Here is a 48,633-nt window from a genome sequence, read left to right as displayed (position 1 = left end):
ATCAGGTCCGGGTCCTCCTCGCCCTCATAGGGAAACGGGCCCATGCCGAGCATGCCGTTCTCCGACTGAAGCGTCACCGAAACGCCCTCCGGGATAAAGTTCGGCACCAGCGTCGGGATGCCGATCCCGAGGTTCACATAGGTGCCGTCTTCCAGCTCCTGTGCCGCGCGTGCGGCCATTTGATTGCGGTCCCACATTCGTCCACCTCCTCTTTGTATTACGTACGATCGGGCTATCTCCTACGCGTCGTCCGCTGTTCGATGCGTTTTTCGTGTTCGCCCTGGATCAGGCGGTGCACATAGATGCCCGGCAGGTGGATCGCGTCGGGGTCGAGCGCGCCAACCGGCACGATTTCCTCAACCTCCATGATGCAGACCTTGCCGCACATCGCCGCGGGCGGATTGAAATTGCGCGCGGTCTTGCGGAAGATCGCATTGCCGCTCTCGTCGGCTTTCCACGCCTTCACGATGGAAAGATCGGCGAAAATGCCCTCCTCCAAGATGTAGGTCTCGCCGCCAAAGTCGCGGTGATCCTTGCCCTCGGCGATGACTGTTCCGACGCCCGTCTTGGTGTAAAACCCCGGAATGCCAGCCCCGCCTGCGCGCATCCGCTCGGCCAGCGTGCCCTGCGGGTTGAATTCCAGCTCCAGTTCGCCCGAGAGATACTGGCGCATGAATTCCGCGTTTTCGCCCACGTAGGAGGCCATCATTTTCTTGATCTGGCGGGTGTCGAGCAGTTTGCCGAGACCAAATCCGTCAACGCCACAATTGTTGGACGCGATGGTGATGTCTTTCACGCCGCTCTCCACGAGCGCGTCGATCAACAGCTCGGGGATGCCGCACAGGCCAAATCCGCCAGCGGCAATCAGCATGCCGTCTTCGAGCATTCCGTCGAGCGCCTCGGTCGCGCTTGCACATACCTTGTTCACTCTTCTCTCCCTTTTGAAATCTGTCTTTCTGCCGCGTTGGGGAACCCGGCCATGCGACGCCGGTTCGACACCGTCCGACGCGACACGCGCAGCCCGACCTCCGCCAGGCGGGTGGCCAGTTGCTGATCGGTCAACGGCTTGTCCGGGCGTTCTGCTGCAATCAAATCCGCGATCCGCGCCGAAATCGCTTCGGCCGGGACATGCGATCCATCTCTGTGCCCTGTCCCGCCGCGGGCGAAGAAGGCTCGCATCGACATCATGCCGCGCGGGGTCTGGATCAAAAGCCCGTTGCGCACCCGGTTGATCGTCGTTTCATGTACACCGAGTTTTTCGGCCACATCCGCACAGCTCAGCGGTTTGAGATGCACCGGCCCCTGTTCGAGAAACTCACGCTGGACAGACAGAACATGGGCCGCGACATCCAGCACGAGAGCATTGCGACGCGACACCGTCCGCTCCAGCCAGCGTGCCTCTTTCAGCGCCGTGCGATGTTCGGCTCCGCCGTGCGGCGTGATCGCGATGCGCGGGGCGGTGGCCGAGTTCAACGCGACATGCCACTGTCCCAGTTCATCGCGCTCGGCAATCAGATCCGGTGCCCGGCGCAGCTCCGGTGCGTCGTCGAAATGCGACCCCGGTTTGGGATCGAGCCGACGCAGCCGGGTCACCAGCGCGGCCAATTCTTCGGCATCGACCTCGCAGCGGGACAGCAGCGCGGCGGTGTCGCCCTTCGCCAAAAGCGGCAGAGCGTCGAGCAGGCGGGCCATCGGCAGGGTCAGTTCGCCCGCCTCTTCGAGTTGCAAGCGCAGGCATTCCGCGAGGGAGCGCGCAAAAAGGCCCGCGGGTTCGACCTCATGCAGGCGGGTGAGCACCGCCTCGGCCTCGGCCATCGAACAGCCGGCTTGTCGCGCTATGTCTTCGAGCGGAGCACCGAGCCAGCCGCTGGGTTCCAGATGCTCGAGAAAGATCATCGCAATGTCCCGCGCCCGCGCGTCGCGAAAGATCAGGCCGATTTGTCGGGCCACATGCGCATGAAGGCCGTCGGCCTGTGCCCGAAGCGTGTCGATCTCATCGCCGCTGCCGAGGAACGCCGGACGCCAGGGGCCGGGCAAGGTTCTGCGCTCGGCGTCGGTGCGGTCGGGGGCGTCGGTGTCCGGGTCTGCCTGTGGCAAAGTGAGCGTCAGGCAGGGGTTCTCCGCCGCCTCCGCGATCAGAAATCCGGCCAGATCGGCATGATCCATCTGCAATAGCCCGATGGCGCGCTGCATCACCTGGGTGAGGCGCTGCGACGTGCCCTGTTGCAGATGAAGACCGCTCATCTTACGTCTTCTTTCCGGTCGGTTGGCTTGGTCTTATCCATTGTGTCCGGCCTCTCGGAGGAAACGGGGCTGGATGAGAAAGGCCTCCGAGGTCAGGCGTTCATGCGGCGTGAAAGGCGCTCGTTCCAAAAGCCAGTTGCGGGTCGGCAAGCCGGGTGTCGCGGCGGAGCGCCGCAAAGCTTCGCGGTCCCCCGGCAGATGCGCCAGCCGGTCGCGAATGATGCGCTCGTCCTCTTGCGTGAGACCCTCTCCGATGAACACCAGACGCCCGACGCCATCGGCCAGCGGGCCGGTGCGGGGCCAGGCATTGAGCTTGACCGGCGCGTAGGCGACATCTTCGACGCATTGCAATGCCATCGGCGCATCCAATCCCGGCAGGGCCACCAATCCTTTCACCCGGAGCAATTTTCCCGCGTAATCCGACAGGATCTCTCCCAGCCCGACCGCAAGGCCGCGCCATCCCGGCGCCGTGTCGAAACTGACGACAAAGCTGCGCACCTGGCCGGAATGCAGGCCGACGTGTCCCTGATTCCCTCCAAGCGGCGCTGAATGTGATGCGCCGATCTGGCCATTTCCGGTGATCGACAGGGCTGGTCCCAACCAATCGTCAAGGCTCAGGGGCGCGTCCTCCTCGGCATAGAGACCGCCGGAAAACAAATCCTTCGGGTCGCAGGCCCCGTGATCGAGCATCACATGCGCAGCCGTCGGGTTGAGCTCGTTCAGCGTCCGGATCACGGCGTCCTGTTCGACCCGTCCGGCCCGATCGCATTTCGACAGCAACAGGCGGTCTGCCATCGAAATCTGCGCCATGGCTTCGCGGTGACGGGCAAGCTGATCGCGCATGCGGGTGGCATCGACCACGGTCAGCACCCCGTCACAGCGGAACCGGGCCGAAACCTGCCGGTCTTCCATCAACGCGCGGACCACCGGACTGGGATCGGCAAGTCCCGTGGACTCAATCACCACGCGCTGTACAGGGGCGATCTCGCGGCGGGCCATTTGCTGGTGCAGGCGCATCAAGGCCGCAATCAGATCGCCCTGAACGGTACAGCACAGGCAGCCACTGTCGAGAATCACCAGGGCATCATCGATTCGCTCCACCAGATGGTGATCGATGCCGATATCGCCCAATTCGTTGATGAAAACCGCCACGCCAGCCATGTCGGGCCGTGTCACCAGCCGGTTCAGCATGGTGGTTTTGCCAGCGCCCAAAAACCCGGTCAGGATCGTGACCGGAATACGCCCGCCTGTCCCTTGTCTCAGGACATGCGCGACTTTTGCGGTACCATTTTCCATCATTTCCTCCCACTACCTGCCCTAGGAGAAGCAGGTTTCTTACCGTGCGCGCCTATGCCCTGCCACTCAAGGGCTTAGAGCCGGGCGCCCTGTCGCATCCTCCGCGAGCCAGACGCAGGCGTTCGAAATTCGATCACCTCACAGACCAACACCCGACCGACTTGCGGCGGCACGCGGCGCGGAATTTCCGGTGTCGTGCAGGTGTCTCTTTGGAAGGTGTTCCACCCCAAAACCGCCCCATTTCGGGTCTTTGCAAGCCGTTTGGACGGGGCCGAAAAGGATATGCGTTTTGGCAAAACGTTTTGCCGTGGGGAAAATAATGCTAGGCTTCGGGCCTCATCATGTCGTGCCCTCTCGAAGGGCAACGAACGCGGCGCTGGGTCCGGGGAGGGACCCGCTGCGAGGGTGCGGGTGAAAGACCGCCGACAGACCAAGGGAGGAGACACCGAATGCCTGCAACGGCTTTGCGGCAAAGATTTTCGCATCCGGAAAACGACCGTCAGGTGCAATCCACCTGGGAAAAGTTCCTGTCCGGACAGGATAGCGGCTCGGATGCCGTGCGACGGCTGATCGACGATTCCTGGCGGCGGTGCCATGGCGCCGTCGATCCCGGGCGCGACGGCGCCCCGCCCCCGGCGCAGGGCGATGCGCTTTACGATCTTCTGACCGACAGCGAAGAGCTGGTGCGGGCCAGCAGTTCGATCATCGCTTCGGCCCGCGACTTCCTGTTCGAAACCGGGACGGTGATGGTGTTGACGGATGCCTCCGGGGTGGTGCTGAGCGTCGAAGGCGACAACGCCCTGCGCGACGGCACAGAGGCGATCCATCTGATGCCCGGCGCCAACTGGAGCGAGGAGACCTGCGGCACGAACGCGATCGGGACGGCGATCGAGATCGGCCAGCCGATTCAGATTCACTCCTCCGAACATTATTGTTCCGGCATTCAGCGCTGGTCCTGTTCGGCCAGTGTGATCCGTGATCCGGCGAGCGGCGGCATTGTCGGCGCGCTCGATATTTCCGGTCTGAGCGAAAGTTACAGCCGCCACAGCCTGTCTCTGGCGATCACCGCGGCGGGGCGGATCGAGAACCGTCTGGCGCAGCGGGAAATGAACCTGCGCTACCGGTTGCTCGATCATTGTCTCGACCGGCTGCAAAAGGCCGACCGGGACGGGATCATCGTGTTCGACCGCTCGGGCACGCCGATCAAGACCAATGAACGCGCGGCGGCGGTGATGACGGAATGGGCCAAGAGCCATGGTCTGCGCGATCTTGTGCTGCGCGACGTCACCCTGCCCTGGCGCAACGGACGGATTTCTCCCGAAAACCTGCCGCAATGGGTGGACCGCGACTGGATCGAACCCATCGAGATCGATGGAGAGCGGCTTGGGTCGGTTTTGGTGCTGCCGGATCGCTCGGCAGTGGTGCGACGCACGCCGAAACGGGAAACCGCCCCGGTCGGGGTGGCGGGCACGACCGATGCCTTTGCCCGGTTGAGCGGATCGGCCCCGGCCTATCTCGAAGCCCTGCGCCGGGCCTCTCTTCTGGCCAAAAGCCCCGCCCCGGTGTTGCTGCTCGGGGAAACGGGGGTCGGCAAGGATGCCTTTGCCCAGGCGCTGCACGAAAGCGGACCGCAGGCCCAGGGGCCCTTTGTGGCGGTCAATTGCGGCGGCTTCTCGCGCGAGCTTCTGACCAGCGAATTGTTCGGCTATGCCGAAGGCGCCTTCACCGGCGCGCGGCGTGGCGGCATGAAAGGCAAGATCGAAGCGGCCGATGGCGGCACGCTGTTTCTCGACGAGATCGGTGAAATGCCGCTCGATCTGCAACCGCATCTGTTGCGGGTTCTGGAAAGCGGCGAGGTCTACCGGCTTGGCGAAAACACCCCGCGCAAGGTCAAGCTGCGCCTGATCTCGGCCACCAACCGCGACCTGAAATCGGATTCGGCAGAGGGTCGCTTCCGTATGGATCTGTTTTACCGGATTGCGGTCACATCCCTTCGCCTGCCCGCGCTCCGCGAACGCCTGACGGATTTGCCGGGTCTGTCGGAACATCTGCTGACCCAGATCGCGAAACGCTACGAAATGGCGGTCCCGGTTATTGAGCCGGGACTCTATGATCGGTTTGCCGATCACGACTGGCCGGGCAATATCCGCGAGCTCCGCAATGTGCTTGAGGGGATGGTCCTCGAAAGCGGCGGTGCGGCGTTGGGGGTGGAACACCTGCCGATGGACTGGTCGGTCATGACCCGCGACGGTGCCTCCGATCCCGAGGGGCTGACTCCGCTGCAACAGGCCGAACGCGCCGCCATCGTCGCCGCGATCGAACGGCACCGTGGCAATCTGACCTCGGTGGCGCGCGATCTCGGGATTGCCAAGAGCACGCTCTATCTTCGTCTGGACAAACTTGGCCTGAAGGAGGCGCTGGAGCGGATGCGGCAATAACGGCGCTCCGCCCTATTCCGGAATGAAAAACGGCCCGCCGGAAATCCGGAGGGCCGTTGCCGTCAGGGTGTGTCGTCATGCGACCCGGCAATCAGGCGGGCAGACCTTGCAGCCGTGCAACCGCGTCAAGCACGGCCTCCGGGGGATGATCCACGGGCACCTGCGCATAGAGGAATTGCGCGGGGGCCGTCTTGGGGAGGTCCATCCCACCGAAGAGCGCCGCACTCACATCGCAGCCTTGCACCTTGTCGCCCAAACCGATCACCGCATCGAACGACCCCTCCTGACCGGCAGAAACGCCACGTCCGACTACGGCCCAACGGTAATGTTTGGCGGCGTTGAACAATGGCGTGTAGGCGGACACCGCGCCGGGTGTCTCGCTTTCTTCAAGCAACAGCCCACCCACCGGGCGTTGCGCGACACAGCGGATGAAATCCGCGATGTACATGGCGGCGTCTTCGGTGGTGTCGACATCCACTTCGACGGGGCGTCCAGCGCACATCTGCGCTTCTGCCAGCCACGCTCCGGGTGCGGGCATGGCAAGCACCAGCGGGATTTGCCCCTGAAGATGGGCGGCGACGGCCTCGACCACCTCATCGAGAAGCGCGCGCGGCCTGGCCTCTTCGAGCATCCGGCGCAGCGGATAGGTCGCACGTTTCTTCGATCCCATCTCGGCGGCGAGATCCGGGTGCCGCGCGATCCATGAGCGGAACAGATCGCCCAGGTTGACCACCGCGACATCCGAACGGAGCAATCCCCGGGCCTGTGTGAAGAAGGACAGGTATTTCGCCGCACCGTCGGCCCAGGGATCTCCGTCCTGGCCCAGCAGCAGCCGCCGGGCGTAGCCCGACGACTCCAACCAGACCCGCAGCGCCTTCGTACCCGTCGCATCGGGCAGATCATCTGCGAGAGATTTGCTCATTTCTTTTCACCTCCCCCGATACCGGCGGCGGCGAGACGGGCTTCGAGCTCGGCAATGCGCACGTCTTTCGGGTGCGGCATGTAGTTCGGCTTTGGCTCGTCGCCGGACCGCGTCAGGTCCGGGGCCCCCATATAAAGCGTGCCGATGTCATCTCCCCAACAGCCGAAATATTTCAGATGCTTGGGCGGTTGGGGCTGGTTCCAGCCCTTGATGAACTCGGCATAGGGGGTCGAGCGGGCGATCCGCGCCTGACGTTCTTCTTCGCGGGCCGCCTCGGTGGCCTCGAAGTCAATCGCCAGCGTGGTGTGATCGAAGACCACTTTGTAGAGACGTGCCGCCACTTCCGGCGAAATCAGCCCCTCTTCGATGTCCTTGACCACATTCACCGGGTCGCGTTCGAGCAGGTCGCCATACCCGGCGCCGGCCCCTTGGCTGATCATGAACAATTCGCCGCGCTTCGAGATCTCAAAGCCCATGCCCATGTGGTGGGTGGTGTAGCTCGCCTCCTCGAACGGCTGTTCGTTCATGATCTCCTCAATCGAATGGCGGAATTTCTCCGGCGTATTCTGCAGGATCTCGTAGACATCCACATCCTTGACCTTGGACAGCGGGTAAGTGCCACAGGCATAGCCGCCGAACAGGCCCTGGATCGGCGGGATTTTCGCGCCCTCAGCCGTGGTCATAAAGCCCCACTGATCCGAGTCCTTGGTGGCGACCATCATCGTGTACCCCTGCCCGCCCCGGTATTTGCCCGGGGCGATGGCGTCGCGGGTCATCTTCTTCGAGACCAGTTGCAGGAACGGAACTTCTTCTTCGTTCAACTCCTGTTCGCCGATGTCGGCCATGGTGGCAAAGATCGGTGCCAGGGCGTGCTCGCCGTCCCGGTTCGCCGTGGCGCCCGCCCCCATACCGTTGAGATCGGCGCAGAGGTTGCCAAGCGTCTCGCCGTGCTGGCTGACCCCACCCCAGATGAAGGTGTTGATCATGTTGAAGGTCGGCGCGTGCACCTTGGTGAACTTTTCCGGGCAGGAATAAAGGAATTTCGCCACCGCATGCTGACCCGCGGTGAAGCCGGTGAAGATCGACATCAGCGATTGCGAGTTCGGCGCGTCATAGGAACAGTTCACGATCGAATGCGGGTCGGTGATCACCTCGATGGGCGCAAAGGCCGCCTGCCCGCGCGGCAGATCGGGCCAGACGTAGCACAGGAAGACCTGCGCCAGCATCCCCTTGAGACCGGCGACGATGGTGTTCGTCGCCCGGTTGGTGAACTCCGGCGACGAGCCGCGGAAATCGAAAATAAGCCGATCGCCGGTCTTGGTCAGCTTACAGTTGATCTTGACCACGCAGTTTTCACGCAGGGTCGAGTCCTGGATGATATAGCTGCGCACGGTCATGTCCGGCCATTCCGAAATGCGCCGTTTCACTTCGGCGCGCACGTTCTCCATGGTCAGACGCAGGGTCGAGGTCAGCGCCTCGGGGCCGTCCGAATTCAGAGTCTCTTCCAGACGCTGCTTGATCCGCAAACAGGCAAACAGCTTTACCTTCATGTCTTCGTATTGCAGCTTCGGCTCGCGCACCGAGTTTTGCAGGAAGGTCAGCACATCGCGCTTGATCTGGTAGTTTTCCACCACTTTGAACGGCGACATCTTGAGCCCTTCATCCGAGGGGCTTTCCGCCATCGACGGCATGCCGCCCGGCTCGATCGCGCCGTTTTCGCCCTCGTGCACGGTCGAGGCAACCCAGCAGATCAGCTTGCCGTCGTGGAAGATCGGCAGAATCATCGACTGGTCGGTGTTGTGCACATTGCCGTAGCGCGAGTCATTGTGGATGAACCCGTCGCCTTCGCGCACACCGACCGTCGGATCGTTCAGCCAGTTCTTGATGATGAACTTGATCGGGTGGTGCACCAGCGCCGAAAAGATCAAAACGCCGCCCGCCGAGGCAATCGCCAGATCGCCGGAGGCGGAATAGACGCCGGTGATCACGTCGCCCCATTTCGCGCCGGGCGCTGCGCCCATCTGTTCGACCATCTCATAGCCTTCGTCACAGCCGGATTGAATCCGGTCGCGGATTTTCGCGATCATGTGGCTGTCTGAGAACTTTTGAATGGCGTCGTCCTCATCCGCGGTGCGCGGCATGAGATCGTGGTTCTGCATGATCTCGGGATCGGGGCCGAGAAACAGCGTGGTGTCGTCGAGGAACTTTTTGATCAGTTCCATTTCATTCGGCGTCGGGGCCGAGGTTTCCAGATCTTTCATAGTCTTCTCTCCTCCTGTCGGATTGAGGTGTCCCCCGGCACGCCTCCATGTGCCGGGGGAACCCGTGCGTTAGTGCGTGATGGCGGGGGTCTCGTTGCGCAGGAACCAGGTGGCACCCTGTTTCGCGGCAACAAGCGTCCAGCCGGGATTGACGAGGAAGGTCGTGACCTCGGAGGCGACAATAGCCGGCCCCTCGATCTCGACACCGGGGTCGAGGTCCTTGCGGGCCCAGACAGGGGTCTCGACCGGCCCGTCCTGACCGACGAAGTGACAGGTGCGGGTCTCTTCCGGTGCTGGCGGTGCCAGGCGCGCGGCTTTTTCGACCGGCTTGATGTCCTGGAACTTCACCGTCTCGTGCTTGGCATAGGTGGCGACGCGGATGGTGTTGATCCGAATGCCCGCCTCGGGCGCCTGCGAGCCTTCGCCAAAGCGCTTGCCGTAGTCGGTCGAGAATTGCGAGATCATCGCCAGAACATCGGCCGGACCGCGCAGCTCATGCTGCGGAATGACCGCCGTGGTCTGCACCAACTGGTTGCCATAGCGCATGTCCAGTTCGAGATCGTGATAGATGTCCTCGGCGGCGACACCCTGACGCAAAAGGTCCTGACGGCCCTTTTCCTTGAGCTCCGCGACGATGCCGTTGAACCGGGTATAGTCGTCGAAGATATGTCGGGTGTTGCTGTCGTAGAGCACCAGATAGAGCGATTGCTCGTGGATGTGGAGTTGGTGCATGTTGCCCGCGCCGACGGCCGAGAACACCGAGCTGAGCGGCGGCGCCAGGATCTTGTCGATCGACAGGTTCTGGGCGATGCCGCAGCAATGCAGCGGACCGTTGCCGCCATAGGCCAGCATGGTGAAATCCTTGGGATCATACCCGCGCGCCCGCAGTTCGGTGAACAACCCGTTGGCCATGTTGTCATCGACCTTTTCACGGATCAGCTTGGCCGCTTCGATCACCTCGCAATCGAGCTCGTCGCAAATCGTGTCCTCAATGACGGCCTTGGCCCGGCGCGGGTTGAGCGGAATGGACCCGCCAGCGTAGTTTTCTGCATCGAGATACCCGAGCAGAAGATCGGCATCGGTGACGGTGGCTTTCATGCCGCCACGGTCGTAACAGGCCGGTCCCGGATCGGAGCCCGCACTTTCCGGCCCGCATTGCACGGTTTTGTACATCCGGTCATAGGAGGCGACAGAGCCGCCCCCCGCGCCCAGCGTCACCAGGTGCACCATCGGCACGGAGACCAGCCAACGGTCGATCACCGGGTTGAAATCATAGTGTTTGATCCCCCCCTCGACGACGATACCGATGTCGTAAGAGGTGCCGCCCATGTCGGTCGCCACGACATTGCCAAGCTCGGTCTGAAGCGACAGATGCTCGGAGGCGCCGATCCCGGAGACCGGGCCGGAGTGGATCGTCTGCAAGGCGTCGGTCGAGTTGAGCTGTGCCATGCCGCCGGAGTTGTGGATCACCAGCATCGGCTTTTCATAGCTGTGCGTCCGCAGGTTCTGTTCAAGCTGCGAGAGCGCGTGATACATGGTCGAGTGCAGGTAGCCGTCGACGATGGCCGAGGTCGAGCGGACATATTCGCCTTTCCGGCCCGCCACCTGATGCGACAGGATCACCGGGATCGCGCCCAAAAGATGCGAGGGGTATTCCTCAAGCAGGATCTCTTCGATGCGCTGTTCGTGGACCGGGTTCACCACCGCGTTGACCAGCGCGACGACGATGATCTGGGCCCCGCGGTCAACCAACTCACGCAGTTGGTGACGCACATCGGCCTCGTCCAGCCCCATCACTTCCCGGCCTTGGAAATCGAGGCGCTCGCGCACCCCGCGGATCATATGGGCCTCGACCAGCGGTGCCGGACGTTCGGCGTTGGGCATGTCTTGCTGACCCAGATTGTCGAGCCCCTCGCCATAGCCGCGCGCGCGGCTGAGCGGCACGGTGGCCTCGTAGCCGGCGGTGACCAACATGCCGATTTTCGGCCCCTTGTGTTCGATCAGCGCATTGGTGCCGAGCGTGGTGGCGTAGCGGACACTGTCCACCTCGGTCAGGACCTGTTCAAGATCGACGTCCAGCTCGCTACAGGCCTTGCCGAGCGCTTCGTTGAAGCCCATGGCGAGGTTGTGGTGCGTGGTGAGCGCCTTGGTCTCGATATACTGATTGCCCCAAACGACGAAACAGTCGGTAAAGGTCCCACCGATATCAACGGATACACGTTTCATTCTCTCTCCCTATCGTGCCCGGGATGCCGTCCTCCTTGACGGCCGTCCCGGCACTTCCTCTTGAGATGTCGGATAGTCCGCCCGGAGCTTTGCTGCGGGCGACAGATGATCTGGCTTAGTGGCTGTGCGCCCGGCTCGGGACCACGACAGGTCCGGCGTCCGGCAGCATCTCCGGACCGCGCGCGGCCCATTGGGCTTTCAGCGCGGCCACATCGACCTGCATGTCCCACAGCGGCGGGTGACCCGGGATCGCGTATTCTGTCTCGACCTGCGTGCCGCAGCTCGGGCAGCAGAATTCGAGGATACGCACCCAGTCCGGGTCCGGGCTAAAGGTGAAGCGGTACTTGTCCGGGTCGATCACCGGCGGGTGGATGTCCCGCGGGTCGCGGTTGTGCACCAACAGACCTTCCTTGTAATTGCCCTCCGCCGGCGCGATCACATGATCGCAAACACGGCATTCCCATTTTTCCGTTTCAAGGTCGATCCGCAGATACTCAGTCATAGGAATTTTCATCGGCCTTACTCCTCCCGATCCAGAATGACATCACCGGCGTCTGAGACGGTGAAGGTCCAACCCGCAGGAATGCGGGCAGTGAAATAATCCTCTTCGAGGATCGCCGGCCCGGCGGCGAAATCGCCCGGCTGCATCACGTTCAGGCGATAGACCGGCAAGTCGATCCGCCCCTGCTCCGGCACCAACACCGTGCGCGTGCCATCGGCCTTGGCCGCGGCTTTGCGTGTCACCGCGACCTGTTTGGCCTCGGACTTGCGCAGCGATTTGACGGCGGAGAGTTCCAACTCGACGGCATCTGCCCCGGCCATCTCCGCCGGGAACTCCTCGGAGCCGTTCAGGTCGTGCACCGTTTCCGTATCGCCGGATTGTGCCACCAGACGCGCCGTGACCGTGTAACTGCCTTGCTCGAACCCTTCGGCGAACATGTCGCGGGCGGCTTTCTGTTCGAGGCTGTCGAGCGTGGTCTTGAGGGCTTCGCTGGTGTGTTCGGCCAGATCGACCGCATAGTTTTGCGAGACGTTGCACGCGCCGATGCCATAGGCCGAGAAGACCGCCGCCATCGCCGGGATGGCGACCCGCTTGATCCCGGCCTTTTCGGCCACGCCACAGGCATTGAGCGGACCCGCGCCGCCGAAGGCCATCAGCACGGTGTCCTCGGAAATGGTCGTAAACCGGTGCAACTCAGCCGCGATCTTGGCCTCGAACGCATCCGACATCGCCTGAATGGCGGCGTCGAGATCGAGCCCCAGAGGCGTGCCGACATTCGCCATCACGGCCGCTTCGGCCCGTGCCGCATCGAGGCCCATGCCGCCGCCGAAATACGATCCCGGATCGAGCAACCCCGACAGCAGGCTGGCGTCGGTGATCGTCGCCTCTTTGCCACCACGACCGAAACAGGCCGGTCCCGGCAGGGCGCCAACACTTTCCGGACCGATCGCAATCGCACCGTCCTTCGCCTTGAACACAGAACTGCCCCCTGCCCCGGCGCTGGAAATCTCGCACAGCGGGAAGGACACGGAGATCCCTTCGACATGGCCGCGCCGAATCTCGGCGACTCTGCCATCCGTGCATTGGCCGATGTCCGTGGTGGTGCCACCGACGTCAACCGAGACCGCATCGCGGAACCCGTACATGCCGGCAAACACCCGCATGCCTTCCATGCCGCCGCGCGGACCGGAGGAATAGGTCTTGATCGCCACGGTCTTGGCCACCCGCGAGGCATCGCCATCGTTGCGGAAGATCAACAGCGGGTTCTTGGTGCGATAGTCGCGCAACCGGTTTTCCGCCTGGAACAGAAACGCCTCCATCGAGGTGTGCAGAAAAGCGTTGATCAACGCGGACCAGGCCCGGCGTTCGGGCGCGCGGTCCACCGTCAGATCGGAGGCGTAGAGCACCGGAACGGCGCCCAGAAGATGGCGCGGATATTTGCGCAGTACGACCTTCTTGACCTTGTCCTCATTGGCGTGGAATCCGGTGCCACCGAACGACACGACCAGACGGTTCGCGCCTTTGGCCGTGAGCTCGTTGATCGTCTTCACAATCTCGACTTCGGCTTCCGAGGTTTCGAGAATGGCGGTGTCGATATAGGCGACACGGTCCCCGACCAAAGCGTCGTAGACCTCCGGGTCATGCGCCCGAAGCGCCTCGGCCAGATCCGTCGCCGTGCTGTCAAGAATGAGACCCAGTTTCGGCCCCTTGCGTTCGCAAATCGCGTTGGTGCCCTGTGTCGTCGAATAGCGGATCAGTTCCACCTCTTCGAGCAGGCGTTTGACATCTTCAGCCCCGTAAAGGGTCTCGGATGCCTTTTGCAGACCTTCGAAAAAACATTTCGACAGATCGTAGGGCGTGGTCAGAACCTTGGTTTTTTTCACGCCCTCGTCGGACATGATGCAAACATCGGTCAGCGTCCCGCCGTTATCGATATTGATCTGAAATGCCATTGTGCATTTCTCCTCCCGTTTTTGATGCCTGGGGCAAACCGGCCCCTGCGGGCGCAGGATTTGCGCCCGGCGGATCATGGCGGGTCGACGCTCTCCTCTGTCGCCAAACCGCTGAAATACGCCTGCCAACAGGTGAAGCAGAAACACTTCCGAACCCGGAGCCTGTGCGGGGGAAAGGGGGTTTTGTTTTGAAATATAAAGGTTTTTTATTTTCCTGGCCGGATTGGCATCGCGTCAGGCGAGGCGCCCATGTCCATAATTCGGACGTTCGCGTCCGCAGTAAGCTGGCTGGTCGGGGGGCCTGAACGGGGGCCTGAGCGGGGTCTAGTCGCATTAGGCACCGAAAGGACCGACGGTTTTCTGGCGGTCACACCCCGGGTGCGCCGCCTTTGCCGTTTTATCTGTGTGTCATGATCGACTGGCGCGCGGCGCGCGGCCACCCGCGTGTCAGAAGTCCAAAATCAGACAGGTGGTCGTGCCGAAGGCGACGACCCGGTTCTGCGCGTCAAACAGTTTTGCTTCCGCGGTGGCCGTGCGGCGTCCGGCGGTCAGGATTTTGCCCTCGCAGAGGTAGCGCTCGCCGACTTTTGGCGCGCGCGTCAGGTTGGTTTTGACCTCCATCGTGGTGTATCCGGTGCCCGCCGGGAGCATCGAATGCACCGCGCAACCCAAGGCCGTATCGAGCACCGTCATCGCCCAACCGCCATGCACGCCGCCCATCGGATTGACGAAATTCTCGGGCGGGCTGGCTTCCCAAAGTGCGCGGCCCTCTTCGATCTCCAACATCCATTCGTTGGCGACGCCGCAAACCTGCGGCGCGGGCAGGTCCCCCGCGATAACGCGTTTGAACAGCTCGACCCCGGACAGGGTTCTGAGCGCGTCAATCGGGATGGGCGCCAGACGGCTGGTGTCGATGGTGTGCATGAAATTATCCTCTGATTTTGGCCACACCCGCAGATGTGGCGAACGGGGCCCGTCGCGCGCGCCCCGTTTTGTCTCATATCGCCGTCACAGCGCTTCGATGGCCACGGCAATCCCCTGCCCGCCGCCGATGCACATGGTGATCAGCGCGCGTTTCTGGCCGGTGCGTTCCAACTCATAGAGCGCCTTGATGAACAGGATCGTGCCAGAGGCCCCGATCGGGTGACCGAGGGCAATCGCGCCGCCGTTCGGGTTCACCTTGGCCGGGTCCATGCCCAGTGTGTTGCTCACGGCCAGCGCCTGCGCGGCAAAGGCTTCGTTCGACTCGATCACATCGAAATCGGCGAGCGACAGCCCGGTGCGGGACAAAAGCCCTTCGACCGCGGGGATCGGGCCGGTGCCCATCACCTCGGGGCGGACCCCTGCAACGTGATATCCGAGGATGCGGGCGCGCGGTTTCAGCCCCGCTTTGGTCGCGGCATCTGCCGTCGCCAAAACGACCGCCGCCGCCCCGTCGTTGAGGCCGGAGGCATTGCCTGCCGTCACTGAGCCGTCTTTTTGGAAGGCCGGGCGCAGTTTGGCGAGGTTCTCGAGCGTGCTGGCCTTGGGGTGTTCATCGGTCTCAAAGGCCACCATGTCCCGTTTGACGCGGACCTCGACGGGCACGATCTGGGATTTGAAATGCCCGGCCTCGATGGCCTTGAGGGCGCGTTCCTGACTTAGCTGCGCAAAGGCGTCCTGCGCCTCGCGGGTGATGCCGTATTCCGAGGCGACATTCTCCGCCGTGATCCCCATGTGACCGGTGCCGAACGGACAGGACAGCGCGCCGAGCATCATATCGGTCGCGCCGGTGTCGCCCATCTTCTGCCCCCAACGCAGGGCGGGCAGGATATAGGGCGCGCGGCTCATGTTTTCGCTGCCGCCTGCGAGCGCGAAAGAGGCGTCGCCCAACATCAGCGATTGCGTCGCCGAGACGATGGCCTGAAGCCCGGAGCCGCAGAGCCGGTTGACGTTCATGGCGGAGGCCTTGTTCGGCACACCCGCGCCGACAGACGCCGCCCGGCTGACGTACATGTCGCGTGGCTCAGTGTTGATGACATGGCCAAAGACCACGGTTTCGATCTGGCCGCCCTCGACGCCGGAGCGTGCCAGCGCCTCTTTCGCGACGATGGTTCCCATCTCGATCGGCGTCGTGCCCGCAAGCGATCCGCCAAAGGTTCCGATCGCTGTCCGTGCCCCGTCCAGCACCACAATATCTGTCATTGTCTTCTCCTTTGATTGCGCCTGTTGCGCAGGTCTGGGGCGGGCCATCTCCGGCCCGCTCGTCTCATATCCGCCGACACTCCGTCAGCCTTGCAAGTCCAGTGCCCGCGCCTGTTCACGCAGCATGAATTTCTGCACCTTGCCTGTCGAGGTTTTTGGCAGCGGACCGAAGATCACCGTTTTCGGGGCTTTGAAATGCGCCATGTACTGGCGGCAATAGGCGATCACCTCCGCCTCCGTGACCGTGGCTCCGGCCTTGAGCGTGACAAAGGCACAGGGGGTTTCGCCCCATTTCTCGTGCGGCCGCGCGACCACCGCCGCTTCCATGATCTCGGGATGTTTGAACAACACGTCCTCGACCTCGACCGAGCTGATGTTCTCGCCGCCCGAGATGATGATGTCCTTCGAGCGGTCCTTGAGCTGGACATAGCCATCCGGGTGCATCACCCCGATGTCGCCACTGGCGAACCATCCGCCCCGGAACGCCTTTTCTGTTGCGGATGGGTTCTTGAGATAGCCCTTCATGATATTATTGCCGCGCATGAAGATCTCGCCCATGGTCTCCCCGTCCCATGGCACCGGCGCAAGCGTCTCAGGATCCGCCACCATCAACCCTTCGGCGGCCAGGTTGCGCACGCCCTGACGGGCCTTCAGTTCGGCGCGCTCTGAGGTCGAGCGAACGTCCCATTCGTCATGCCACGCACAGATCACGGCGGCGCCATAGGTCTCCGTCAACCCGTAGCCATGGGTCACCTCAAAGCCGAGGGCTTCCATTTTCTCGATGATGATCGCCGGAGGCGGCGCGCCCCCCGTCAGCACCTTGATCCCTGCCTGAAGTCCTTTTTTCAAGTCTTCGGGGGCATGAACCAGCATCGCCAGAACCACACTCGCACCGCAGAAATTTGTGACCTTCTCTGTCTTCATCAATTCGAAAATCGGCTCTTCGCGCACAGCACGCAGGCAGACGGCCGTTCCCGCCGCCGCCGCGATGGTCCAGGGGAAACACCAGCCGTTGCAATGGAACATCGGCAAGGTCCAGAGATAGACCGGCGCATTGCCCATTTCCCACATCACGATGTTCGAGAGCGCGTTGAGATGCGCGCCGCGGTAATGGTAGACCACGCCCTTCGGGTTGCCGGTGGTGCCCGAGGTATAGTTGAGCGAAATCGCATCCCATTCCGATTGCGGCGGCACCCACATGAAATCCGCGTCGCCCTCGGCCAGAACATCGTCATAGCTCAATGTGCCGATCCGCGCGCCGCCTTCGAATTGGGGGTCGAGGATATCGAGCACGAGAATGTCATCGCGGCCTGTCATCTTGACGGCCTGCGCGGCCACCTCCGAGAGCTCCGGGTCCACGATCAACACTTTGGTTTCCGCATGGTTGAGGATAAAGGCCACGGCTTCGGCATCGAGGCGCGTGTTGATCGCGTTCAAAACCGCGCCGGACATCGGCACGGCAAAATGCGCCTCGTACATCTCGGGGATGTTGGTCGCAAAGATGGAAACCGTATCGCCGCGCCCATAGCCGCGTTTCACCAGCGCGCTGGCAAAGCGGCGGCAGCGGTCATAGGTCTCCGCCCAGCTGCGGCGCACATCGCCGTACACCACTGCGGTGCGATCCGGGTAGACATGGGCGGTGCGCGCCATGAAACTTATAGGGGTTATGGGAATGTAATTCGCCTCTGTCTGGCCCAAACCCATATCGTAAATCGTATCGGTCATGTGTTTCCTCCTCCTAAACTATCAATTTGTTCGCATCCGGTCCCCAGCCGGGCGCGATCTTATATGCGGAGCGGTTTCCCGGTCCGGAGCATGTGTTTGATCCGTGCGAGTGTCTCCGGCGTCCGTGCCAATGCGATGAATGCGTCGCATTCGAACTGCGCCAACTCCTGATCCGACATGCCTTCGCCGCCCTTCGCGAAAATCTCGGCAATACGGGACTGAAGCGCGAAGGCATTCGGCGTGATCCGCCCCTCGTCGCGGTCAGTTTCGCGCTCAGACAGAAGTCGGTCCAGAACCACATGCGAGTCGAGACGCAACGTCACGGCCCCAGAGCCCGCGTGCCCCCGCGTCACCGTGTCGAGATGCGCTATCGCCGCTGCGAAGACATCGCCCGCATACATGACCACTGGCTGCGACGGCTCCAAAAGCCCCAACGCTCCCGCCTCCCGCGCCGATCCCGCAGGCGCCTCCAACGTGGCCGCGTGAAACGCTGTTGTGAGGCGCTCCAACATCTCCGCCTCGCTGGGTGCACTCGCACGGGCACGATCCAAAAGACGCCGACACCCGCCCCAGCCCGGCACCAACCCCACGAGATGTTCGGGGAGGCCGATCCGGGTTTCGGCATGGGCCACGGTGGCGGTGCAATGCATCGCCAATTCGCAGCCGCCGCCAAGCGCGAGCCCACGCATCGCGGCGACACTGGGGGCCGGGGCCTTTTGCAAGGCGTCCAACAGGGTTTGCCCGCGTGCGATAAAGCTTTCGATCGCCTGCCAGCTCCCGGCCTCGATCCAGGTGGCCATCTGCGTGAGATCGGCCCCTGCGGAGAACACCCGCGGATTGTGATTGCCGATGATCAGGCCGCGCGCGGCGCCGTTCAGGCGGCTCACCCCCTCTTCGAGGATGTCGAACACCTTGGGGCCGAGGGCGTGCATCTTGCTCTGGATATCGAGACAGATCAGGTCGTCGCCCAGATCCCACAGGATAGCGCCCTCGTTCTGCGCCAAGGGTGTGCCCGTGGCCTGCACCCTGCTGAGCCGATCTGTCTGCGCGCCGTGGTGTGCCGGTGCTGCGAGGGTGTCAAAGGGCACCTCCTCCGACATTTCTGCCCGAAGGTTTGCCCGCGTGTCCTCGCGCAAACCCTGCCAAAGCGCCACCGGTCCGGCCCGCCAGGCATAGCCAAGCTCCATGCCGAGATCGGCCTCCCTCAGCGACGGCGCGATGTCCGCGGCATGGGTCAGCGCATAGCCGACCACCTGTGTGATCACCGCCCGCGCATAGTCACCAAGCGGCGAAGGATCGTTCAGCAAAAGGTCGAGATCGCGCCCCCCGCCGGGCAGGTCCTTTTGCGCAAACCCGCTCACCGGGCGATAGTCTCCGCTGGTCAGATCGAGCGCTTCCATCTCGCCGGTCTCGGATTTGCGGTAGAACCCGGCCCGGCTCTTGCGGCCGAACCGCCCGGCGGCGACCAGATCGGTGATCACCCCCTGCCCCGGCAGATCGAAACTATTGATCGCATCCGTGGCCGGCAGCGTCGACATCAGCGAGCCCCAGATCGGGGCGACCAGATCGATCCCGATGAGGTCGAGCAATCCGAACGCTCCGGTTTTCGGTACGCCAAAGGCCATGTGCACCGCGTCGGCCTCTTCGATGCTGATCCCCTGACGGATCGCCTCGACCACGGCAATCGACAGCCAGGTGCAGCCCAGCCGGTTGGCAATGAACCCCGGCGTGTCGCGGCATTCGATGACGGTTTTGCCAAGCGCCTTGCGGCCGATTTCCGCAGCGCGGTCAAAGGCCCCCGGCGCCTCGGGCCCGATCAGTTCCAAGAGCTCCATCCGGCGCGGCGGGTTAAAGAAATGGCTGATCAGGAACTGGTCCTGAAACGCCTTGGACCGTCCCGCGACAAGGTGCTTGCGCAGGATGGTCGAGGTGTTCGACGACACCAGCGCGCCGGGCTTCATCAACGGCTCGATCCGGGCATAAAGCGCGGTCTTGAGATCGAGATCTTCCAGAATGACCTCGATGATCCAATCGGCCTCGGCCACGCGCTCAAGGTGATCTTCGATGTTGCCGACCCGCACCAGCGCGACCGGGGTGTCCCCCATGAAAGCCTGCCGCGCGATCTGTTGCGCCAGCCCCTGCTCCGCCGGTTGATTGCGGGCCTCGTCGGGGCCTGCCCGGTCCAAAAGGTCGACCGAAATCCCCGCGTTGGCAAATTGCGCGGCGATGCCGCCGCCCATATTGCCCGCGCCAATAACTGCAACCCGGGCACAGCCCAGATCCTCGACCGCCCAGGCCGTCTTGATGGTGTTCATGAGAATTCCAGAATGCTGTGTGATCTGGCACGGGCGAGACCGCCCGCGCCGGGAGGCTCAGACCGCGAGTGCGAAATCCGAAGCTTCGAGCGCCAATGTCGCGCGGTTGCCGCTTTTCGCGATCGCATGCAGCGCGGCGGCGGTCGGGAACACATTGGTGGCATAGAAACGCACCATGTTCAGCTTGGCCTTGGCATGAGGCACACCCCGGTCCTCTGAAATCCGTCTGGCCGCAGCCATCGCGGCATCGCCCATCACCCAGGCACCGAGGCAAACCCCAAACGTTTCGAGAATGTTGACCGCAGCCGACAGCGGCTCGCTGCCATTCTGCGCCACCAGCCAGTCGGTCAGATCGCCGACGATCCCGGCCGCCTCTTCAACCATCGTGGCCAGCGCCGGCCAGTCCGCCTCACCGCCCTGACAGGTTTTCAGCGCCTCGGCGGTCGCTTCCATCTCCGCGACCAGTTCGCGCGCGGCGGTGCCGTTGTCGCGTTTGATCTTGCGCCCGACGAGATCGAGGGCCTGAATGCCGGTTGTGCCCTCGTAGATCGTGGTGATCCGCGCGTCGCGCAGGTGCTGCGCCGCGCCGGTCTCCTCGATATAGCCCATACCGCCATGGATCTGCACCCCGAGAGAGGCGGCGTGTACCGACAGTTCCGTCGACCAGGCTTTCGCCACCGGGATCAAAAGATCCACGCGCCGCTGGTGCAGGCCGCGGGTTTCGTCGTCCTCTGCGCGATGGGCAAAATCCAGCGACCGCGCCGCCAGAAACGCCAGCGCCCGTGCCGCTTCGGTCCGGGCCTTCATCAGGCCGAGCATCCGGCGAATGTCCGGGTGCCCCATGATGGTCGCCTCCGTGCCCTCGGGCGTGCCGCCCTGAACCCGGTCCATCGCATAGCGCACCGCATGTTGCGTGGCGGCTTCGGAAATGCCGACACCTTGCAGGCCCACACCCAGACGCGCGTTGTTCATCATGGTGAACATATACGGAAGCCCCTTGTGGGGCTCGCCCACCAGATAGCCGATGGCCCCGCCTTCATCGCCATAGGACATGGTGCAGGTCGGGCTGGCGTGAATGCCGAGCTTATGCTCGATCGACACACAGCGCAGATCGTTGCGCGCGCCCGGCGCGCCCTCCGCGTCCGGGATGAACTTCGGCACAATGAAAAGCGAGATGCCTTTGACCCCTGCGGGGGCATCGGGCAGGCGTGCGAGCACCAGATGCACGATGTTCTCCGCCATGTCGTGTTCGCCGTAGGTGATGAAAATCTTCTGCCCGCTGATCCGGTAGTGATCGCCCTCGGGCACGGCCTTGGACCGGATCGCCGCCAAATCGGAGCCCGCCTGAGGCTCGGTCAGGTTCATCGTGCCGGTCCATTCGCCGGTCACCAGCTTCGGCAGGTAGAGCGCCTTGAGATCGTCCGAGGCATAGCCGTTGATCGCCTCGATCGCGCCCTGGGTCAAAAGCGGACACAGCTGAAACGCGGTGTTCGCGCCGTTGAACATCTCAAGGATCGCGGCGTTCACCACCTCGGGCAAGCCCATGCCGCCGTGATCCGGGGAGGCCGTGGGGGCGTTCCATCCCATCTCGACCAGCGTCTCATAGGCCGCGCGCCAGCCCTCAGGTGTCGTCACCTCCCCCTTGGCAAAGCCAAGCCCGGCCTGATCGCCCACGCAGTTGAGCGGACCGAGCACGTCGCCCGCGAATTTCCCGGCCTCTTCGAGGATCGCCGACACCATGTCGGGCGTGGCGTCCTCAAGTCCGGGCAAATGTGCAATCTCGTCCAACCCACAAAGTTCTTCGAGAACGAACATCATGTCTTCTGTTGGTGCAACATAAGTCATTGTTTTAAATCCTTTGTGTTACAATTTCGCGGTCAATTCCGGCACAGCATCGAAGAGGTCGGCGACGAGGCCGAAGTCGGCGACCTGGAAGATCGGGGCTTCTTCGTCCTTGTTGATCGCGACGATCACTTTCGAATCCTTCATGCCGGCGAGGTGCTGGATCGCACCCGAGATGCCGCAGGCGATGTAAAGCTCAGGCGCCACGACCTTGCCGGTCTGGCCGACCTGCATGTCGTTGGGCGCATAGCCCGAGTCGACCGCAGCCCGCGACGCGCCGACAGCGGCGCCGAGCTTGTCGGCCAGTGCCTCGATGATCGCAAAGCTCTCCTCGGAGCCCACGCCACGACCACCCGACACGACGATCTTGGCGGAGGTCAGGTCCGGGCGGTCGCTTTCGACCACCTTGTCCTCGACGAAGGCCGACAGGCCGGTGTCGCCCGCGCCCGACACGGATTCGACAGCGGCGGAGCCAGAGGCGCCCGCGGCGTCGAAGGTCGAGGTGCGGAAGGAGATGACCTTCGTCGCGTCCGCGGATTTCACGGTCTGCACCGCGTTGCCCGCATAGACCGGACGTTTGAACGTGTCGGCGTCGACCACCTCGGTCACATCCGAGATCACCATCACGTCCAAAAGGGCCGCCACGCGCGGCAGAACGTTTTTGCCGGTGGTGGTCGCGGGCGCGATGATGTGGGAATAGTCACCCGCCAGAGACACCATCAGATCGGCGAGGTTTTCGGCCAGACCGTTGGCATAGGCCGCATCGTCGGCGACCAGAACCTTGGACACGCCATCGAGTTTTGCGGCCGCGTCGCCCGCGGCAGATGGGCCACAGACCAGCACGGTCACATCGCCCAGTTTGGCACCGGCGGTGGCCGCCTTGGCAGTGGCATCAACAGCGAGCGCACCGCCCGCGACTTCGGCGAGAAGCAGAACAGCCATCAGACCAGACCTCCCTCTTTGAGTTTCGCGACAAGTTCATCGACGGAGCCGACCTTGATCCCGGCTTCGCGGGCGGCGGGCTCTTCGGTGGTGACCACCGTGAGACGCGGGCTCGTGTCGACGCCGTAGTCGGCGGCGGTTTTCTCATCCAGCGGCTTTTTCTTGGCCTTCATGATGTTCGGCAGCGACGCGTAGCGCGGCTCGTTGAGGCGCAGATCGGTCGTCACGATGGCCGGAAGCGGGGTGGAAATGGTCTGAAGACCGCCGTCCACTTCGCGGGTCACCACGGCTTTGCCGTCCGCAATTTCCATCTCGGAGGCAAAGGTCGCCTGACCCCAGCCCAAGAGCGCGGCCAGCATCTGACCCGTCGCGTTCATGTCGTTGTCGATGGCCTGCTTGCCGAGGATCACCAGCTCGGGCGCCTCCTCTTCGACGACCTTGGCGAGGATTTTCGCCACCGCGAGCGGCTCGATATCGACGCCTTGATCCTCTTCGATCAGGATGCCGCGGTCGGCACCCATGGCCAAAGCATTGCGGATCGTGTCGACGGATTTCTTTTCGCCGATGGAGACGATCACCACCTCGGAGGCCACACCGGCCTCCTTGAGACGAATGGCCGCTTCGACGGAAATCTCGTCGAACGGGTTCATCGACATCTTCACATTGGCAAGATCGACCCCCGTGCCGTCGGCCTTCACCTTGACCTTCACGTTGTAGTCAATCACCCGTTTGACAGGTACCAAAACCTTCATGGGTTTCTTCCTTTCTTCAATGGTCAGCGGGTCGGGACGGGGATGCCGTCCGCACCGCGATAATCGTAAAATCCGCGCCCGGTCTTGCGTCCGAGCCAGCCGGCTTCGACATATTTCACCAAGAGGGGACAGGGCCGATATTTGCTGTCGGCGAGTCCGTCATTGAGCACGCCCATGATCGACAGGCAGGTGTCGAGGCCAATAAAATCGGCAAGCTCCAGCGGCCCCATCGGCTGGTTCGCCCCGAGCTTCATCGAGGCATCAATCGAAGAGACATTTCCGACGCCTTCGAACAGCGCGTAGACGGCCTCGTTGATCATCGGCACGAGGATGCGGTTGACGATGAAGGCCGGGTAATCTTCCGAGACGGTGCCGATCTTGCCGAGGCGGTCAACGACCTCTTGCATCGTCGAAAATGTGGGCTGATCGGTCGCGATGCCGCGGATCAGTTCCACGAGTTTCATCACCGGGACAGGGTTCATGAAATGCAGCCCCATAAAGCGTTCGGGCCGGTCGGTCGTCGCCGCCAATCGGGTGATAGACAGCGACGAGGTGTTGGTGGTCAACAGCGTATGATCCGAGAGATGCGGCAAAAGGTTTTCGAAAATCGCAACCTTGACCGCTTCTTTCTCTGTTGCGCTTTCGACGATGAGGTCGCGGGCCCCGAGCGGCTCAATGTGAGAGCCATATGAGAGCCGCCCGAGAGTAGCCGCCCGCTCATCCGCCGTCATCTTTCCCGAGGTGACGTTGCGGTCGAGACGATCCTTGATAAAGCCTTCTGCAACACCGAGGGCGTCGGAGGAGACGTCCTGCAGCATCACGTCATAGCCGGATTGTGCAAAGACCTGGGCAATGCCCCGTCCCATCTGACCTGCGCCGATGACACCTACGGTTTGGATGACGGTCATGATGTTCCTTTCAGAATGATTTGCGAATGAGGGCCTGGATTTCTCCGACCACACCACGGCGGAACAGGAGAACGCAGACGACGAAGATCAGGCCAAGCACCACGGGCACCCAGGACGACAGCGGACCGGAGGCCAGCATGTTCTGAAGCGTGATGATGGTGCCCGCCCCGATGGCCGGACCCGCGATGGTGCCAAGCCCGCCGAGAAGCGTCATGAGCACCACCTCACCCGACATGTGCCAATGGGCATCAGTGAGGGAGGCCAGCTGAAACACCACGGTTTTCGTGGCCCCGGCCAGACCCGCCATGGTGGCGGAGAGGACAAAGGCCAAAAGTTTGTAGCGTTCCACGTCATAGCCAAGCGATCTGGCGCGCGGTTCGTTGTCTCGAATGGCCGAGAGCACCTGACCAAAGGGCGAATGCACGGTGCGGGCGATGATGAAATAGCCCAACACGAAGATGCCCAGGACAAAGTAATACATGGACAGATTGCTCTGGAGATCCACGAGACCGAGGAAACTGCCGCGTGGCACACCCTGAAGCCCGTTTTCACCGCCGCTGAAATCGGCACTGATGAAAAAGAAGTAGACCATCTGGGCCATGGCAAGCGTGATCATCGCGAAATAGATCCCCTGACGCCGAATGGCGAGCAGGCCGATCGCGAGACCCAAGGCACCAGCCGACAGAGCGCCGAGCACGATGCCCAGTTCCGTCGGAACGCCCCAGACCTTGAGCGCGTGTCCGGTGATATAGGCCGCGCCCCCGAAAAAGGCGGCGTGCCCAAAGCTCAGCAATCCGCCGAACCCAAGGATGAGGTTGAAGGCCGAGGCAAAGAGCGCAAAGCACAGCAATTTCATCAGAAAGACGGGATAGAGAACGAAAGGCGCCACCAGCAAAAGCGCGAAGGCGATGAGATAAGCAAGTTTGGTGTTCATCTGTCTGCCCCCTTACGTCGCATTGCCGAACAGGCCCGCCGGGCGCAGGACAAGGACAATGGCCATGACGGCGAAAATCACGGTGGCGGAGGCTTCGGGCCAGAACACCTTGGTCAGACCCTCGATCACACCCATGGACAGGCCGGTGACGATGGACCCCATGATCGAGCCCATGCCGCCAATCACGACAACCGCGAAGACGACGATGATCAGGTTCGAGCCCATCAACGGGCTGACCTGGGTGATCGGCGCAGCAAGCACGCCCGCAAAGGCGGCCAGAGCGACACCGTAGCCATAGGCCAGCGTGGTCAAAAGCGGCACGTTCACCCCGAAGGCCTGCAACAGCTGCGGGTTTTCCGTTCCCGCGCGCAGATAGGCGCCGATCTTGGTTTTCTCAAAGATGTACCAAGTGAGAAGGCACATCACGATGGCGGCCGCAACGACCCACCCGCGATACCACGGCAAGAACATGAACCCGAGGTTCACGCCCCCCGTAAGCTGCGGCGGCGGTGCATAAGGAAGACCCGAGGAGCCAAAGAGTTTGACGAAGGTCCCCTCGATCACAAGGGCCATGCCAAAGGTCAGCAACAGGCCATAAAGATGATCCACCCCGCTCAGGCGGCGCAAAAGAAAGCGTTCGATCAGCATCCCGACGGCCCCGACGATCAGGGGGGCAAGGATGAGAGCGCCCCAATAGCCGATCCCGAAATAGGTGGTCAGCCCGACCGTGGCAAAAGCGCCGAGCATGTAGAGCGCCCCATGGGCGAAGTTCACGATATTCAAAAGGCCAAAAATCACCGCGAGACCGAGCGAGAGCACTGCGTAGAAGGCTCCGTTGATCAAACCGAGAAGCAGTTGGCCAAAGAGGACCTGTGGCGGAAAGCCAAGAAGATCTGTCAGCATGGTCAGGTTTCCTGCATGGTTGATCCCACCGGGCGGACCCGGTGGGACGGTCTCTGGTTACTTGGTCGGACAGGTGCTCTCGGACAGCGGGCCATAGGCCTCTTCTCCGGGAATTGTGCGGACAATTTTCAAAAGGTCCCATTCGCCGTCGGATTCAGACGGTTTCTTGACCTCGGCGAGATACATGTCATGCACCATGCGACCGTCGGTGCGCAGCACGCCGCCCTTGGCGAACATGTCCTCGACCGGCATTTCGCGCATCTTGGCCAGAACCGTGTCGGTGTCGTCCGAGCCGGTCGCCTCGATGGCTTTCAGGTAATGCAGGACAGAGGAATAGGTCCCGGCCTGAATGCCCGTCGGCATCTTGCCGGTCTTTTCAAAGAATTTCTGCGACCAGGCGCGGGTTTCGTCATCCATGTCCCAATAGAAGGACACGGTCATCTGAAGACCCTGGGCCACGTCTTGGCCGATGGATTTGACGTTGGGCATGAACACCAGAAGGCCCGCGATTTTCTGGCCGGCGGCGACAACGCCGAATTCATTGGCGGCCTTGATCGCGTTCACCGTATCGGCGCCTGCGTTGGCCAGACCGATGACTTTCGCGCCAGAGGCCTGCGCCTGGAGGATGAAGGACGAGAAATCTGAGGCCGGGAACGGGTGTTTTGCGGACCCGACGACCGTCCCGCCCGCGGCTTCGACCACCGCGGATACATCACGTTCCAGCGCCTCGCCAAAGGCATAGTCGGCGGTCAGGAAATACCAGCTGTCGCCACCTTCCTGCACCACGGCAGAGCCGGTGCCCACTGCGAGGGCGCGGGTGTTGTAGGTCCAATGCAGGCCGGTCGGGATACAGGCATCGCCCGTCAACGGCGAGGACGCGGAGCCGGAGACCAGCGCGATCTTGTTCTGTTGCTTGGCGACTTCGAAGACCGCCAGCGCCACCGAGGTGGTGACCAGTTCCGCAAAGGCGTCAACTTGATCGGTGTCGCCCCATTCGCGCGCCTTGTTGGCGGCGATGTCGGCTTTGTTCTGGTGATCGGCGGTGACAATCTCGATCGGCGCGCCCGCAACGGTGCCGCCGAATTCCTCGATTGCCATTTGGGCGGCCACGGCCGCGCCTTCGCCGGCAACGTCGGAATAGGTGCCCGACATATCGGTCAGCAGGCCGATCTTGACGACGCCGTCGCTGATCTCTGCCGAGGCTGCGCCGCACATGAGCGATGCCACGGACACACCCGCGATCAGGATTTTCTTAAGGTTCATTAGGTTCCTCCCTTTTATTTTTAAACGCTGAGATACTCTTCAAAGACGTGCGCTTTCTCCTCCAGCTCGTCCTTGAGAATGGTTGCGGCGATGTGACCGTGATCCATGATCAGGTGACGATCCGCCAAAGGGGCCGCAAACCGGAAGTTCTGCTCCACCAGAACCACCGTGTAGCCACGTTTCTTGAGCGTGATTAGGACATCGCCCAAGGTGTCGACGATCACCGGCGCGAGGCCTTCCGTGATTTCGTCGAGCAAAAGAATGTTTGCCCCCGTGCGCAGAATGCGCGCCATGGCGAGCATCTGTTGTTCGCCGCCGGACAACAGCGTGCCCTGGCTCTTGCGGCGTTCCGCAAGGTTGGGGAACATCTCGTAAATCTCCTCGACGGACATGCCCCCGGCGCAGACCTGCGGCGGCAACATGAGGTTTTCCTCGACGTTGAGACTTGCGAAAATACCGCGTTCCTCGGGGCAATACCCCACCCCGAGTTGCGCGATTTTATGCGAGGCCATGCCGACGACCTCTTCGCCCTTGATATGGATCGACCCGGTGCGATGCCCGATCAGCCCCATGATCGCGCGCAGCGTGGTGGTGCGCCCCGAACCGTTGCGGCCCAGAAGCGTCACCAATTCGCCCCGATAGACCGTCATGTCGATGCCATGAAGCGCGTGGCTTTCGCCGTAATAGGCATGCACGTCCGTCAGGCGCAGCTCTTCGATCCGCTCGGAGAGGTGCTGTCCGCCAAGCTCGTGGTTTTCGATAACTGCCGTGCTCATGCCGCTTTCCCCATATAGGCTTCCTTGACGCGCGGATCGGCGGAGACCTCAGTGTAGTTGCCCTCGGTCAGGATCGCGCCACGCTGCAAAACCGTAATCGTGTCGCAGAGCGTCGAGACCACGCCGAGATTGTGCTCGACCATGAGGATCGTGCGCCCGGCGGAGACCTTGCGGATCAGCTCTGTGACCAGCTCCACGTCCTCGCGTCCCATGCCCTGCGTCGGCTCGTCCAAAAGCATCAGCTCCGGTTCCGTCGCCAGCGTGGTCGCGATCTCAAGCGCGCGTTTGCGCCCGTAGGACATGTCCGCCACCATCGCGTCGGAAAAACGCGACAGCCCGACCATGTCCAAAAGCTCGTCGGCGCGGTCATTGAGACGGTTGAGCGTCTTGACCGAGCGCCAGAACTGAAACGAGGTGCCGAGTTTGCGCTGAAGCGCCACGCGCACGTTCTCGCGGGCCGTCATATGCGGGAACACGGCGGAGATCTGGAACGACCGGATCACCCCCATGCGGGCGATTTCGGCGGGTTTGGCGGATGTGATGTCTTTGCCGTTGAACCGGATCACGCCCTCGGTCGGGGTCAGGAATTTGGTCAGAAGGTTGAACACCGTCGTCTTGCCCGCCCCGTTCGGTCCGATCAGGGCGTGGATTTCATGGCGTTTGACGCGCAGGTCGACATGATCGACCGCAGTGAAGCCGCGAAAGCCTTTGGTCAGGCCTTCGGTTTCGAGAATATAGGGAGAGGCGTTCATCACGTTTTCTCCCCCCTGCCCCGGGCCCGGTCGCGCAGAATGAACTTCTGGATCTTGCCGGTCGAGGTTTTGGGCAGGGACCCGAAGATCACCGTCTTGGGCGCTTTGAAATGGGCCATGTTGGCGCGGCAAAAGGCGATGATCTCCTCCGCCGTGGCCTCGGCACCCGGCTTTAGCTCGACAAAGGCACAGGGTGTCTCGCCCCATTTCTCATCCGGTTTGGCGACCACGGCGGTCTCCATCACGGCGGGGTGTTTGTAGAGCACATCCTCCACCTCGATGGACGAGATGTTTTCGCCGCCGGAGATGATGATGTCCTTCGAGCGATCCTTGAGCTCGACATAGCCATCCGAGTGCATCACACCGAGATCGCCCGAGGCGAACCAACCCCCTTTAAAGGATTTCTGCGTGGCGGAGGGGTTCTTGAGATAGCCCTTCATCACGTTGTTGCCGCGCATGAAAATCTCGCCCATCGTCACCCCGTCCGAGGGCACGGGATCGAGCGTCTCGGGATCGGCCACCATGAGGCCACTGAGCGCCACGTTGCGCACGCCCTGACGGGCTTTCTTCACACTCTTGGCATCGGTGTCGAGCGTATCCCAGTCGGATTTCCACGCACAAACCACCGACGGGCCATAGGTTTCCGTCAGCCCGTAGACATGGGTGACCTCGATGCCCATCGCTTCCATCTTGGCGATCACGGCGGCGGGCGGCGAGGCCCCGGCGGTCATCACCTTGACCTCGTGGGAGAAATCCTTGAGCGCATCGGGCGCGTTGGCCAACATGTTCAAAACGATCGGCGCGCCGCAGAAATGGGTCACCTTTTCCTCGCGGATCAGCTCGAAAATCGGCTCGGCCCGGACGGCGCGCAAACAGACGCACACACCTGCGTTGGCCGCAATCGTCCACGGGAAACACCAGCCGTTGCAATGGAACATCGGCAGCGTCCAGAGATAGCGCGAATGATGCGCCATGCCCCAGGTGACAATGTTCGACATCGCATTGAGATGCGCGCCACGGTGATGATAGACCACACCTTTCGGGTTGCCTGTGGTGCCCGAGGTGTAATTGAGCGAAATCGCGTCCCATTCATTTGTCGGCACCGGCCAGACAAACTCCGGATCGCCCTCGGCGACCAGGTCGTCATAGCTCAGCCTCCCGATCCGGCGACCGCCCTCATAGGTCGGGTCCAGAATATCGACCACCAGCACATCGGTCAGCCCGCTCATGTGAATGGCGCGGTCCACGACATCGGCGAACTCGGGATCGACCATGATCACCTTGGCTTCGGCATGGGCCAGGATAAAGGCGATGGCCTCTGCATCGAGCCGTGTGTTGACCGTATTGAGCACAGCCCCGGCCATGGGAACCGCGAAATGCGCTTCGAACATCTCGGGAATATTGGCGGCGATGATCGAGACGGTCTCACCCTTTTGCAGCCCGCGCGCCGTGAGCGCCGAGGCGACGCGGCGCATCCGCTCGTAGGTCTCGCCCCAGGTCCGGCGCAGCGCGCCGTAGATGATCGCGGGATATTCTGGATAGATGTGCGCGGTGCGTTCCGCAAACGATAGCGGGGTCAAGGCCTCATAGTTCGCCGCATTCGCGTCGAGCCCGACGTTGTAGATACTCTCAAATGACATGTTTTCCTCCGATGTCCCTTGTGCACCGCCTCCTCTGGCGCGCATGGAACCGGAGTAATTGGTCACAACACTGTTTCGCAACTTTGTCTGAAATGTATCGAATTGTAACGAGAGCGATTAACGGCTTGGAAACGGGCCGTATCGGGAGGATTATTCCTTGTCCGACCAGGGCGGTCCTGAAACAGGTGCAGGGTGATGCGAAAGCAGCAGTCGGTCTATGAAGCGATATTTGGCGCAAGCCCTCAGGCGACCGCCATCTTCGGTGCGGACGAACAGTTGCGCGCGGCAAATGCGGCGCTGACATCCTTCATGGACAGCATTCCCATGGTGCTCCCGCCCGACCTGCGCCTGTCGGAATTTCTCTCTGCGGAGTTTTGGCGCGGGCCGGTCATTCCGGTCTCCGGATACGGTCCCCACTCTTCCTCCGGCATCTATCTCGTCTCGCATCCCGGGGGACGCAATATCGAGTTACAGTTGCAGACCACGGAACAGGGCGACAGTTTCGTGACCCTGAGCGATGCTTTGGAAGAGGTCGCCGACCGCAACCGGCTACAGGATCTGATCGCGACGCGGACCCGTCAGCTCATCGCCAGTGAGGAGCGGCTTAGTCTGATCGCCAACGAAGTGCCCGCGGGTATCGCGCATATCGACAAGGATTTCACCATCCTCTACGCCAACAAACGGTTTGCGCGCGCCTATCGTATCACCCCGGAACAGATCACCGGGCAAAACGCCTATGACGTTTTGCATCCCGATACCATGGAACATTCCTCGCGCTTTTTCGAACAGGCCCGGCGTGGGATGCTGGTCGATTTCGAAATGCGGGTGAAATTGCCCGGGAACAAATTCAAGGACGTGCGCACGCTGCTGCGACCGGACAAGCCCTCCGCCGGTGAGGTGATCGGCTTTTATCTTGTGTCGATTGACGTGACCCGGCGCAAAGCCACCATGAGCGCCTTGATGCAATCGCAGAAAATGGACGCACTCGGGCGTATGGCGAGTGGCATTTCGCATGACTTCAACAATCTGCTTACGGTCATTCTGGGCAACCTTCTGCCCCTGAGCGAACGCTCTGACAGCGCCGCGATCCGCGAGGAGTTTCTCGAACCCGCGATCTCCGCCGCCCGGCGCGGCTCGGCGTTGACGAAACGGCTCGTGTCGCTGGCGCGCCGCGAACAATTCGATGCCAGACCGACCGATATCGGCGAGGCGATCCGGGAAATCTACAGCCTGTTGCAGTCCTCTATTCCCAGCACGCTGAAAATCAACCTGACCCAGAAAGCACCTCTTTCTGCGGCGTTCATCGATCGCTCGCAATTCGAGATGTCGATTCTCAATCTCGCGCTCAACGCCCGCGATGCAACCGACGGACGTGGCCAGATCGACATCGAGCTTGAACCCTATGTCTTGCCGGCCGCAGAGGCCGAGGTGTCGCGTCTGGCGCCGGGAAATTACGTGAAAATCGCGTTCCGGGATGACGGTTGCGGCATGTCCCCTGATCTGGCTGAAAAGATTTTCGAGCCGTTCTTTACCTCCAAGACCGGCCGTGGGTCCGGCTTGGGTCTGTCGATGGTCTATGGCTTTGTCGAGCAATCCAATGGCGCGATCTATGTCGACAGCACCGAGGGGAGCGGCAGTGAGTTCACGATCTTGCTGCCGAGTTTAGAAATTGCTCCCGAAGACTATGTCGGGCATGTTTGGCCCGAAACCGAATTTTGTCCCTCAGATCAAAACGAGCGCGTGGGGGCGCTCGGGATTGCTCTGATCGTTGAGGATGATGTCGATGTGCGCCGCGCTCTGTGCCGAAAGGTCACCAGCGTGGGGTTCACGGTTTTGGAGGCATCTGACGCGGAGGAGGCACTGGATGTGATTGGAGTGGTTCAGGGGATCACCACCGTGATTTCAGATATCGACATGCCGGGGGCGAAAAACGGGATTGACCTTGCGCATCGTCTGTCGGCTCAGCGTCCCGAATTGAAAGTGGTGCTGATGAGCGGCAAACCGAAACCGTCCGACAAACAGGTTTGGCCCGTGGCCGTGCCGTTTCTGGCCAAACCGTTCACACAAGACGAATTATTGTCCGCCGTCGGGCGCCGGTCGCCAGACACCCGCACCCGGCAGGAGATCCGCGAATGACACGCGTGTTCCTGCTCGAGGACGATGCCGATATCTGCAACCTGATCACACGGTCTCTGGAAAGCTACGGTGTGATGGTGGAATGCTTTCAATTGCAGGCGGATTTTCAGCGCGCCATTGAACGTCAGCGCCCCGATCTCTGTTTGATCGACCTGAGTCTGCCGGACGGGGACGGGCTCAACCTCCTGCGTCAGGGTCGCTTGCCCGAAGACCTGCCCCGCATCATCGTCAGCGGCCGTGGCAGCATTTCCGACCGGATCCTCGGGCTCGAGATCGGCGCGGACGACTATGTCGTGAAACCGTTTGAGCCGCGCGAATTGATCGCCCGGGTGCGCGCCGTCCTCAGGCGCAGCGAAGGTGCAGGCCGCAACCCCGACAGCCTCCCCGGTCAGACCGCGACCTTTGGCGATTGGACTGCGGATTTCGATGCCTGCGTGTTGACCCATCGCTCCGGCGATGTGGTCGAGCTGAGTTCCGCTGAGGCTGAGCTGCTTCAGGTCTTTGTCAAAGCGCCGGGGCGCGTGCTGAGCCGCAATCAGCTTCTCGATGCCACCACCGGACGCTCCGTCGATCCGTTCGACCGGAGCATGGATGCGCGCATTAGCCGGTTGCGGCGCAAACTCCGTGACGATCCCCGCTCCCCCAAAATCATTCGCACGGTCTATGGAGCCGGGTATGTTTTCTCGGCGTCTCCCGCGAAAGCGGACGAGATATAACCCCGCCATTGCGCCAATGCGCCATTGCCGGGGCGGACCCTCGGGATTGCCTTGCCGCGCTTTAGTGTCTCTCTATCCGGTTGCTACCAAATCTAGAAATCTCTTGCACGAATCCGACTCTTTCGGCAATAGTCACGGAAAAGAGGCGATAAACGTCAAAATCCGTGAACACGTTCCGGACACACGAGGCAACCACTGGTCTTTCGCGGTCATCCTGTGACCCGCTCTGGCCGGTTCAGAGAGACATCAGGCGCCAGACCTGAGTCAGACAAGGGCAAAACACATGGCGGCAAAGACCATGGCGGGTGGGATTTCCACACATCAAGACCTCAATGAGGTCATCCGTCAACATTCTGAACGGCTGGCGGCGCAATTGCATTCGCAACGCGAGAGCCTGTTTCCGCCGGACGCCTCAAAACAGATGCGCAAATTCATGTCCGGTGAGGCGGCTGCGCTTCTCGGGGTGAACGATTCCTACCTGCGCAAACTGCATCTCGACGGCAAAGGCCCCTCCCCCGAACTGACGCCCGGCAACCGCCGCCTCTATTCAGCACATGATATTCAGGCGTTGCGCGAGCTTTTGGAAAAAACAGCACGCAAACCCGGTGACTACCTGCCCGGACGGCGCGATGGCGATCACCTCCAAATCATCGGCGTGATGAACTTCAAAGGCGGCTCAGGTAAAACCACGACCTCCGCCCATCTGGCGCAGCGTCTGGCGCTCTTGGGGTATCGGGTGCTGGCGATCGATCTCGACCCGCAGGCCTCTCTCACCGCGCTTCATGGCGTCCAGCCCGAGTTTGATCTCGAAGACGGCGGCACGCTCTATGATGCGATCCGCTATGACGATCCCGTGCCGATCCGCGAGGTGATCCGCCCGACCTATATTCCCAATCTCGACCTGATCCCGGGCAACCTCGAATTGATGGAATTCGAACATGAAACCCCGCGCGCCCTGTCTCAGGGCAATGCCGGACTGTTCTTTTTCCGGGTCAAGGAAGCGCTGGCGCAGGTCGATGACAACTACGACGTGGTGGTGATCGACTGTCCGCCACAATTGGGCTTTCTCACCATGTCGGCGCTCTCCGCCTCGACCGGCGTTCTTGTGACGATCCACCCCGAAATGCTCGATGTGATGTCCATGTCGCAATTCCTGCGCATGACCGCCGATCTGATGGATGTGATCGCCGAAAGTGGCGCTGACATGTCGCATGACTGGATGCGCTATGTGCTCACCCGATACGAGCCTTCGGACGCGCCGCAAAACCGCATCGTGGCCTTTCTTCGGACCATGTACGGCGAGACCGTGCTCAATGCCCCAATGCTCAAATCCACCGCCATTTCGGACGCCGGGCTGACCAAACAGACCCTCTACGAGGTGGAACGTTCCGCCTTCACCCGCTCGACCTATGATCGCGCGGTCGAAAGTCTGAATGCGTTGAACGACGAAATCGCAGATCTGATCCAGAAAACATGGGGGCGCTCATGACCAGCAGCAAGAAAAAGCGGATGTCCATGCTCGACAGCCTCGCCGCGGCAGGAGCCCCCTCCCCGACCGCGGCGACCTCGATGATGTCGAACAACCGCGCTCTGCGGTCCGCCCGTGATGCGGTCGATGGGCATCGGGTCTGGGATCTCGACCCGGAACAGGTCTTGGATGACCGGCTTTCCGACCGGCTCGACCCGGACGATGTGGCCGATCTGCGCGATGCGATTGAGCAAAATGGTCAGACCGTGCCCATTCTGGTGCGACGCCATCCGAGCGAACCGGATCGTTACCTTTTGGTTTACGGGCGTCGGCGTCTTGAGGCGATCCGCACCTCGGAGAAGGTCGAGAAAGTCCGCGCCTTGGTGGCCAACCTCGACGACGATGCCGCCGTGCGGGCGCAGATTTCCGAGAACATGGCCCGGCGCGATCTCTCCTACATCGAAAAGGCCCTCTTTGCCCGGGAGCTGATCGACAATGGATTCGGCACCCAGGCGCAGGTCGCCGAGGTGCTCACGGTCACTAAATCTTCGATTTCGATGGCCTTGAGCATTGTCGATATGGTCGGCGTCGATTTGATCCGGATGATCGGAGCGGCGCATGGGATCGGTCGGCCCCGGTGGGACGCGCTTGCGCGCGCGATCGAGGAGCATGGGCTGGACCGCGAGAAGCTGATGCGGGCCGCCGAAAATGTATATACAAAATCGCAGGTGGACATGGTCGTTGAAGGCCAGGCCCCCGACCCGGTCGATCTTTCGGGCGCGGCCTTTGAGGCCGTCGCCAAGCTGGTCGAAAAAACCGTGAACACGGCCAGCACCGCCAAGAAACAGACCCAAGTCCAGCCCAAACCGCAGGTTCTCACCCTCGATGGTGCCCGCGTTGGCGGGGTCAAACGCACCGCAAAAGGCGTGGCGATCACGCTGGAGACCGGTGAATTTGCCGATTGGGTGGCGGCTGAGGCGCAAGATTTGATTTCAGACCTTCACGCGCGTTGGAAACAGCGCGGCGAAGACTAAAGAGCAGAACAACAAAACACAGGAGGCACGAGCCGACAAAAGAAAAGGCCCCGTAAAGACATCGCCCTACGAGACCCTAACTTGTTTCTAGCACCTTCAAGGTAGTGTCGCACCGTCAAATCCGCAAGTCCAAAGTGATTCGCGGAGCGGGAAAATTTTGTCTTCGTGATGATCTATGGACTACACACCCGTCTCGCCGTTTCGGCGAACCCTTGATGCTGTCATCCTGAAACATCAGGCCCGGACCCACACAGAGCTGCCGCCCAGCGGTGTCAACAAATGGGAGGCCCTGCGCGAGCTTTCTGCGGCGCGTGAGGCCTTTGGCCTGACCGATCGCGACATGACCGTATTGCAGGCGCTGGTGAGTTTTCACCAGGCGACGATCCTGGGGGGCAATGACACCGATCTTGTTGTGCACCCGTCGAACAAGTCGATTTGTGAGCGGCTCAATGGTATGCCCGCCTCGACCATGCGGCGCCATCTCGGCCGTCTGGTGCATGCCGGCGTGGTGATCCGTCGTGATAGCCCCAATGGCAAACGCTACGCGCGGCGGTTTGGTGAGGAAAAGATCGTTTACGGTTTCGATCTCACGCCGCTTGTGGCCCGCTTCGAGGAGTTCTGCGAGGCCGCAGAGACCGTGCGCGCCGAGGCAGAGGCCTTCAAGCGTCTCCGGGAAGCTGTGAGCCTCATGCGGCGCGATCTGGCCGCTCTGAGCGTCTACGGCGAGGAGATCCGCCCTGATCTGCCGATCTGGACCCAGATGTCGGACTTGGCCGCGCTGACGGCTCGTGAGCTTCGCAGGAGGTTGCAACTGTCCGATCTTGAGAAGATCGAGGTCGTTCTCCGCGATGCATTGGACCGCGCCCGCAACATTCTCGAACCTGTTGGTACAGAGAATATGAGCACCAATGAGTCTCAAGATGAGCAGCACTATCAGAATTCAAATAAAGACTCTTATGATTCTGAACTTAGCCAAGAATTGGCAAAAGGCGGCGGGGTCAGCGCCCCTGACCTGCCCGATCGTTTGACGAGAGCAAAGGATGACGATTCGGATAATGAGGAGCTCGCTCCACCAGAACCTGACATTCGCATGCCAAACCTGCCTTTGGGGCTGGTGCTGCGGTCTTGTCGTGAAATCCTCACATATTTCGACGGCCCTATCCGGCATTGGCATGAATTCGTCCGCGCCGCTGAGATGGTTCGGCCGATGATGGGAATTTCGCCTTCCGCCTGGGATGAGGCAAAACGGCATATGGGGCCGGTCGAGGCTGCCGTGGTTTTGGCCGCCATGCTGGAGCGGGTGAACGACATTCGGTCGCCGGGCGGGTATCTGCGCAGCCTCAGCGCAAAAGCAGAGATGGGTGAGTTTTCCTCGGGTCCGATGGTCATGGCTTTGATGCGGCGCGAAGCGGCGTGAGCCGTTGGTGCAGTGGGGTTGTCGGAGGAAGTTCACAGCTGTGAACTCTTCTTCCCTGAGCTACGCTGTGCGGAGGTTTAGTGTCTAATATGATTCTGAAAAGACTCTATATGGCTGGATTTGTCTCTAATCGCTGTTATCGCGGCGGGGTCGACCATTTGGTATATGTTGCGTTGCCCCCTGCCCTTTTGCTGTAAGAGCGATGACTTCGGGTGAAGTGAGTGGTTTCGAATGCGCCGGACAACATCGAGTACGACGGCAGTGCAAATTTCCTGAGCCAAGATTGGACCGATTTTAAGACTCGTCTGCCATGAGTTCACAGCTGTGAACTTTGCACCGATCGACCTTTTTAGGTAGGGCGAGACGATATCTTTGATCACCTTCGAGATAAGCCCCCTGCCCTTCCGTGTCGAAAATGAGGTGCCGTGTAAATACCCGCGCGGAAACGATCCGCCCGCTTGCGTCTCGGTTTTGCCTTTATGGCGGACGAAGTTAACGATCACATTTGGATGCGGAGCACCAGGTTAACCGTTCCCTAAGATCGCTCACTGAGGACGTGACCCAGATGCGGGGCCGAATGAAAGGCCTTGAAGCCCATCATCGGTTGGATGATCCGCTTGATGAAACGATGATCCTGACCGACGATGTTGTTCAGGTATTTGACTTGCCGGATTTCTATTGTGCGGCCGCCCTGAGTGAATTTCAGGATCGTGTGCACTCCTTCAGGCCGGTCAGGCGCGCCGTTAGAGACGATTGCGCGCTTGAAGAACTGCCGAGGCAGGGATTTAAAGAGCGGCGGCTTTGGTCAGGTTCACTCGGACTCTTTCTCGGCCAGGATCGTCTCCTTTTGCACCGGGGCGCGCGCGTGTTTGCGTTGGATTCCGGCCAGAACTGTTGCGATGTGGCTGGCTGGACGCCGGGCGGAGCGGGCAGGGAGCAGAACCGGCGGTTCAGGCCGGATCCTCGAGTCAATCGAGGAGACGATCCGAAGAGCGCGGGATCTGGCCCATCGGGTGGAAACGCTTCACGCCATCGCTCCGAAGCTCCGGGCGAAAGGATCGGCTGGTCGAGCTGGGTGTCGCAGAGGGACTGACCGGACGGCCGACCTTTTGGCTCTACGGGATCACACCATGACCAAGGTTACCAAGACGCGGAAACCGGTGGGCGAGCGCCATGCTCTTTGCGCGTGCTTCGCCGGTTGGTGGCAAAGACGTGGAGCGCGTGGTGGGGCAGGGGGCAACCCGCGTCAAGCGCGGTTCCGATTGGTCGCGCCTCGACAAACTGCTTCAAAACAGCCGCGAGACGGACGAGTCTTTTGGGCGCAATGTGGTTCCCAAAAATCTTGCGACGGGTTTGATGATCTATCGGTCATTGTGGGGTCTGCCTGTTGCGATAGGCTGACACTCCAAGGCCGAGAGCCAATGCTGTAAAGACGGCCATCGAATAGAGCGTGGCTTGTGATGCGGCATGGACAAAACGGGACGTGGCCTCTGTGCGCCCTTCCATCCCGTCCTCACCGAGCAGGGAGAAGAAGATCTGACCTGCGATTGCGATGCCGAGGGCGGCGCCGACTTGTTGGACCGCTTGCATGGCACCAGAACCGGCCCCTGCATCTTGTGCTTCAACGCTCGACATCGTGACCTGAAACAGCGACATGACCGCCGTTCCCATGCCAAAGCCGCAGATGAGCAACGGCACGGTGAACAGATACGGGTTCAGGTCAGTCCCAACGCCGTTGATCACGACTCGAAGTCCAATCATGCCGATCGTCAGCAATGCAGCGCCGCACGCAATTCTGAGTGTCAAAGACCCGTTTCCAAATCGGGCTGTGAGTGTGGACGCCAACATAACCCCGACAGGGAAAGGCGTGGTCACAAGGCCGCTTTGCAGGGCGGACAGGCCAAACCCGGATTGCAGGAAGATGGCGAGGACAAGGAACAGACCGGGGATGCCGGAGAAGAACAAGATCACCAACCCAAGGCGGATCAGGTAGGGCCGGTTTGCCAAAAGTCCTTCGGGCATCACCGCGGACAAGCCGCGTTTGCTCAAGCGACATTCCCAAAGCACAAAGCCGACCATCATTGGCACACAGGCCAGGAGTGCGGCAAAGCTCCACCAAGGCCAGCCAAGAACGCGGCCTTCGATCAGTGGCAGGACCAAAAGAACGATTGCCCCGGCAAATAATCCCGTTCCGATCCAGTCGGGGCGCAATGTGGTGTCCGTCTCCAGATCAGGGACAAAGCGCAGTGCGCCGATCAAGGCGACCACACCAAGCGGAATGTTGATCAGAAAGGCCAGCCGCCAGCCCAGCCCAGCGACATCAGCGGTAATCACCGCGCCGCCAATGATCGGTCCTGCGACGACGCCAAGGCTTGAAATTGTACCGAACAGACCAAAGACACGGGCCTTTTCATCCGTTGGAAAGATCACATGCACAATCGCAAGAACCTGCGGCACCATCATTGCGGCGAAGATACCCTGTGCAGCGCGTGCTGCAATCAAGGTCAGGATATCAGGCGCGACCCCGCAAAGAACGGATGCGACCGTGAACCCGAACAGGCCCAAAATGAACATGCGACGGCGTCCGAACACATCACCGAAGCGCCCAAAGGGCAGGAGGCCCACGGCAAGGGCAAGAACGTAGATCGCCGCCACCCATTCAAGCTGGGTCGCCGTTGCACCCGTGTCCGCTTGTATGCGGGGCAGGGCGACATTCACGATGCTGACGTCAATCAGGTTCATGAAGCTGGCAAGGAACAGAACGGCCAAGGCCATCCACCTGTCGGAGCGCGGCTCGTGTTGAGACACATCGGGCATGGTGCTTTTGCTCGTATTCATGTAACGTCAAATGTATCATAATGCAGGGGGTGTCAATCTCTTGTGTTTTCAAATGTTACATATGAGCGATGGAGACCCAAATGCGTCAGGATAAAAGGCTTTCCCGCGTCCTTCATGCCCTTCTCCATCTTGATGGCATGGATGAGCCAGCGACATCAGACCTAATCGCGCAGATGTTGCAGACCAATTCCGCCGTGGTGCGCCGCACGATGGCAGGGCTGCGTGATGCGGAAATTGTCACGTCCACGAAAGGGCATGGCGGTGGCTGGATATTGATCAAACCGCTGAGCGAAGTCACCCTGCTTGCCATTTACAGGGCCCTGGGTTCACCGACCTTGTTTGCGCTTGGCAACGATGAGGATGAGCCAACCTGTCTGCTTGCCCGCGAAGCGAACGCCGCCACGACCGAAGCATTGAACGCAGCGCGGAGTCAATTTGAGCGATCACTTGGCGCAGTGACGGTTGCCCAGCTCACAGCAGGCTGGCGACAAGACATGGCGAATTGTAACGCAGCTTCATAGGTCTTTTCGGACCTTTTATCGCGATCGCGGGTCTCCGCCCGAAACCCGATCCAACTCAGGGGCCTCAACATATGGGTGATCAGAAACCCCGCGTGGCCGTAGTATTCCCAGTCCTTTAAAAACTTCATCTGGGATTCTTTACGACGTCCGATTTTGGTCTTTTGCGATTTGGTGAGATGAACGGCATTTCGGCATGATGTCTTTGTTTCCGAAATGCGGCATGACGCGACAAGGCAACGCCATTTTTCCCAAAATGTGATCGACATTTGTGCAAAATATAAAAAGCAGAAAAATATTGCGTTAATTTTCATTTAAATTTGACAGCGCAACTCTGGTGCGTCAAATTTCACGGTAACAATAATGCAAATACCGCTTCTCGAATATCAGAAGAGGTAAAATAAACCGCACTATATGTCCCTTGGAGGTCAAAATGAAAATTGCTGCGCCCGGCAGTGATGTGGAGTCCCTTCTCCCATCCGTTTCTGCATTTCTCAAAGCTCCGAAGATGACGGTTGGCGCTCAGAGCTGCGATGCGCTCTCCGGGAAAAGTTTCGCCGTTTACGATCCCGCCACAGGCGGGGAGTTGGCACAGGTTCCCGCGGCGGGGCCTGAAGATGTGGACGCGGCCGTGAAGGCCGCACGCGTCGCTTTCGAAGGCCAATGGTCCGCGCTGCCAGCGATTGCGCGCCAAAACCTGATGCTCAAACTGGCCGATCTTTTGGAGGATCACGGCGAGGAGTTGGCCCAGATCGAGACGCTGGAGAACGGCAAGAACGTGATGTTGTCGCGTTTGATCGAGGTTCAGGCCTCGTCGGAATATATCCGCTACATGGCCGGGTGGGCGACAAAGATTTACGGTCAGACCTTTGACGTATCAATCAACGTGCCGCCGGGCATGAGCTATCAGGCCCAGACCCGCAAGGAGGCGGTTGGTGTGGTTGCGGCGATTACGCCGTGGAACTTCCCGCTCGGAATGGCGGTGTGGAAACTTGCGCCTGCGCTGGCCGCCGGATGCACCGTCGTGTTGAAACCGGCAGAAGAGACGCCGCTGACCTCGATGTATCTGGCACAATTGTGCCTCGACGCGGGATTTCCCGAAGGTGTGGTCAATGTGATCACGGGAACGGGAGAAGACGCAGGTGCTCCGCTGGTGGCGCACCCGGGTGTCGACAAGATCACCTTTACTGGTTCCACGAGCGTCGGAAAGATCATCGGCGCGCAGGCGATGAAAGACGTCAAGCCGGTGACGCTCGAACTTGGTGGCAAGGCGCCGATGGTGATGTTCGACGATATGGATCTCGATCTTCTGGGCAATGCGGTGGGCATCGGCACGATGTTCAACACCGGCCAGACCTGCACCTCCGGCACGCGTCTCTATATCCAGAAAGGGATTTACGAAAAGGCGCTCGAAGTGATCGCCGGGATTGCTGGCAGCCTGCCGATGGGAAGCGGCCTGTCCACTGCGAATATGATCAACCCGGTGGTTTCGGCGAAACACCAGCAGCATGTGAAATCCTGCGTTGCCCGCGCCATCGAAGAGGGGGCCACGCCGCTGTTGAACGGGGTGACGCCGAACCAGGGCTATTATGTCGCGCCGGAGATTTTCACCAACACCACGCAGGATATGTCCATCATGCGCAATGAGGTATTCGGTCCGGTGATCTCGGTGACGCCCTTCGAGGATGGTGACGAGGCGATGACCCTGGCAAATGACACGATCTACGGTCTGGGCGCGTCGATCTGGACCACGGATGTCAACAAGGTCATGCGCTATGTGCCGAAGATCAAGGCCGGGACGGTCTGGGTTAATGCCCATAACATCCCGGATATGAACATGCCCTTTGGCGGCTACAAACAATCGGGCATAGGGCGCGAACACGGCGCAGGCGCGCTTGAGAACTATCTCGAAACCAAATCCGTATGTGTGGCTTACCCCGCATAAGGTGAGGGGCCTCGCGGTTTCCCTGACGCGGGGTCCTTTGTCGTTCATGTGCCGCGCTTGTGCGGCACATCCCCGCAAGACGAACCCCATAAAGAGGGCGCTGCGGTTTTGATCCAACAGCGAGGAAACGATCTCATGACTGTCATTTACAGCCCCGGCTGACGCCACATTCCCTATCTCTCACGCGGTCTCTCCCTCCATGCGCACCGATGTGCATGGGCTGTATTTACATGCCACTTGACAGGATATTTCCATGAATACGCATGCCTACCCGACTCTCTCCACCGAACTGAACGGCAAGACCTTTGATTACATCGTCTGCGGCGCGGGCTCTGCCGGATGTGCCATCGCCGGGCGTCTGTCGGAGGACCCGGACACCTCGGTCCTGCTCGTTGAGGCCGGACATGGCGACACGCCCGACATGGTCTCCACGCCGCTGCGGGTGATCGACATCTGGTTCTCGGATTATGACTGGGGCTTTTCCACCGTGCCGCAGAAACATGCACATAATCGCGAGGTCTATTGGCCGCGCGGCAAGGTGATGGGCGGCTGTTCCTCTATGAACGGTATGATCTATGTGCGCGGTGACAAGACCGATTACGACGCCTGGGCGCTTCAGGGCTGCTATGGCTGGGATTGGGAAAATGTCCTGCCCTATTTCAAGAAGATCGAAGATTGGGAAGGCGGCGAAGATGACTATCGCGCCACCGGCGGCCCGCTCCATGTGATCAAGGACTACGAGGCGCATCCGGTGATGGATGCGCTGATCGAGGCCGGTGTACAGGCGGGCATTCCCTATAACGAGGATTACAACGGCGAAACCACCGAAGGTATTTCCCGGATTCAATACAACATCAAGGACGGCACACGTGCCTCTACCGCTGCGGGCTATATCGACCCGGTGCACAATCGTCCCAATCTGACCGTCATGTCGGGCGCGCGGGCCGAGAAGGTCCTGATCGAAGGCGAGGTGGTCAAGGGCGTGGTTCTCAAGACCGCCAGCGGATCGGTCACGATCAACGCGGGCAAGGAGGTGATCCTGTCGGCGGGCACGCTTGAAAGCCCGAAACTCCTCATGCTCTCGGGCATCGGCCCGAAAGAGCATCTCGAAGAGATCGGCATCGACGTGATCGTGGACCTGCCCGGCGTGGGCAAGAACCTGCACGATCACACCTTTCTGCCGATGGTCTATGAGAGCAAGGAAGATTATCCCTTCCCGACGAACCCCAACCTGCCGCCGATGCAGGTGCATATGTTCACCAAATCCCATCCCGATATGGCGGTGCCGGATTTGCAGCCGCTGTTCTTCTCCGTCCCCGCCTACGCGCCGGGGCAGGAGGGGCCGATGAACGCCTTTACCCTTCACGCCGCGGGCGTCCGTCCGTCGTCGCGGGGCGAGATGTGGCTCACCGGCAAAAGCATCGACGATCCGGTGGCGCTCGATCCGAACCTTCTGTCGACGCAATACGATGTCGATTGCCTCGTCACCTCGATGAAACAGATCCGCGAGCTGACCGCGCAACCGGCGCTCGAAGCGTGGGTGACGCGGGAGGTTTATCCGGGACCGGAGGTGCAGACCGACGCGGCGCTGGCCGACTATGCCCGCTCCGCCGTGGGCAGCTATCACCACCAGGTCGGCACCTGCAAAATGGGTACGGATGCGCTGTCCGTCGTGGACCCGGAACTGCGGGTCTACGGGGTCAAAGGGCTGCGCGTCGCGGATGCCTCGATCATGCCCGCCGTGCCCTCGGGCAACACCAACGCCCCGGCCATCATGATCGGCGAGAAATGCGCCGATCTCATCAAGGGCAAAGTCACCGCCTGACTCAGATTTTCGCACATACCAGCTACGCACAACAGGGAACTGACATCATGACGAAACTGCACATGAACCGGCGCCAACTGATCAAGGCCACGGCTGCCACCACGCTCTTTGCGCCTTCCATCCTGTCGGCACGTCGCGCCCATGCGGCGGGCGGCACCCTGCGCGTCGGCTATATCTCGCCGCGCTCGGGCGCGCTCAGCCAGATCTCCGAAAGCGACGGATTCGTGATCGACGCGATTCGTTCGGCCATGGGCGGCAAGATCGACACCGCCGCCGGCAGTTTCGATTTCGAGATCATCGACAAGGACACCCAATCCGATCCGAACCGCGCGGGCGACATGGCCTCAGATCTGATCTATCAGGACGAGGTCGATCTCATGCTGGTCGGCTCCACCCCGGACACGACGAACCCTGTCGCCGATCTCTGCGAGCTCAATGGTGTGCCGTGCATTTCCAACGCAACCCCTTGGCAAAGCTGGTATTTCGGGCGCGGCGGTGTGCCCGGTGAAAAGACGTTCACCTACACCAACCACTTTTTCTGGGGATCGGAAGATCTGCTTGAGGTTTATTTCGGGCTTTGGAACGGGCTTGAGACCAACAAGGTTGTGGGCGCGCTTTGGCCCAATGACCCGGACGGCATCGCCTTTGCCGACGCGGAGCTGGGCTTTCCGCCCGCCCTCAAGGATGCCGGGTTTACCCTTGTCGATCCGGGCCGCTATCAGAACCTCAAGGACGACTTCTCTGCCGAGATCAACGCCTTCAAACGGGCCGGGGTCGAGATCGTCACCGGCGTGATGCTGCCGCCGGATCTGGCGACCTTCATGGCGCAATCGAAACAGATGGGCTTTACCCCTAAATTCGTGACCGTCGCCAAGGCCGCGCTGACGCCGAAAGGGGTCGCGAGCTTCCCGGACGGGCTGGGCGCGAACCTGTCGGGCGAATATTACTGGGGGCCGCAATTCCCCTATACCTCCTCGCTCACCGGCCAGACCACCGAAGAGCTTTGCGCCGCCTATGCCGAGGCCACCGGAAACCAATGGCTGCAAGGCACGGGCTATGTGCATTCGCTGTTCGAAGCGGCGATCGACACGCTCAAACGCACCACGGAGGTCAACCCGGAGGCCATCGTCGAGGCGATGAACGCCACCGATCTCGACACCTGTGTCGGCCATGTCAAATGGGGCGATTTCGCGGTGGCACCGAATGTCGCGAAAACCCCGGTCGCGGGCGGGCAATGGCAGCTGACCGAGGCGGGCGAATATGAGCTGGTCTGTACTTTCAACGATGTGGCTCCCGAGATCGCAACAAACGGCACCCTGCAAGAAAAAGTCTGGTGATCTCCCGTGTCCCAAGAACACAACACTGATGGTCCCGTGCTTGAGGCACGGGCCCTGACCAAGCGCTATGGCGCGTTGACGGTCAATGACGCCATCGGGTTTTCGCTGACGAAAGGCGAGGCCCTGGGTGTGCTCGGTCCCAACGGGGCAGGCAAGACGACGCTTTTGAAAATGCTCGCGGGCTCGGTTGCGCCCACCGAGGGAAAGGTGCTCTATCAAGGGCGCGACATCACCGCCCTGCCGGAGCCGCATCGTTGCCGCACCGGCATCGTGCGCACCTCTCAAGTGCCGCAGCCGTTCGAACAGATCTCGGTCTGGGAAAACGTGCTGACCGCTGCCTCTCATGGTGGCGGGCTGCATGGTCATGTCGCCGAGGACGCCGCCTATACCGCGCTCAAACGCACCGGGCTTCTGGATCGCCACGCCAAATCGGCGGGAAGCCTGTCGCTCATGGGGCGCAAACGGTTGGAGCTGAGCCGGGCGCTGGCCTGCGATCCGAAGGTGCTTTTGCTCGATGAAATTGCGGGCGGGCTATCGGATTTCGAGGTGCACGATCTCGTGGCGCTGATCAAGGAAATTCATGCCTCCGGCGTGTCGATCATCTGGATCGAACATGTGGTGCATGCGTTGGTGGCCGTGGTCGACAGGTTGATCGCGCTCGATTTCGGCGAGCTGATCGCCGAGGGCGCGCCGAAAGAGGTGATGGAGGGCGAGGCCTTCAAACGCGCCTATTTCGGCGAGGACCACGGGCTTGGGGAGGTGATGTGATGGCGCTTCTGGATGTCGAAAACATCTCTGCTCGCTACGGCTTGTTTCAGGCCTTGCGCGGCATTTCTCTCACGGCCGAAGAGGGCGAGACTCTCGCCATTGTCGGGGCGAACGGGGCGGGCAAGACAACGCTTTTGCGTGCGATCTGCGGCGCGCTTCCGGCCTCTGAGGGGCGCATCCTCTTTGACGGAGAAGACATTGCGGGCCAGCCCGCGAGCCAACTCGTCCAACGCGGCATCGCCATGGTGCCTGAGGGGCGCAGGCTGTTTCCCTCGCTCACGGTCGAGGACAATCTGATCATCGGCTCCTATCCGAAACGCAAGGGCGTTTGGACCAAGGACAAGGTCTATGAGCTGTTTCCCGAACTGGTGAAACGCCGGATGAACCGGGGGCTCGATCTGTCGGGCGGCGAACAACAGATGGTTGCCATCGGGCGCGCGCTCATGTCGAACCCGCGGCTGATCCTGATGGATGAAATCTCCCTCGGCCTCGCGCCCATCGTGGTCAATCAGATCTATCGCAGCCTGCCGGATATTTCCGCCGCAGGCACCACCGTCCTCCTCGTCGAACAGGACCTGAACCGGGCGCTCAGCGTCTCCGATCACGTCACCTGTCTGCTCGAAGGTCATGTCGAGCTGGCCGGTGTGTCCCGCGAGATCGACCGGCAAGCCCTGATCGACGCCTATTTCGGAGCCAGCCAATGATCGCAATTTCCACCGCCCTGAACGGCATTCTCCTCGGCGGGCTTTACGCGCTTTACGGGCTGGGCCTGTCGCTCACCTTCGGGATCATGCGCACGGTCAATCTGGCCCATGGCGATGTCATTGTCTTGGCCACCTATTTGTCCTTGCTGACCACGCAAATCCTGGGCTTTACGCCGCTGATGTCGCTTGTCGTCTTGGTGCCGGTGATGTTCTGCATCGGCTACGGGCTTCAGCGTCTGGTGCTCAATCGCACGCTCAAGGACGGCATGATGCCGGCCGTGATCATCACCTTCGGCCTGTCTTTCGTGATCCAGAACGGGTTGCTTCTGGGCTTTTCCGCCGACCGTCAGGTGCTGCGTCAAGGTGCGGTCGAGACCATGGGTGTCACTCTGGCGCCCGGTCTGACGCTGGGCCTGTTCCCGATCCTCACTTTGGGCGTGCTTTTGGTCCTGATCTTCGCGCTTCAGGCCTTTATGGGCCGCACGCTTCTGGGCCGGGCGTTTCGCGCCACCTCCGACGATCCCAACACGGCAGAGCTGATGGGGATCGACGGGCGCAAGATTTATGGCCTCGCCATGGGGCTGGCCTTTGCCATCATCGCGGTCACTGGCGTGATCATGGGCATCCGGTCGAATTTCTCGCCCTTCGACGGGCCAGCGCGGCTGATCTTTGCCTTCGAGGTGATCATCATCGGTGGCATGGGGTCGATCTACGGCGTGCTTGCGGGCGGGTTGATCCTGGGCCTTGCGCAGACCATCGGCGGCGCCATCAGCCCGACGTATTTCCAATTGGCAGGCCATCTGGCGACCCTCGGCATCCTTGCCGTGCGGCCCTCCGGCCTGTTCCCCGAGACCATCGAGAAGGGCTGAACCCATGTCCGAAAACAGATCCGAGATCGAACCCCGTCCGCCGATGACCGCAGCGCCCTATGCGCGCGAGGCGCATGTGGCGCTGCCTCTGGTTCTATTGGGCGCTGTGCTTGTGGCGCTGGTGAGCCTGCCGTTTTGGGGCGACGGATCGCTTCAACGAACGGCGCTTGAATTCTTCTATTTCCTCGCACTGGCGCAGGCCTGGAATCTGATGGCGGGCTATGCGGGCATGATGTCCATCGGCCAGCAGGCCTTTGTCGGCATCGGCGCCTATAGCCTTG

Annotated in this window: 38 protein-coding genes and 1 pseudogene (1 of these 39 cut by a window edge); 14 read left to right on the top strand and 25 right to left on the bottom strand. The window is 61.3% G+C overall.

Going from position 1 to position 48,633, the window contains the following annotated elements; translation table 11 throughout:
• From HCZ23_RS17900 to HCZ23_RS17885, 4 genes are all read right to left on the bottom strand, one after another.
• On the bottom strand, positions 1-197 hold a 197-nt coding region (locus tag HCZ23_RS17900; protein WP_303048554.1), incomplete at its 3' end, for a CoA-transferase.
• A 35-nt stretch (positions 198-232) separates the two neighbouring features.
• On the bottom strand, positions 233-928 hold the full coding sequence (locus HCZ23_RS17895; RefSeq protein WP_167603117.1) for a CoA transferase subunit A: 696 nt from the start codon (positions 926-928) through the stop codon (positions 233-235).
• Positions 925-2,244: an RNA polymerase factor sigma-54 gene (rpoN, locus tag HCZ23_RS17890; RefSeq protein ID WP_167603116.1), complete on the bottom strand. Its 1,320-nt coding sequence runs from the start codon at positions 2,242-2,244 to the stop codon at positions 925-927. The genes HCZ23_RS17895 and rpoN overlap by 4 nt, the downstream gene beginning before the upstream one ends.
• A gap of 33 nt (positions 2,245-2,277) precedes the next feature.
• Complete coding sequence (locus tag HCZ23_RS17885) at positions 2,278-3,540, bottom strand: GTP-binding protein (RefSeq protein ID WP_167603115.1); 1,263 nt, start codon at positions 3,538-3,540, stop codon at positions 2,278-2,280.
• Between the two features lie 449 nt (positions 3,541-3,989).
• Between HCZ23_RS17885 and HCZ23_RS17880 the strand changes: the two genes are divergently transcribed.
• Positions 3,990-5,978 carry a sigma-54-dependent Fis family transcriptional regulator gene (locus tag HCZ23_RS17880; protein ID WP_167603114.1) on the top strand — a complete coding sequence of 663 codons (1,989 nt, stop codon included), beginning with the start codon at positions 3,990-3,992 and terminating at the stop codon, positions 5,976-5,978.
• Between the two features lie 91 nt (positions 5,979-6,069).
• On the opposite strand, the gene HCZ23_RS17875 is transcribed toward HCZ23_RS17880, so the two are convergent.
• The 19 genes from HCZ23_RS17875 to HCZ23_RS17785 all read right to left on the bottom strand — a co-directional run bounded on the left by HCZ23_RS17875 (position 6,070) and on the right by HCZ23_RS17785 (position 30,777).
• Positions 6,070-6,900, bottom strand: coding sequence for a hypothetical protein (locus tag HCZ23_RS17875; RefSeq protein ID WP_167603113.1), 831 nt, complete (start codon positions 6,898-6,900; stop codon positions 6,070-6,072).
• Complete coding sequence (locus HCZ23_RS17870; RefSeq protein ID WP_167603112.1) at positions 6,897-9,161, bottom strand: hydantoinase B/oxoprolinase family protein; 2,265 nt, start codon at positions 9,159-9,161, stop codon at positions 6,897-6,899. Before HCZ23_RS17870 ends, HCZ23_RS17875 begins: the two co-directional genes overlap by 4 nt.
• A 69-nt stretch (positions 9,162-9,230) precedes the next feature.
• The gene (locus tag HCZ23_RS17865) at positions 9,231-11,387 is read right to left on the bottom strand and encodes a hydantoinase/oxoprolinase family protein (protein ID WP_167603111.1); all 2,157 of its coding nucleotides are present in this window, start codon (positions 11,385-11,387) and stop codon (positions 9,231-9,233) included.
• A gap of 115 nt (positions 11,388-11,502) precedes the next feature.
• Positions 11,503-11,901 carry an acetone carboxylase subunit gamma gene (locus HCZ23_RS17860; protein WP_175580923.1) on the bottom strand — a complete coding sequence of 133 codons (399 nt, stop codon included), beginning with the start codon at positions 11,899-11,901 and terminating at the stop codon, positions 11,503-11,505.
• A gap of 5 nt (positions 11,902-11,906) precedes the next feature.
• Positions 11,907-13,841 carry a hydantoinase/oxoprolinase family protein gene (locus HCZ23_RS17855; RefSeq protein WP_167603110.1) on the bottom strand — a complete coding sequence of 645 codons (1,935 nt, stop codon included), beginning with the start codon at positions 13,839-13,841 and terminating at the stop codon, positions 11,907-11,909.
• Positions 13,842-14,288: 447 nt separating this feature from the next.
• On the bottom strand, positions 14,289-14,765 hold the full coding sequence (locus HCZ23_RS17850) for a PaaI family thioesterase (protein WP_167603109.1): 477 nt from the start codon (positions 14,763-14,765) through the stop codon (positions 14,289-14,291).
• An 84-nt stretch (positions 14,766-14,849) separates the two neighbouring features.
• Positions 14,850-16,025 (bottom strand): acetyl-CoA C-acyltransferase family protein, encoded by a 1,176-nt coding sequence (locus HCZ23_RS17845; RefSeq protein WP_167603108.1) that lies wholly within the window; start codon positions 16,023-16,025, stop codon positions 14,850-14,852.
• A gap of 84 nt (positions 16,026-16,109) precedes the next feature.
• Positions 16,110-17,750: an acyl-CoA synthetase gene (locus HCZ23_RS17840; RefSeq protein ID WP_167603107.1), complete on the bottom strand. Its 1,641-nt coding sequence runs from the start codon at positions 17,748-17,750 to the stop codon at positions 16,110-16,112.
• 59 nt (positions 17,751-17,809) lie between these two features.
• Positions 17,810-20,065, bottom strand: a complete 2,256-nt coding sequence (locus HCZ23_RS17835) for a 3-hydroxyacyl-CoA dehydrogenase/enoyl-CoA hydratase family protein (protein WP_167603106.1) — start codon at positions 20,063-20,065, stop codon at positions 17,810-17,812.
• Between the two features lie 57 nt (positions 20,066-20,122).
• Positions 20,123-21,910: an acyl-CoA dehydrogenase gene (locus HCZ23_RS17830; RefSeq protein ID WP_167603105.1), complete on the bottom strand. Its 1,788-nt coding sequence runs from the start codon at positions 21,908-21,910 to the stop codon at positions 20,123-20,125.
• Positions 21,911-21,928: 18 nt separating this feature from the next.
• Entirely contained in the window at positions 21,929-22,849 is a 921-nt protein-coding gene (locus HCZ23_RS17825; protein WP_167603104.1) for an electron transfer flavoprotein subunit alpha/FixB family protein, read from the bottom strand.
• Positions 22,849-23,601: an electron transfer flavoprotein subunit beta/FixA family protein gene (locus tag HCZ23_RS17820; protein ID WP_167600858.1), complete on the bottom strand. Its 753-nt coding sequence runs from the start codon at positions 23,599-23,601 to the stop codon at positions 22,849-22,851. Before HCZ23_RS17820 ends, HCZ23_RS17825 begins: the two co-directional genes overlap by 1 nt.
• Before the next feature lie 23 nt (positions 23,602-23,624).
• Entirely contained in the window at positions 23,625-24,509 is an 885-nt protein-coding gene (locus tag HCZ23_RS17815; protein WP_167603103.1) for a 3-hydroxybutyryl-CoA dehydrogenase, read from the bottom strand.
• A gap of 10 nt (positions 24,510-24,519) precedes the next feature.
• A complete protein-coding gene (locus HCZ23_RS17810; protein WP_167603102.1) occupies positions 24,520-25,443 on the bottom strand; it encodes a branched-chain amino acid ABC transporter permease in 924 nt (307 codons plus the stop codon).
• A 12-nt stretch (positions 25,444-25,455) separates the two neighbouring features.
• Complete coding sequence (locus tag HCZ23_RS17805) at positions 25,456-26,346, bottom strand: branched-chain amino acid ABC transporter permease (protein ID WP_217703256.1); 891 nt, start codon at positions 26,344-26,346, stop codon at positions 25,456-25,458.
• Positions 26,347-26,403: 57 nt separating this feature from the next.
• Positions 26,404-27,609, bottom strand: coding sequence for an ABC transporter substrate-binding protein (locus tag HCZ23_RS17800; protein ID WP_167603101.1), 1,206 nt, complete (start codon positions 27,607-27,609; stop codon positions 26,404-26,406).
• Positions 27,610-27,629: 20 nt separating this feature from the next.
• Positions 27,630-28,385 (bottom strand): ABC transporter ATP-binding protein, encoded by a 756-nt coding sequence (locus tag HCZ23_RS17795; protein WP_167603100.1) that lies wholly within the window; start codon positions 28,383-28,385, stop codon positions 27,630-27,632.
• Positions 28,382-29,137 (bottom strand): ABC transporter ATP-binding protein, encoded by a 756-nt coding sequence (locus HCZ23_RS17790; protein ID WP_167603099.1) that lies wholly within the window; start codon positions 29,135-29,137, stop codon positions 28,382-28,384. Before HCZ23_RS17790 ends, HCZ23_RS17795 begins: the two co-directional genes overlap by 4 nt.
• Positions 29,137-30,777: an acyl-CoA synthetase gene (locus HCZ23_RS17785; protein ID WP_167603098.1), complete on the bottom strand. Its 1,641-nt coding sequence runs from the start codon at positions 30,775-30,777 to the stop codon at positions 29,137-29,139. Before HCZ23_RS17785 ends, HCZ23_RS17790 begins: the two co-directional genes overlap by 1 nt.
• 195 nt (positions 30,778-30,972) lie before the next feature.
• Here HCZ23_RS17785 and HCZ23_RS17780 point away from each other — a divergent pair, with 195 nt between their 5' ends.
• The 5 genes from HCZ23_RS17780 to repC all read left to right on the top strand — a co-directional run bounded on the left by HCZ23_RS17780 (position 30,973) and on the right by repC (position 37,548).
• On the top strand, positions 30,973-32,913 hold the full coding sequence (locus HCZ23_RS17780) for an ATP-binding protein (RefSeq protein WP_167603097.1): 1,941 nt from the start codon (positions 30,973-30,975) through the stop codon (positions 32,911-32,913).
• Entirely contained in the window at positions 32,910-33,629 is a 720-nt protein-coding gene (locus HCZ23_RS17775; RefSeq protein ID WP_167603096.1) for a response regulator transcription factor, read from the top strand. Before HCZ23_RS17780 ends, HCZ23_RS17775 begins: the two co-directional genes overlap by 4 nt.
• Positions 33,630-33,912: 283 nt before the next feature.
• Complete coding sequence (gene repA / locus HCZ23_RS17770) at positions 33,913-35,118, top strand: plasmid partitioning protein RepA (protein WP_254870376.1); 1,206 nt, start codon at positions 33,913-33,915, stop codon at positions 35,116-35,118.
• Positions 35,115-36,131: a plasmid partitioning protein RepB gene (repB, locus tag HCZ23_RS17765; protein WP_167603095.1), complete on the top strand. Its 1,017-nt coding sequence runs from the start codon at positions 35,115-35,117 to the stop codon at positions 36,129-36,131. Before repA ends, repB begins: the two co-directional genes overlap by 4 nt.
• Before the next feature lie 175 nt (positions 36,132-36,306).
• Positions 36,307-37,548: a plasmid replication protein RepC gene (gene repC / locus HCZ23_RS17760; protein WP_167603094.1), complete on the top strand. Its 1,242-nt coding sequence runs from the start codon at positions 36,307-36,309 to the stop codon at positions 37,546-37,548.
• 571 nt (positions 37,549-38,119) lie between these two features.
• Here the strand turns inward: repC and HCZ23_RS17755 are convergent.
• A pseudogene (locus HCZ23_RS17755) lies at positions 38,120-38,323 on the bottom strand (DDE-type integrase/transposase/recombinase); the annotation flags it as partial.
• A gap of 593 nt (positions 38,324-38,916) precedes the next feature.
• A complete protein-coding gene (locus HCZ23_RS17750; protein WP_167603093.1) occupies positions 38,917-40,365 on the bottom strand; it encodes an MFS transporter in 1,449 nt (482 codons plus the stop codon).
• 101 nt (positions 40,366-40,466) lie between these two features.
• Between HCZ23_RS17750 and HCZ23_RS17745 the strand changes: the two genes are divergently transcribed.
• From HCZ23_RS17745 to HCZ23_RS17710, 8 genes are all read left to right on the top strand, one after another.
• Positions 40,467-40,907: an Rrf2 family transcriptional regulator gene (locus HCZ23_RS17745; protein WP_167603092.1), complete on the top strand. Its 441-nt coding sequence runs from the start codon at positions 40,467-40,469 to the stop codon at positions 40,905-40,907.
• Between the two features lie 505 nt (positions 40,908-41,412).
• Entirely contained in the window at positions 41,413-42,849 is a 1,437-nt protein-coding gene (locus HCZ23_RS17740) for an aldehyde dehydrogenase (RefSeq protein WP_254870375.1), read from the top strand.
• 253 nt (positions 42,850-43,102) lie between these two features.
• Complete coding sequence (locus tag HCZ23_RS17735) at positions 43,103-44,674, top strand: GMC family oxidoreductase (protein WP_167603090.1); 1,572 nt, start codon at positions 43,103-43,105, stop codon at positions 44,672-44,674.
• A gap of 47 nt (positions 44,675-44,721) precedes the next feature.
• The gene (locus HCZ23_RS17730) at positions 44,722-46,011 is read left to right on the top strand and encodes an ABC transporter substrate-binding protein (protein WP_167603089.1); all 1,290 of its coding nucleotides are present in this window, start codon (positions 44,722-44,724) and stop codon (positions 46,009-46,011) included.
• Between the two features lie 36 nt (positions 46,012-46,047).
• Positions 46,048-46,779: an ATP-binding cassette domain-containing protein gene (locus HCZ23_RS17725; protein WP_167603088.1), complete on the top strand. Its 732-nt coding sequence runs from the start codon at positions 46,048-46,050 to the stop codon at positions 46,777-46,779.
• On the top strand, positions 46,779-47,483 hold the full coding sequence (locus HCZ23_RS17720) for an ABC transporter ATP-binding protein (RefSeq protein WP_167603087.1): 705 nt from the start codon (positions 46,779-46,781) through the stop codon (positions 47,481-47,483). Before HCZ23_RS17725 ends, HCZ23_RS17720 begins: the two co-directional genes overlap by 1 nt.
• Positions 47,480-48,352, top strand: a complete 873-nt coding sequence (locus HCZ23_RS17715) for a branched-chain amino acid ABC transporter permease (RefSeq protein WP_167603086.1) — start codon at positions 47,480-47,482, stop codon at positions 48,350-48,352. Before HCZ23_RS17720 ends, HCZ23_RS17715 begins: the two co-directional genes overlap by 4 nt.
• Before the next feature lie 4 nt (positions 48,353-48,356).
• Positions 48,357-48,633, top strand: partial view of a branched-chain amino acid ABC transporter permease gene (locus HCZ23_RS17710; RefSeq protein WP_217703255.1) — the start only. It continues 776 nt past the right edge of the window; 277 of the gene's 1,053 nt are visible here — the first part of the coding sequence; it begins with the start codon at positions 48,357-48,359; the stop codon falls past the right edge of the window.

This window comes from Celeribacter sp. HF31 (genome assembly GCF_011806455.1).
In the GTDB taxonomy this organism is placed as follows: domain Bacteria; phylum Pseudomonadota; class Alphaproteobacteria; order Rhodobacterales; family Rhodobacteraceae; genus Celeribacter.
Note: the sequence above shows the minus strand (reverse complement) of the source record. Positions and strands in the feature narration are given on the sequence as shown.

Coding starts and splice junctions, on each gene's coding strand:
- rpoN (WP_167603116.1), bottom strand. CDS start 2,244: ATGAGCGGTCTTCATCTGCAACAGGGCACGTCGCAGCGCCTCACCCAG.
- HCZ23_RS17870 (WP_167603112.1), bottom strand. CDS start 9,161: ATGAAAGATCTGGAAACCTCGGCCCCGACGCCGAATGAAATGGAACTG.
- HCZ23_RS17730 (WP_167603089.1), top strand. CDS start 44,722: ATGACGAAACTGCACATGAACCGGCGCCAACTGATCAAGGCCACGGCT.
- HCZ23_RS17720 (WP_167603087.1), top strand. CDS start 46,779: ATGGCGCTTCTGGATGTCGAAAACATCTCTGCTCGCTACGGCTTGTTT.
- HCZ23_RS17860 (WP_175580923.1), bottom strand. CDS start 11,901: ATGAAAATTCCTATGACTGAGTATCTGCGGATCGACCTTGAAACGGAA.
- HCZ23_RS17865 (WP_167603111.1), bottom strand. CDS start 11,387: ATGAAACGTGTATCCGTTGATATCGGTGGGACCTTTACCGACTGTTTC.
- HCZ23_RS17735 (WP_167603090.1), top strand. CDS start 43,103: ATGAATACGCATGCCTACCCGACTCTCTCCACCGAACTGAACGGCAAG.
- HCZ23_RS17795 (WP_167603100.1), bottom strand. CDS start 28,385: ATGAGCACGGCAGTTATCGAAAACCACGAGCTTGGCGGACAGCACCTC.
- HCZ23_RS17850 (WP_167603109.1), bottom strand. CDS start 14,765: ATGCACACCATCGACACCAGCCGTCTGGCGCCCATCCCGATTGACGCG.
- HCZ23_RS17820 (WP_167600858.1), bottom strand. CDS start 23,601: ATGAAGGTTTTGGTACCTGTCAAACGGGTGATTGACTACAACGTGAAG.
- HCZ23_RS17750 (WP_167603093.1), bottom strand. CDS start 40,365: ATGCCCGATGTGTCTCAACACGAGCCGCGCTCCGACAGGTGGATGGCC.
- HCZ23_RS17745 (WP_167603092.1), top strand. CDS start 40,467: ATGCGTCAGGATAAAAGGCTTTCCCGCGTCCTTCATGCCCTTCTCCAT.
- HCZ23_RS17875 (WP_167603113.1), bottom strand. CDS start 6,900: ATGAGCAAATCTCTCGCAGATGATCTGCCCGATGCGACGGGTACGAAG.
- HCZ23_RS17815 (WP_167603103.1), bottom strand. CDS start 24,509: ATGACCGTCATCCAAACCGTAGGTGTCATCGGCGCAGGTCAGATGGGA.
- HCZ23_RS17835 (WP_167603106.1), bottom strand. CDS start 20,065: ATGAACACCATCAAGACGGCCTGGGCGGTCGAGGATCTGGGCTGTGCC.
- repA (WP_254870376.1), top strand. CDS start 33,913: ATGGCGGCAAAGACCATGGCGGGTGGGATTTCCACACATCAAGACCTC.
- HCZ23_RS17790 (WP_167603099.1), bottom strand. CDS start 29,137: ATGAACGCCTCTCCCTATATTCTCGAAACCGAAGGCCTGACCAAAGGC.
- HCZ23_RS17880 (WP_167603114.1), top strand. CDS start 3,990: ATGCCTGCAACGGCTTTGCGGCAAAGATTTTCGCATCCGGAAAACGAC.
- HCZ23_RS17785 (WP_167603098.1), bottom strand. CDS start 30,777: ATGTCATTTGAGAGTATCTACAACGTCGGGCTCGACGCGAATGCGGCG.
- HCZ23_RS17800 (WP_167603101.1), bottom strand. CDS start 27,609: ATGAACCTTAAGAAAATCCTGATCGCGGGTGTGTCCGTGGCATCGCTC.
- repB (WP_167603095.1), top strand. CDS start 35,115: ATGACCAGCAGCAAGAAAAAGCGGATGTCCATGCTCGACAGCCTCGCC.
- HCZ23_RS17840 (WP_167603107.1), bottom strand. CDS start 17,750: ATGACCGATACGATTTACGATATGGGTTTGGGCCAGACAGAGGCGAAT.
- HCZ23_RS17825 (WP_167603104.1), bottom strand. CDS start 22,849: ATGGCTGTTCTGCTTCTCGCCGAAGTCGCGGGCGGTGCGCTCGCTGTT.
- repC (WP_167603094.1), top strand. CDS start 36,307: ATGGACTACACACCCGTCTCGCCGTTTCGGCGAACCCTTGATGCTGTC.
- HCZ23_RS17780 (WP_167603097.1), top strand. CDS start 30,973: ATGCGAAAGCAGCAGTCGGTCTATGAAGCGATATTTGGCGCAAGCCCT.
- HCZ23_RS17740 (WP_254870375.1), top strand. CDS start 41,413: ATGACGGTTGGCGCTCAGAGCTGCGATGCGCTCTCCGGGAAAAGTTTC.
- HCZ23_RS17855 (WP_167603110.1), bottom strand. CDS start 13,841: ATGGCATTTCAGATCAATATCGATAACGGCGGGACGCTGACCGATGTT.
- HCZ23_RS17715 (WP_167603086.1), top strand. CDS start 47,480: ATGATCGCAATTTCCACCGCCCTGAACGGCATTCTCCTCGGCGGGCTT.
- HCZ23_RS17845 (WP_167603108.1), bottom strand. CDS start 16,025: ATGACAGATATTGTGGTGCTGGACGGGGCACGGACAGCGATCGGAACC.
- HCZ23_RS17885 (WP_167603115.1), bottom strand. CDS start 3,540: ATGGAAAATGGTACCGCAAAAGTCGCGCATGTCCTGAGACAAGGGACA.
- HCZ23_RS17775 (WP_167603096.1), top strand. CDS start 32,910: ATGACACGCGTGTTCCTGCTCGAGGACGATGCCGATATCTGCAACCTG.
- HCZ23_RS17830 (WP_167603105.1), bottom strand. CDS start 21,910: ATGACTTATGTTGCACCAACAGAAGACATGATGTTCGTTCTCGAAGAA.
- HCZ23_RS17805 (WP_217703256.1), bottom strand. CDS start 26,346: ATGCTGACAGATCTTCTTGGCTTTCCGCCACAGGTCCTCTTTGGCCAA.
- HCZ23_RS17810 (WP_167603102.1), bottom strand. CDS start 25,443: ATGAACACCAAACTTGCTTATCTCATCGCCTTCGCGCTTTTGCTGGTG.